Source organism: Actinomadura rubteroloni (genome assembly GCF_002911665.1).
GTDB lineage: Bacteria > Actinomycetota > Actinomycetes > Streptosporangiales > Streptosporangiaceae > Spirillospora > Spirillospora rubteroloni.
In genome coordinates, this window is sequence record NZ_MTBP01000003.1 from 398925 (window position 1) to 454467 (window position 55543).

The window sequence follows — 55543 nt, forward strand, 5'->3', positions numbered from 1 at the left end:
TCAAGCAGCTCGCGCGGATCGCGGGCGCGGCGCCGTCGTCGGAGGGGCCGTTCGTCCGCCGCGTCCTGCGCCACCAGGACCTCACCGACTGGGCCGCCAAGCTCGCCGAGCTGGCGCCCGAGGAGCGGGCCGCGCTGCCGGGCGTCTCCGAGCGGCGCGCGGCGCAGCTCCCCGCCGGGGCGATCGTCGCCGACGCCGCGATGGACCTGCTGGAACTCCCGGAACTGGAGATCTGCCCGTGGGCGCTGCGCGAGGGCGTCATCCTGCAGCGGCTCGACACCCTGGACACGCCCCGCCCGTGACGCTCACCAGTTCGGGTGCGCGATCAGCGCTCCCGTCGGGGTGAGGACGCGGTCGCCCGTGCCGTCCGCGCGGATCGCGCGGACGACCGGGTCGGTGAACGGCCCCCGGACGTAGGCGAGCCACCGGCCGTCGGGGGACCAGGACGGGTCGGACTCGTTCTCCGTCCCCGTCGTCACCCGGTGCCCGCCCGTCCCGTCGGCGTTCATCACCCAGATCTCGCCGGGATTCTTGCCGCGCGTGTAGGCGATGCGGCGCCCGTCCGGCGACCACGCCGGGTCGCCCGCCGGGACGTCGCCGCTGGTGAGCCGCTTCCACTGCTGCGCGGGACGGTCGGGGTCGAGCGTGTAGATCTGCGCGGTGCCGTCGCGCTTGCTCCAGAACACGAGGCCGGCGCGCGACCACATCGGGTCGTCCTTGTCGGCGGGGTCGGTGGTGATCGTGGTGGCCGCGCCGCCGCCGTCCACGGGACGCACCGTGAACTGCCGGACGCGGTCGACGATCACCGGGTAGGCGAGGCGGGTGCCGTCCGGGGACCACGCGACCCGGCTGCGTCCCGACAGGTCCGAGGCGAGCCAGCGGACGCCGGTCCCGTCGGCGTTCCCGACGTAGACGCCCGCGCCGGTGTCCGTCGAGCGGGTGAACGCGAAGCGCCGCCGGTCCGGCGACCACTGCGGCAGGATGTCGCAGGACGGGCCGGTGACGAGCGGGACGGGCGCCGCCGCGCCGGGCGTGTAGCGGCCGATGTCGCCGAAGCAGGCCGTGGGCCAGCCGCGTTCGGTGTCGATGCGCACGAGCATCGCGTCGCGCGGGAACCCGTCCGCCGCCCCGCCGGACCCCTTGCGCCCCGGGTCCGGCCACACCAGATAGAGCACCCCGGCGGTGACGGCCGCGGCCGTCACCGCGGCCCCGGCCGCGAGCAGCGCCCGCGACCGCCGCCGCCGTCCCGGCGCCGGTCCGCCCGGGGGGACGTTCTGCTGCGCGGGTTCGGTCGCGGGTTCGGTCCACGGCTGCGGGATCCCGCCTCCTGAGCGCGCCGGGTCGCCGTAGGGCCGCGTGGATTCGCCCGGCGCGCGGGCGCGGTCGTCCTGCGGGCGCGCGGCCTCGCGGTGCGGTTGCGGGGTTCCGTACGCGGGTTCGCCCGGTGCGGGGTTCCCGGCGGGGCGCGGGGGCTCGGTCAGCGGGTGCGGCGGCGTGCCGGGGGAGTCCGCGAGGCGGGTGCGCTGGGCGGCGGGGTGGCCGGGGTCGGTGGCGACGACCGTGGCCGCCGGGGACGTGGGCGGGCCGGCGTCCGCGCCGACCAGGCTGAGCAGCAGATCGCGGGCCGACGGACGGCGTGCCGGGTCCTTGTCGAGCGCGGCGCGGACGAGCGCCGCGAGCGGTTCGGTCAGCGCGCCGAGGTCCGGTTCGGCGTGCAGCGCCCGCGCGGCCATGACGTGGACCGGTCCCGTCCCGAACGGGTTGCGGCCGTTCGCCGCCGACGCCACCAGGCAGCCCCAGGCGAACACGTCGGTGGCCGGGGTGATGTCGCCGCCGGAGACCTGCTCGGGGGCGAGGAAGCCGGGCGTCCCGATGAGCTGGCCGGTGCGGGTGAGGGCGGCGGCCTCGTCCAGCGCCCGCGCGATCCCGAAGTCGATGACGCGCGGCCCCGACCGCGACAGCAGCACGTTCCCGGGCTTCAGGTCGCGGTGGACGAGCCCGACCGAGTGGATCGCGACCAGCGCCGTCGCGACCCCGACCGCGACGCCGTGCAGCGTCCCGCCGGTGAGCGGCCCGGACGCGTCGAGCTGCTGCTGGAGCGACGGCCCCTCGATGAACTCGGTCGCGAGGTAGGCGCGTCCGCCGTCCTCGCCGTGGTCCAGGACGCGGGCGGTGCAGAACGACGCGACGCGCAGCGCGTTGCGGGCCTCCTCGTGGAAGCGGGCGCGGAACGCCGGGTGCCCGGCCAGGTCGGGCCGGACGACCTTCACCGCGACCTGCGTTCCGTCGGCGGCGCGGCCGAGGTAGACCGCGCCCATCCCGCCTTCGCCGAGACGCGCCTCGACGACGAACGGCCCGACCCGCTCGGGGTCCGCCGCCGGGGGACCGGCGGGCCACTCCTGCGAGCCGTCCATCGCACCACCTTCCGCCCGGTCAGGGGCATCTGTACAGGAAGGTCCAAGTCTGCCGGTCAGGACGGGTCCGGCGCATCTCGCTCACTGGAAGTCGCGCGACCTGTTCCGGCCCGGCACCGGCAGCCGCCGCAGCCGGTGCGCGACGAGATTGGTGGCGCCGTCGACGCGTTCCAGCCGTCCGCTGACCAGCAGCGCCTGGGAGTCGACGGCGAGCGCGCGGAACCGCTCGAACACCGGCGGCGGGCACACGACGTTGACGAGCCCGGTCTCGTCCTCCAGGTTGAGGAACACGACGCCGCCCGCCGTCGGGGGCCGCTGCCGGTGCGTGACCAGGCCGCCGACCAGCACGTTCCGCTCCCCGGGGACGCCCGCGAGGGCGCCGACGGACAGCGCGCCGAGGTCGTCCAGCGCGTCCCGGACGTGCGCGACGGGGTGCGTCGCGGACACGCCCGTCGCCCACAGGTCGGCCAGCGTCTCCTCGACGGGCGTCAGCGCGGGCAGCGGCGGGGCGTCCGCGCCGGGCGTGACGCCGTCGATGCGGTCCGGGCGCGTCCCGGCGAGCGCGCCCGCCGCCCACAGCGCCGCGCGCCGGTCCAGCCCGAAGCAGCCGAACGCCCCGGCCGTCGCCAGCGCCTCCAGCGCGGCGGCGGACATCGGGACGCGGCGCGCCAGGTCCTCCATGCCCGCGTACGGACGGCCCGCCGCGATCGCCTCGGCCAGGTCGTCGCCGACGCCCCGGACGCCGCGCAGCCCGGCGCGGATCGCGGGCTGCGGCTCGTCGGGCCCGTGCGGGTGGCGCGTCCGGGGCGGGACGGGCTCCTCCAGCGTCGGGTGGGCGGCGCTGGCGTTGACGTCCACGCCCCGGACCTCGATGCCGTGCCGCCGCGCGTCGCCGAGCAGCGTCTGCGGGCTGTAGAAGCCCATCGGCTGGTTGCGCACCAGCGCGGCCGTGAACGCCGCCGGGTAGTGCCGCTTGACGTAGGCGCTGGCGTAGACGAGATGGGCGAAGCTCTGCGCGTGCGACTCGGGGAAGCCGTAACCGGTGAAGCCGAGGATCTTCTGGTAGACGTCCTCGGCGACGTCCGCCGGGATCCCGCGCTCGGCCATGCCCGCCAGCAGCCGGGCGCGCATCCGCTCGACGCGCTCGGGCGCGCGTTTGGCGCCCATCGCCTGCCGCAGCTCGTCGGACTCGGCGGGGGTGAACCCGGCGCAGTCGATGGCCAGTTCCATCATCTGCTCCTGGAACAGCGGCACGCCGAGCGTCCGCGACAGGGCGCGCTTCATCAGCGGATGCGGGCACGTCGGCGGCTCAAGGCCCTTGCGCCGCCGCAGGTAGGGGTGGACGGACCCGCCTTGGATCGGTCCAGGACGGATCAGCGACACCTGCACCACCAGGTCGTAGAACTCGCGGGGCCGCAGCCGGGGCAGCGTCGCCATCTGCGCCCGCGACTCGACCTGGAACACCCCGATCGTGTCGGCGTCGGCGAGCATCTCGTACACGCGCGGGTCGTCGGGCGGGACGTTCTGCAGGTCGAGCCGGACGCCGTGGTGCGCCGCGACGAGGTCGAACGCGTCGTGCAGCGCGGCGAGCATCCCGAGGCCGAGCAGGTCGAACTTGACGAGACCGGCGGCGGCGCAGTCGTCCTTGTCCCACTGCAGGACGCTGCGGCCCTCCATCCGCGCCCACTCGATCGGGCACACCTCGCCGACCGGACGGTCGGCGATGACCATCCCGCCGGAGTGGATGCCGAGGTGGCGGGGCAGCCGCAGCATCCGCCGGGCGAGGCCGAGGACGTTCGCGGGCACGTCGGAGTGCGCGCCGGACGGGTCGCGCGAGTCGATGCCGCGCGACCAGGCGTCCTGCTGGCCGGGGGAGTGGCCGAGGACGCGCGCCGCGTCCCGCACCGCCATCTTCGGCCGGTAGCTGATGACGTTCGCGACCTGCGCGGTGCACTCGCGGCCGTACTTGTCGTAGACGTACTGGATGACCTTCTCGCGGCGGCGGTGCTCGATGTCCAGGTCGATGTCGGGCGGCCCGTCGCGGCCGGGCGACAGGAACCGCTCGAACAGCAGCCCGTGGTAGACGGCGTCCACACCGGTGATGCCGAGCGCGTAGCAGACGGCCGAGTTCGCCGCCGACCCGCGCCCCTGGCACAGGATCTCGTTGTCCTCGCAGAACCGGACGATGTCGTGGACGATCAGGAAGTAGCCGGGGAAGCCGAGATGCTCGATGACGTCGAGTTCCCGGGCGATCTGCGCGTGCGCGCCGGGGACGCGCTCTTCCCCGGGCGGGCCGTAGCGCCGCCGCGCGCCCTCGGCGACCAGGTGCCGCAGCCAGGACGCCTCGGTGTGCCCGTCCGGGACGGGCCAGTCCGGCAGGTGCGGCGCGACCACCTTGAAGTCGAACGCGCAGGACCGCGCGAGGTCGACCGTCCGCTCCCGCACGCCGGGGAACCGCGCCAGCCGCGCCGCCATCTCCGCGCCGCTCCGCACGTGCGCGGTGCCGCTGGCGGGCAGCCAGCCGACCATGTCGTCCAGCGCGCGGCGGGCGCGGACGGCGGCCAGGGTCTCGGCGAGCCGCGCGTCCGGGCCGGGCGCCGCGAAGTGGACGTTGTTGGACGCGACGACGCCGATCCCCGCCCGTCCCGCCAGCGCGAACAGGGCGTCGTTGCGCGGGTCGTCGCCGGGAAGCCCGAGGTCGGTCAGCTCGGCGAACACGTTGTCGCGGCCGAAGCGCTCGATCATCGCGTCCAGCTCGCGGGCCGCGCCGCCGGACGCCAGCGCCGCCGGGACGGGCCCCTTGCGGCAGCCGGTCAGCACCGCCCAGTGCCCGTCGTGCGCGTCGGCGAGCGCGTCGAGGTCGTAGACCGGACGGCCCTTCTCCCCGCCCGCGAGCTGCGCCTTCGTGATCGCCGCGCACAGCCGCCGGTAGCCGGCCGGGCCGCGGGCGAGGACGAGCAGGTGCCGTCCGTCCGGATCGGGCGCCCCGGTGCGCGGGCCGGGGGCGCCGAGCGTCAGCTCCGCGCCGAACAGCGTGCGCAGCGGCGTCCCGCGCGCGGCCTCGGCGAACCGGACGGCCCCGTACATCCCGTCGTGGTCGGTGATCGCCATCGCCTCGACGCCGAGCCGCACCGCCTCGGCGACGAGCGCGGCGGGGTCGCTGGCGCCGTCCAGGAAGCTGAACGAGGAGTGGCAGTGCAGCTCCGCCCACGGCACCGCGCCGGCGGGCGGGCGGGGGAGCGGCGGTTCGGGCGGCGGCGGCTCGTCGCGGACGGGCGGGTCCGCGCCCCACCGCAGCCGCCGTTCCAGCTCGCTCCAGGGGACGGACGGGTTGAACCACCCCATGCCCACTCCCCTCGACCGGCGTTCCGCGTGGTCAGGGTACTGCGGGGCGATGGTTTCGGCGGTACTCGCTCGGCGGGACGCCGAGTTCACGGGCGAAGTGCGCCCGCAGATTGGCGGCGGAGCCGAGCCCGCAGCGTCCGGCGACCTGGTCCACCGGGAGGTCGGTGCGCTCCAGCAGCTCCCGCGCGCGGATCAGCCGCTGCGCGAGCAGCCAGCGCAGCGGCGTCGTGCCCGTCTCGGCGTGGAAGCGGCGGATCAGCGTGCGCCCGGCGAGGCCCGCGCGGGCGGCGAGGTCGGCGATGGTCAGCGGCTCGTCCAGCCGTTCCACCGCCCACTGCAGCAGCGGGCCGAGGCCGTCGTCGCGCCCGGTCGCGGGCAGCGGCGACTCCACGTACTGGGCCTGGCCGCCGGCGCGGTGCGGCGGGACGACCAGGTGCCGCGCGACGGCGTTGGCGGTCTCCGTCCCGAGGTCCTGGCGGATCAGGTGCAGGCACAGGTCGATGCCCGCCGTGTTGCCCGCGCCGGTGACGACGTCGCCGTGGTCGATGTAGAGGACGGCCGGGTCCACGTCCACCGCCGGGTACCGCGCGGCGAGGATCGGGGCGTGCCGCCAGTGCGCGGCCGAGCGGCGGCCGTCCAGCAGCCCGGCGGCGGCCAGCAGGAACGCGCCCGAGCACAGCGACACGATCCGGGCGCCGCGCGCGTGGGCGGCGCGGACGGCGGCGACGGCGGCGGGCGCCGGGTCGGCGCGGACGTCCGAGCACGCCGGGACGATCACCGTGCCTGCCGTCTCCAGCGCGTCCAGCCCGTGCGAGGCCGCCATGTGGAACAGGCCGGGCAGGTCCGCGTGCCCGGACGACCCGCGCAGCGGCACCGTCCCCGGCCCGCCGTCCGCGCACAGCAGCAGCTCGTACCAGGGGTCCTCGTGGCCGGGCGGCGGCGTGCCGAACACCTGGCAGGGGATCGCGACCTCGAAGACCGGGGCGCTCGCCAGGATCAGGACGGCGATCGAACGCATGGCAGAAATCTAGCGGACTGCGGCAATCGTGCCACTCGTGCGGCGTCCGGCGGCGCCCGAGACTGGCGATCATGACGACGAACGCCGAGATCCGGGCGCCCGCCCGCACCGACCCTCGCCGCTGGCGCATCCTCGCCGTCGCCTCGACGGCGCAGTTCCTCGCGATCCTCGACCTGTTCGCGGTCAGCGCCGCGTTCCCCGCGCTGCGCGACGCGTTCGGGCACGCCTCGCTCGCCGACGTCTCCTGGGTGCTGAACGCCTACACGATCGTGCTCGCCGCGCTGCTCGTCCCGGCCGGGCGGATCGCCGACGACACCAGCCGCCGCGCCGCGTTCCTGCTCGGGATGGCGCTGTTCGGGCTCGCGTCGGCCGCCTGCGCCGCCGCGCCCACGCTCGGCGTGCTCATCGCGGCGCGCGTGCTGCAGGCGGCGGCGGGCGCGGTGCTCGTCCCGACGTCGCTCGGGCTCGCGCTGCCCGCCTTCCCGGCCCGCGAGCACCCGACCGTCATGGGGATCTGGACGGCCGTCGCCGCGTTCGGCGCGGGCTGCGGCCCCGTCGTCGGCGGGCTGCTGCTCGCGGCGGGCTGGCGCTGGATCTTCCTCATCAACCTGCCCGTCACCGCCGGGGCGATCCTCGCCGGCCGGCGGCTGCTGCCCGCCGCCCCGCGCCGCGCCCGGCAGCGGCTCGACCCGCTCGGCGCGGCGCTCGTCCTCGGCGCGACCGCCGCGCTGACGGCCGTGTTCGTCGAGGGACCCGAGCTGGGCTACACCTCGCCGGCCGTCGTCGCGTGCGCCGCCGGGGCCGTCCTGCTCGGCGCGGCGGGCGCGGCCCACATGCGCCGCCACCCGAACCCGGTCATCGGGTTCGACCTGTTCCGGCACCGGACGTTCGCCGTGTCCGTCTCCGGCGTGTTCCTCTACTACCTGGTGTTCGCTGCGCTGCTGCTGTCGGCCACCCTGCACCTCACCGGGACGTGGCACTACCCGGTCGTGCGGGCCGCGCTCGGCATCGCGCCCATCCCGGTCGCCTGCCTGCTGCTGTCGCCGCTGTCGGGCCGGATCGTCGGACGCGTCGGCGCGCGGGCGTCGGCCGTCCTCGGCGGGCTCGCGCTCGCCGCCGGATCCGGCTGGTGGGCGCTCGCGGCCGGTCCGCACCCGCACTATCTGACGGTGTTCGTTCCCGGCGCCGTCCTCGCGGGCGCCAGCACGGCCCTGCTCCAGCCCCCGCTGTTCGGTTCGGCCGCGACGCTGCCCGCCGACCGGCTGTCGCTCGGGTCGGCCGTCCTGATGATGGCGCGGCAGATCAGCTCGGCGCTCGGCATCGCCGTCCTGACCGCCGTGCTCGGCGCCGCGCCGGGCCTCGCCGGGTTCCGGTACGCCTGGACGCTCATGACGGCCGTCGCGCTGCTCGCCGCCCTGGTCTGCCTGCGCCGGCCTCAGTCGTAGACGGCTTCGATCCGCCACCGTCCGCCCTCGACCGCCGCCAGGTACGCGCGGCCCTTCGCCGTCACGATCTGGAAGCGGGCGCGGCGGCGGGCGTGCGCCGGATCCCACCAGCGCTCGGCGACCGGCCACGGACCCGTCCACGCCGCGACCTCCTCGGCCGCGCCGCCGCCCACCGCGATCCGCGCGGGCGGGGCGGACACCGCGCACCGCGCCGACACCGTCACCCGCGCCCCCGCCGCGTCCGTCACCTCGGCGGGCAGCGGCTCGGGCGGGACGGCGGCGGGCGCGGGACCCGGGACGGCGCCCGGCCACGGACCGTCCGGACGCCCGTCCGGCGGCAGGTCGCCGACCGGCACCCGCACGACCCGCTCGCCCGGGTCGCGGCCCGCCACCAGCAGCGGCCGGACGATCCCGTCGTGCCCGAGCAGCGCCTGCACCCGGTCGGCGGCGCGGGCGACGCGCTCGGACACCGCGCTCTGCCCCCACAGCGCCTGCTGCCGTCCGGTGTCGGGGACGAGCTGGTCGGGCGCCAGCTCCACCCAGGTCACCCCGCCCCACACGGCGTCGCCCGTCCCCGGCTCCGGCCGCCACGCCGCGAGCTGCCAGCGGACGCGCTCGGCCACCGCCGCCGACGACAGCGTGCCGTCGTGCCGCCACAGCCGCTCCAGCACCCGTCCGTCGGCGAACCCGATCTCCACGGCGAGCCGCACACAGGTCGTCCCGCCCGCCGCGAGCGCCGCGTGCAGCTCGCCCGCCAGCCGCTTCGCGGCGAACACCACCTGCTCGGCGCGCTCGGCGGGCGGATCGAACGCCGCCCGGACGGTCCGCTCGGCGGCCGCGGCTCCGGGCGCGAGCGGACGCGGCTCCTCGCCCCGCGCCAGCCGGTGCGCCGCCGCGCCGTCCGCGCCGAACCGGTCGGCGACGCTCGCGGCGGGCAGCGCGGCGAAGTCCCCGAGCGTCCGGACGCCGAGCCGATCCAGCAGCCCCGCCAGCTCCGGACGTTCCAGCACCCACAGCGGAAGCGGCGCGAGGAACTCCGCCGTCCCGCCCGCCGGCACGACGACCCCGCCGCCGCGCCGGGCCGCCAGCTCCGCCGCGAACAGGCCGTCCGCGATCCCGGCGCCGCAGTCGTACCCGGCCTCCACGACCGCGTCCTGCACATGGACGCGCAGCGCCTCCTCGCCCCCGTAGAACCGCGCGGGCCCGCGCGCCGGAACCGCGCACAGCCCCGGCCGCACCACCTCCACCTTCGGAACCAGCTCTGTGACGGCCTCGGCCACGACCTCGAACAGCCGTCCCTCTACGCCCGTGTCCCGCTCCCGCACGACGAGATCCGGGCAGCGCCGCTGAGCGTCCCGCACCCGCTGCCCGCGCCGCACGCCCGCCGCCCGAGCCGCCGCGGTACAAGCCGCGAGCCGCCCCCCTTCGACCACCGCACCCGGCGTGGCCGCGTCGATCCCGGCCGCCGTGGCGGGCCAGTCCGGACACCACACCGCGAGCACCCGCCCGCCCGTCACGACCACCCCCCGGCCGCCGTCACGCCGCACCCGCCGTCGCGCGTGCCCCCGGCCATGCCTGCCGGTGCGGTCATGCCTGCCGGTGCGCTCATGCCACGATCTCCAGGCGCGTCCGGCCGCGGTCGGCCGGGACGACCTCGCCGGACGGCCCCGGCAGCCACAGCCACACCCCGCCGCGCCCCTCGGCCGACACGTGGGCGCGGCGGGCGCGCAGCACGCCGTGCCCGGCACCGACGCCCTCCCAGCGCGACTCGTCCACGCGCAACCGCAGCCGGACGCCCGGCCACGCGTCCGCGAACGCCGCCAGCGCCAGCACGCAGCCGTGCCGCCGGGCGAGCGCCGACAGCCGCCGCACCGCCGCCGCGCCCGGCCGCTCCGGCGGGCGCAGCAGCACCAGGTCGACGGCCTCCACCAGCGCGGCGACGACGTCGGGCCAGCGGTCGCCGGGATCGTCCACGAGGAGCAGCCGCTGCGGCGCGGCCCCCATGCCCGCCGCCGCGGCCACCCCGAAGTCGGGCATTCCGACGACCGCGCACCAGCCGCCCGCGCCGTCGGCGCCGCCGTGCCGGGACGCGCCAGCGACTAGCGCCGCCCCGAGCGCCCCCGCCGCACCGACCACCGACCCCGGCCGCAGCCCCCCGCCGGGGACCACGGGCCGCAGCGCGGACAGCACCGGAACCGCCTCCCGCCCGGCGCCGTCCGGCGCGAACGCCCGAACCGCCTCCGCCACGGCGCCACCTCCCGCCCCCGGACCGTAATCGAACAGAAGTTCGATTACGGTCACATTAGCGCAGGTCACCGCCCCACCGACAGCCCGCCCCGCCCGTCACTCCCGGGGCATCCGCCGCCGGAAGAGCCCGCCGCCCCGCGGCGGGCCGGGAAGGCGCCGTGCCACATATCCCGTCAGCGGCCCGCTCTTCGTCGCGGCGACGACCCGCTCGAACGCCGTCGGGTCCAGGCCTCCGAAGCCGGTCTGCACGACGTCGGCGAACACGCGCTCGGACACCATGAACGCCAGGTCGCCGGGTCCGGTCCGCAGCCGCGCGCGCAGCGCGTCGGAGTCCAGCAGCCGGGCCGCGAGGATCGGGGCGCTCCCCACCGGGCCGAACGCGCCCGGTGCGCGCGTGCCGTGGTGGACGACCATCCGCACCCGGAGCGGCGGACGGCCCCGGCGCGTCCGGTTCACCCGGGTGAGCGCACGCGCCAGCTCCGCCGGATAGCGTCCGACGAGCAGGACTCCGTCGGTCCGGCCGGGCGGGAACGCCAGTTCGCCGTCGCCGCCGACCTGCCGGTGCCACCGGTCGCGTTCCAGTCCGGCCCGGCGCGCCGCCTCGTCGAGGGCCGTGCCGAGCGCGCCCTGCGCGGCCCGCTGGCCTTCGGCGTTGAGCAGCGAGAAGCGTTCGATGTCGACTCCGACAACGAAGCCGTACGCCAGTTCCGGCACCTCGGCGAGGGCCGTCATGGCGCGATCGATTCTGTCCGGATGATGCGCGGTGGCCCGTCAGTCATGGTCTCTCGCCGTTCTCTCGCTCTGGCGGCCCGCTCCCCGCTTTGAGGATCAGCGATGGACGACTAGTTTGCAAGCTTGCATGTAAAGTTAATCGTCTGCTTGCTGGCAAGCGGGAACATCGCAGAACAGGACCTGGCCGACCGCCGGACGGCGACCGGCCAGGTGCCGCCTCGACGACGAGGGGAACATGGGTCATGACGGGAGCGCGTCCGCCGACGGTCCGCGCGGTGCAGCTCGGCCGCGAACTGCGCTACCTGCGCGAGGAGAAGCGGCTGACGATGGAGGAGGTCGGCGCGGTGACCGGCTGGTCCGCCGCCAAGCTGTCCCGCATCGAGAACGCCCGCACCCGCGCCACGATCAAGGACGTGACCGCGCTCCTCGACCTCTACGCCGCCGCCGCGGACCGGCGGGAACGGCTCGTCCGGCTCGCCCGGACCGCGCGTGAGCGCGGCTGGTGGGAGGCGTTCGACGGCAGCATCTCCGAGAGCCTCACCACCTACATCGGCCTGGAGGACGACGCCGCGCGGGTGGACGCGTTCACCAGCGGCGCCTTCAACGGCCTGCTCCAGACGGAGGACTACGCGCGGGCCGTCATCGCGACCGCCCCGCGTCCGCTGCCGCCGGGCGTCGTCGGACGCCGGGTCGAGGTGCGGATGCGGCGCCAGGCCCGGCTGACGGGTCCCGAACCGCTCCGGCTGGACACCGTGCTGGAGGAGGCCGCCCTCCGCCGGCGCATCGCAGGCCCGGACGTCATGCGGGCGCAGTTCCGCTACATGGCCGAGATGGGGGAGCGGGACAACGTGAGCGTCCGGATCCTTCCGTTCGACCGGGGCCCCTATCCGCTGAGCGCGCTCTCCTTCAGCCTCATGCGCTTCCCCGGGGGGCTGCGCTCGGACGTCGTCTACCTGGAGGCGCTGTCGGGGGGAGCCGTCATCGAGGAGGACGAGGAGGTCTTCCTCTACACGCTGATGTGGGACAGGCTCCGGCAACTCGCGCTCCCGGAGGACGAGAGCCGCGACCTCCTGCTCGACCTGGCCGCCCGTTTCTGACCACCCGACGCCCTCCGAGGAGAACCGATGAACTGGCGTAAGAGCACGCACAGCAGCCAGAGCGACTGCGTGGAGGCGGCCCCGGCGGCAGCCGCCGTGGTGGTGCGCGACTCGGCCGACCCGGGCGGCCCCCGGCTGCGGGTGGGCGCGCGCGGGTGGCGCACCTTGCTGGAACGTGCCAGGTCGGGTGCGCTCGACCTGCCCGCCTGAGCCGGCTAGGGGATCTCGGTGGTGATCTGGTCGGCGAGGTGGGCGGTGACGTTCCGGATGACGTCGGCGTCCCGGCGGACGCGTGCCAGGACGAGCGCGCCCTGGACGGCCGACAGCGTCAGGTCGGCCAGCGGGACGGTGCGGGGGGCCGGGACGCCCCAGGCCGCGAGGGCGGCGGCGAGGCCGTCGCGCCATCCGTCGTAGACCGCCGCGCACGCTGTGCGGAGCGTCTCGTTCTCGGCGGCCGTCTCCAGGGCGACCGTGGCGACCGGGCAGCCGTGGGCGAACTGCGAGCGCTCCAGTTCGGTCGCGAAGTGCTCGCCGATCGCGGTGATCCCGGCGCGGGCGTCGGGGGCGCGGACGGTCGTGGCGAGCACGCCGCCCGTCTCCGTCCCCGACAGCGCGACGGCCTCCGCCGCCAACTGCTCCTTGCCCGCCGGGAAGTGGAAGTAGAGCGATCCTTTCGGTGCACCGCTCTCCGCGATCACCTGGTTCACGCCGGTGCCGTGGTAGCCCTGCCGCCGGAACAGCTCGGCGGCGGTGCGCAGGAGGGCCGCCCGAGTCTCGCCGTGTCGTGCCATGGCGGCAACTATAGAGACCGGTCTACCGCTCCGGCGGATGGTGCGAATGGCCCGTCTCGCGCGGACGGTTCGGGGTCGCGCCGACGTCCGCCGCCGCCGCGTTGCGCTCGGCCGAGTCGGCCGCCGCGCGTCCCGCCTTCCGCAGCATCCCGCCCGCCCGCGTCACCGCCCGCGCCGGACGCTCGGGCAGGTACTTCGCCGGGCCCTGCCGCCGCCGCCACATCTCGCGGGCCTCCGCGCGGTGCTCGACCCGGACGTCGTCGATCAGCCGGTCCAGGTGCATGAGGATCTCCCCGTACAGCGGCCAGCGCAGGTCGGCGGCCAGCCGGCCGAGCAGCCGGTCCACGAACAGGTCCCGCTGCTCCTGCGCGGTCGCGATGGCCTCGGCGAGCTGCTCCTCGATGTCGGCCGGCACCGCGTCGCGCTCCAGGTCCGACCGGGCCAGCCGCGCGTAGGTGACGACGGCCTCGCGGATCGCCTCCATCGTCTCGGCGAGCGGCTCGCGCAGCGACGGCTCGTCCAGGATGCGGTTGCGCTCGTCCAGATGGGCGACGTCGGTGACGGCGCGGGCGAGGCCGCGCAGCGACACCGCGAACCGCTCCAGCGTCTCGACGCCGTTGCGCAGCGCCGCCCCCGCGTCCACGACGCGCAGCGCCCGCGGGTTGAGCTGGACGCTCCGCTCGGCGGCCTCCAGCGCGTGGTCGGTGTGGGCGATGTCGTCGAACAGCCGCTCGGCCTTGGCGCGCCAGTGCTGGGCGTCCTCGGGCCGCACGCCGCGCCACAGGGCCGCGGCGAGGTCGTCGATGAGGCCGCCCATGCGCGTCCCGAGGCTCTCCAGGGCGTCCTGCGCGGGCGCGACCCGCACCGCCGGGACGAGCGTCGCCGCCGCGAGCCCGGTCGCCGCCCCGATCAGCGTCTCCAGGATGCGGTCGGCCGCCCCGGCCGTGTTGGACGCGCCCAGCACGAAGATCAGCATCGCGCTGATCGGGACCTCCAGGAGGTCGTCGCTGAGCCGCAGCGCGAACCCGATGAGCAGCGCCGCGAAGATCGTCAGGCCGAGGCTCCACCAGGAGAACCCGACCGTGTGCCCGAACAGCACGGCGAGCAGCACCCCGGACGTCACGGCGGCGACGCGGCCGATGCTCGACTTGATCGTCTCGTAGATCGAGTGCTGCACGACGAGCAGCGCGGTCAGCGGCGCGAGCAGCGGCGCGGGGTTCGGGACGAGCCGGTCGGCGATCACGTACGCCGCCATCGACGTCAGCGTGAGCCGGGCGATGCGGCTCGCGAGGAACCGGGCCTCGCCGCCGAAGTGGACCGGCAGCCGGCCGAGGAGCGAGGAGAACATCACGGGTCTGCGGCTCCGGCGGGTCGTCGGACGGTTCGTCTCCCCACTCTCGCCGACCCCCGCCCCGCAGTCGTCCGGCGTCCGGCAAACGGCGGACAAAAACCCAGGTCAGCCCGCAGGTCCCCGGCGCCGGGCGCGGAACGCCGCGACGTTCGTGCGGTTCGCGCACGCCTCGGAGCAGAAGCGGCGGCGCCCGGCCCGGGACGCGTCGGCGTAGACGCGGTCGCAGCCGTCGGCGGCGCACACGCCGGTGCGGCTCAGCCCGTGCTCGCACAACAGCTCCGAGAGCTGCATCAGCGTGGTGGCGCGAAACCGCTCGGCCAGCGACGCCGACGGCGGCGCGTAGTGCAGGTGCAGCCCGAACCCGCCGTGCGCCGCGAGGTGCGGGTGCATCGGCGTGGCGAGCATCAGCTCGTTGAGCAGCGCGACGGCCGCCTCGGGGTCTTCGGCGGTGAAGAACGCGCGCAGCGTGCGGCCCCACGCCCGGTACGCCCCGGCTTCGGCGGGGTCGAAGTCCTGCCAGAAGAAGTCGTGGTCGCGCAGCAGCGCCCGCAGCGCGTCCGGGCCGTCCGTCCCGTCGGCGACGGCGTTGACCAGCGCGACCGCCGCCCCGACGGCCTTGCTCCGGTATCCCGTGATCCGGACGGCCCGGGACCCGTTCCCCGGATCGGCTCGCACGCGCACCTCCCAGCTCCGGCGTACGCCGAGCGTACGGGAGTCAGGCGGATCCGAGGTCGGCGGACAGCCAGCGCTCGGGGCGCATCGTGATGACGACGTGCTCGTCCAGTTGCGTCCGCTCGTACTCCACGAACGCGGCGGCCTGTTCGGGCGGCAGGTACCGGGACGCCATCTCCAGCGCCCGTTCCGGGGTGTCCGGCGCGGTCCCGGTGACGGGCCCCTCGACCGACACATAGCGGACGGTCGGCTCGGTCCGCTGCGCGAGCAGGCTGAACCGGCCCGCCGCCGCGATCGCGCGCGCCTTCCGCGAGCCAGGCGGCGTCCGGACCCACAGTTCGCCGCCCGGCGCGTACTGGTACCAGATCGGGACGGCCAGCGGCGCCCGGTCGGGCCGTTCGACCACCGACAGCGCTCCGACGTGCGGTTCGGCCAGGAATCCTTCGCGTTCCTCCACTGAGAGTGCCATGCTCCGGACGTTACCCGCCGGGTCTGACAACCGGGACGCGGACGGTCTCGATCCAGGCCGGAGGGTCGGCGGCGTCGCCGAGGACGGCGGCGATGAGGCGGGCGGCGGGCGGTTCGGCGGGCCAGGGGGTGAGGCCGTCGGTCAGGACGATCACGACCTGGGGTCTCTCGGGGACGGCCAGCGCCGCCGCGACGCCGACGCGCATGTCCGTCCCGCCGCCGCCCGCGAGCGTCACGTCCGCCGCCGACGTCGCCCGCGACACCGCCCGGACGTCGGCGTCGCACGCCAGCACGCTCACCCGGTTGCCGCGCACGCCGACCTCGCGCAGCACGCCGGTGACCTCGGCGAGCGCGGCGGCCAGCTCGTCCTCGCCCATCGAGCCGGACGTGTCCACGACGATCGCGACGCGCGGCAGCGGACGCCGCAGGCTCGGCAGCACCACGCCGCGCAGCGCCGCCGTCCGCCGCGACGGGCGGCGGTAGGTGTAGTCCACCGCGCCCGCCGCCCACGCCACGGCCTCGCGGACCGCGCCCGCGAGCACCCGGCGCCAGTCCACGACGGGTTCCAGGATCGTCGCGGCCCACCGGCTCCAGCCGCCGGGGACGGTCCCGCGCGCCCGCTGGTGCGCGCGGATCGCCTCGGCGGCGGCGCGGCGCAGCGCGGCGGCCTCGACGTCGCCGACGCCCGGCGTGCCCGCGCCGGGCCGCTCCCACGGACGGGCCACGCCGTGCGCTCCCGAACCGCAGTCGTGCGCGTGCGGCCGGGGCGGTACGCCCGCGATGTACTCCTCGAACAGGCGGCCCCGCGGCAGGCCGTAGTCGCCGGGGACGACGCGTCCGGCGGGCAGCGCCAGCCCGTCGGCGAGCAGGTCGTCGTTGATCTCGCAGTCCTGCGCGAGGTTGATCCGCGCCGGGTCGCCCTGCGCGGACGCCGGCAGCCGCGCCGCGCGGCCGTGGTGGTCGCGCAGCAGGTGCGCGACCTCGTGGATCCACACGCCCGCCAGCTCCGGGACGGGCGTCGCGGCAACGAACGCGGGCGATACGTAGCAGCGCCAGTGCCGGTCCACGCCCATCGTCGGGACGTCGGACGCCGGGACGATCGTCAGCGAGTACAGCGCCGACGCCAGGTACGGACGATCGGTCGCCGCGCGGTAGCGGGCGGCGAGCAGCTTCGTCCGGTCCATCAACCGAACGCGCCGGACAGTTGCAGCAGGTCGATGAACCCGTCGATCCCGTCCGGCACGGGCCAGGACGTGTCCCGCAGGGCGGCGAGGTCGGCCGCCGCGCGCGCCGCGACATCCGGGACGCCCGCGTCCACCGCCTTGGCCAGCACGACCCAGCCCGCCTCCCACCGCTCGCGCGTCGGCTCGCCCTGCACGGCCGCGACGACGGCGGTGAGGAACGCGAGCTGGCGGTCGCCGCGCTCGGGCAGCGCGAACGCCTCCGGACGGGCCAGGACGCGTTCCGGATCGGGCAGGTCCAGTTCCTCCAGATACGCCAGGATCTCCAGGCCCGCGCCGTCGCCGACCGCGCCGACCACCGCCGCCGCCACCGCCTCGGGCCGCGCGCCCGTCGCGTACCCGGCGGCCAGCAGCCGCAGCGCCATCTCCCAGCTCCGCGGCGACGGCCACGCCCCGCCGCGCGCCTCGGCGTCGGCCGGGAGATGGTGCGCCAGACCCGGACGAGCCGTGAGGAACCCGGACACCACGCCGCGCGCCCGCGCCACCGCGCCGGAGATCGCGGCCGGGTCCACCACCGGGACGGGCGGCGCGGGCCACGTCCCGGCCAGGCCCCGCGCGACCGTGCGCGGCTCGTGCGTCCAGCGCAGATGGACGAACCGGTTGGCGAGCGGCGGGCTCAGATGCCAGCCGTCGGCGGCGCTCGCGGGCGGGTTCGCGGCGGCGACGATCCGGACCGCCGGCGGCAGCGCCAGGCTCCCCACCCGCCGCTCCAGCACGACCCGCAGCAGCGCGGCCTGCACGGCGGGCGGCGCGGACGACAACTCGTCGAAGAACACCAGCCCGCGCCCGGCCCCCGCGACCCGGACGGCCCAGTCCGGCGGCGCCATCGGCACGCCGTCCGCCGCCGGGTCCGCGCCGATGACCGGCAGCCCCGCGAAGTCGGACGGCTCGTGCACGCTCGCGATGACCGTCTCCAGCGGCACGCCGAACGTCCCGGCCAGCGACTCCAGCCCCGCCGACTTCCCGATGCCCGGCTCACCCCACAGCAGCACCGGCAGGTTCGCGATCACCGCCAGCGACAGCGCCTCCAACTGCACGGACCGCCCCGGCTCCGTCCGCGCCGCCCGCACCCGCCGATTCAACTCATCCGCAGCATCCAACGCGTCAGCCATCTTCACTCCAGTAACCGGCGATCGCGTCGGGGTGTTCGGCGGCGACGCGGGCGCGGAGGTCGAGCAGGTCGGTGCGGCGCCAGCGGTCGATGAGGTCGGCGAGGGAGCATTCCTCGTCGTCCACCGGGTCGATGCGGGCGCCCGCCGCCAGCAGCGCCGCGACCAGGTCGGTCGTGCCGAGTTCGGCGACGGCGACGGCCAGCGGCGTCTTGCCGCCGTGGTCGGGCGCCTCCAGGTCCACGCCCGCGTCGAGCAGCCGGGGGAGCAGGCGCGCGTGGTCCAGGCAGGGGAGCAGGTGCAGCAGGGTGCGGCGGCGCGCGTCCCGGATGTGCGGGTCGACGCCGTGGCCGAGCAGGTCCAGGACGCCGTCGGTGTCGCCGTGCTGCGCGCGCAGGAACAGGTCGGTGCGCTGCGCCTTCAGGCCCTTCGGGAGGCGGCCCCGGCCCGTCCGCCACCGCTCGTGGATCTCGAAGCAGCCCGTCACCGCGCCGCCGAACGCGCGCATCGCCCGTTCCCGCCGCTGCTCGTCGACGGTGTGGGGCATCGCGAACCCGCCGTCCGCCGGGCGCATCTCGTGCCATTCGCTCCGGCACCGCACCCGCACGGGAGCCGGACGTGGCGGATCCGGCGGCCCGGCCGGACCGTCCGCCGGGCCGCGCGCGGGGAAGTACGCCGACCGCACCAGCGGATGCAGTTCGTCGGGCGTGAGCAGGCCCGCCCGCAGCAGCACCAGGTCGGCCGGGAGCGTCCACAGTGGGCCGGGCAAAGGCGGCGGGGTCTTGCCGCCGCGGTAGTCGTCACTCCGGACGATCAAGGGTGTCCCGTCGCCGCTCGCCTCCGCGAAGACGGGCCGCCAGTCGTCCACCAGCAGCACGCGGCCCCGCCGTCGGATGGCCGCCGCCAGCAGCGGGACATGCGGGAACCGCCGGACGACCTGATCCAGCGGCACCTCGCGCGCCTTGATCCCCGCGGCGTCCAGGGCGGCGGGAAGCCCGCCCGGTGCGGCGGCCCACTCGGCGAACCGGACGGCGTCCCCGAGCGGAGGCGCCGACGACGGCAGCTCCGCCGGGGTCAGGAGCGTCCCGTCCGGATGGAAGAACGGCATCCGCGTGCCGTCGCCGTAGAAGGAGAGCGCGTCGCCCGCCCGGCGGACGTCCCAGAGGAACCGCAGCTCCGACCAGTCCTCGCGCAGGCCGTCCTCGGGCGGCGCGGTGTCCGCGGGCTCCAGGACGAGCCGGAGGGTCTGCGGCCCGTCCGGGATGCGCGGCCCGAGGACCCGCAGGACGGGCGCGCCGGCGGTGAGACGCACCGTCCGGCCCGTGGACAGCGTGCTGCGGCCGTTCAGGATGCGCGGGAAGTGCCAGCGCAGCAGGTCCGGCGCCAGATGCGAGAGGTCGTCCTCCAAAGCCTCGGCGAACGCGCGGCCGTGCTCGCGGGCGACGCCGTCCAGCGTGAACTCCACGGCGACGCCGGCCGCCGCGCACGCGCCCCGCCAGTCGCCCGCCAGCCGCCGCTCCGTCGCGCGCTCGATGACCCGGCGCGGCACCGCGTACCGCCGGACGCGCTCCCACGACCGCAGCTCCACCGGCGCGACGTCGTACACCGCCCGGTTCACCGGTAGACGCTCCCGATCGCGCGCAGGTCCGCGTGGGTGCGCCCGGCCGGACGCAGCCGCGTCGCGATCTCCCGCTTCACCCGGCGCGGCACGCCCGGCCCGAACCCGACGTACTCCAGCCGCGTCGCGTCCACCCGGGCCAGGACGGTCTTCGCGCCGCGCCCGGTGACGCCCGTGTGCCGCAGCTCCAGCCGCCGCAGCGGACTCCCCGGCAGCGCCTCGGCCAAAGCAGCCGCGCCCGGGTCGCCGGTCGTGTTCGGCGGCGCGCCGAGCGCCCGCTCCGACGCCGGACGGCCGAGGTCCAGCGCCTCCAGCCCGTCCAGGGCCCCGGCGAGCGCCACCGCACCGGCCGGGCCGATCCCGTTGCCGCCGAGCCCGAGCCGCGCCGGACGGTCCGCCGCGACGGCCCCGGCCAGCGCCGCCGCGCCCGCGTCGCCGAGATGGTTGGCGGGAACGTACAGCTCGCGGACGCCCGCGTCCCGGACGAGCGCCGCCAGCAGCGGGACGGCGTCCGCCGCGAGGCCGTTCCCGCCGAGGAACAGCCGCTCCAGCGGGGTGTCCCGGACGGTCAGCGCGTCCACCAGCGCCCGCAGGCCGTCCACGCCGAGCCCGGTGTTGACCAGGTCCAGCGTGCGCAGCGCGGTGTTGCGGCGCAGCATCGCCGCGAGCGACCGGGCGCCCGCGTCCCCGACCGGGTTGCGCTTCAGCCACAGCGCCCGGACGGTCCCGTCCCCGCCGAGCCGGTCGGCGAGCGCCGCCGCGCCGTCCGGGCCGATCCGGTTGCAGCCGAGGTAGAGCGTCCGCAGCCCGTGCCCGCCGGCCAGCGCCGCGCCGACCGCGAGCGCGCCCGCGTCGCCGATCGCGTTCGTCCCGAGCAGCAGGTGCGCGGCGTGCGGCGACCGCGCCGCGACCGGCAGCAGCCGCGCCGCGCCCGCCGCGCCGAGGCCCTGCTTGCACAGGTCCAGCCGGCCGTCGCCGCGCAGCGTCCCGACCGGGAACGCCTCGTCGGCCGCGACCGGCGCCCCCGAGGCCAGGCGGTCCAGCAGCGGCGCGAGCGCGGCCGGATCGGCGGGCGGCACGTCCGGGTGCTCGATCGCCGGGCAGCGTACAGGCGTCATGTTCGTCCCCTTCTCACCACGCGACGGGCCGGTAGTCCTTGAGGAACAGGCCCGACAGCCGCTCCCCGCGCACGCCGCGCACGATCGGGTCGTAGACGCGCGCGGCGCCGTCCACGACGTCCAGCGGCGGCCGGAACCCCGCCGCCCGCTGCGCGGCCTTCCCCGGATGGGGCCGCTCGTCGGTCACCCAGCCGGTGTCGACGCTCGTCATGTGGATCCCGTCGGCCGCGTAGTCGGCGGCGGCCGTGCGGACCAGCATGTTCAGCGACGCCTTGGCCATGTTCGTGTGCGCGTGCCGGACGGTCTTGTTGCCCCGCGCGAAGCTGCCCTCCATCGCCGACACCTGCACGACGTACCGGTCGGGGAAGGGCGACGCGGCCAGCAGCCCGCGCAGCCGCGACGTCAGCAGGAACGGCGCGAACGCGTTGACGAGCTGGGTCTCCATCCACTCGGCCGGGTCGATCTCGTGGAGGCGGAGCGTCCAGCTGTTGACGGGACGCAGGTCGAGGGGCTGGCCGGTCTCGTCCGTGCGGCCCGCCGGGAAGAACGCGTCGGCGGCCGGGACGGGCAGCGCGCCGGGCGCGGCGACGTCGACGTCGGCGGCCGTCCCCAGCAGCGGCCGCGCCTCGCGCTCGCGGACCTCGCGGTGGTAGGCGGCCGGGCGCCGGATGGTCTGCGCGGCGTTGTTGACGAGGACGTCCAGATGGTCGAACCGCGCGTGGACGGCGTCCAGCAGCCCCGCGACCGACGGCAGGTCGAGCAGGTCCACGCCCCGGACGTGCAGCCGGTCCAGCCAGTCCGCCGCGTCCGGGACGGCCGCGAACCGGCGCGCGGCGTCGCGCGGGAACCGCGTCGTGACCAGGACCTCCGCGCCGTCGCGCAGCAGTTTCAGCGCGAGCTGGAAGCCGATCTTGATCCGGCCGCCGGTGACGAGCGCGACCCGTCCGGTCAGGTCGGCGCGGGCGTGCCGCCGGGCGCGGTTCTCGGCGGCGCAGTCCGGGCAGAGCTGGTGGTAGTCGGCGTCGACCGTCCGGTACGGCTCCTTGCACACGTAGCAGGTGCGGGCGGCGACGAGCGTGCCGACGGGCTCCGCCGCGATCTCCGGGACGGGCGCCGGATCCTGCTCGCGGAACCGCGCGGCGGCGGCGAGGACGTCCAGGTCACGGGCGCGGCGCTCGGTGCGCCGCGCCGACCGGCGCGCCTTCTTCTCCGCGCGGTACGTCACGCCGACGGCGTGCCGGACGGCCGCGAACTCCGGGTCGTCCGGTCCGGCGGCGCGCGCCAGCTCCAGGACGCGCAGGCACGCGGCGAGGTCATCGGCCGAGGGCGGCCCGCCGGGGGAGCCGGAACCCACGGTGCTCCTTCGCGAGAACGATCGGGTGGTGGAGCCGGTCGGATTCGAACCGACGTCCTCCAGCTCGCAGCTTGGGCGCGACGACCTCTGCGCTACGGCCCCACCGCGCAGGAGCGTACCGACATCCCGGACATTCCGCGCGGCGTTCGTGATCTTTCCCGGACGGCCGCCGGACGCCGCCCGTTTCAAGATCCCATTTTAAGGGCCGCATACCTCGGCCGGTGTTTCTCCCATGCGGGACTCGGCGACGCTGAACAGTGCTGATCATCGGACGAAGGGACATCGTGGCGGCCCCGAGCTGGAGCTTCGACGAGCACGACCGCACGCTGGACGTGCTCGTCTCCCGCGAGAACTTCCCGGTCGCGGCCCGGGTGCTGCCCGCACGGCACCGCGCCGACCTGCGCGCGGTCTACGGCTTCGCCCGCCTGGTGGACGACATCGGCGACGAGGCGCCCCCCGAGCGCCGGCCCGCCCTCCTCGATCTGGTCGACGACGAACTCGACGCCGTCTACGCCGGGCGCACGCCGCGCCTGCCGCAGCTCCGGCGTCTCGCCCCCACCGTGAAGGCCAGTGGAATTCCGTCCGAGCCGTTCCGCGATCTCGTCCAGGCCAACCGCCAGGACCAGGTCGTGGACCGCTACGGGACGTTCGACGAACTCCTCAAGTACTGCACGCTGTCGGCCGAGCCGGTGGGACGGATCGTCCTGCACGTCTTCGGCAGGGCGACGCCGGAACTGGTGGACGCCTCCGACCGCGTGTGCTCCGCGCTCCAGGTGATCGAACACTGCCAGGACGTCGGAGAGGACTACGCGCGCGGACGGATCTATCTCCCCGGCGAGGACCTGCGCCGGTTCGGCTGCGCCGAGGAGGACCTGGCGCTCCCGCACACCCCGGCGCGGCTGCGCGGCGTCGTCGCGCTGCAGGCGTCCCGGGCGCGGGAGCTGCTGGACGGCGCCGCGCCGGTGCTGCTGGCGGGCCTGACGGGGTGGGCGCGGCTCGCCGTCGCGGGCTACGTCGCGGGCGGCCGGGCGACGCTGGCCGCGCTCGACCGGGGCCGGCACGACGTGCTCGGCCGGCGGCTGCGGCCGGGCCGGGCGCGGACGCTCGCGGGCTGGGCGTCCGCTCTGGGAAGGGGCTGATCAGATGACGGTGGCCGACGCTTACCAGCACTGCGAGCGGGTGGTGCGGGAGGAGGCGCGCAACTTCGCCTACGGCATCCGGCTGATGCCCGCCCCCAAGCGCCGCGCGATGAGCGCGATCTACGCGTTCGCGCGCCGGGTCGACGACATCGGCGACGGCCCCGAGCCCGCCGAGGCGCGGCTGGACATGCTCGCCGACGCGCGGCGGCGGCTGGACACGCTGCAGGACGTCGTCGCGGGCCGCGCCGGGATCGGGGCGCTCGGCGCGGACCCGGTGCTGACGGCGCTGGCCGACGCGTCCATGCGCCACCCGATCCCGCTGGACGCGTTCGGCGAGCTGATCGACGGCTGCGAGAGCGACGTGCGCGGCGCCCACTACGAGGCGTTCGAGGACCTGCTCGCCTACTGCCGTCAGGTCGCGGGCACGATCGGACGGCTGTCACTCGGCGTGTTCGGCACCGAGCGGCACGAGGAGGCGGGCCGGCTCGCCGACGCGCTCGGCGTCGCGCTCCAGCTCACCAACATCCTGCGCGACGTCCGGGAGGACCGCCTGGCGGGCCGCATCTACCTGCCCGCCGAGACGCTGGACCGGTTCGGCTGCACGCTCGACCAGGACGCGTCCGGACAGTTCACCGACCCGCCGGAGAAGCTGCACGCGCTCATCCGGTTCGAGGTGGACCGGGCGCACGCCTGGTACCTGGACGGGCTGCGCCTGCTGCCCCTGCTGGACCGGCGCAGCGCGGCCTGCACCGCCGCGATGTCGGGCATCTACCGGCGGCTGCTGGAGCGGATCTCCGAGCGTCCGACGATCGCGCTGTCGTCGCGGATGTCGCTGCCGACCTGGCAGAAGGCGATCGTGGCGGCCCGCGCCCTGACCGGGGTGGAACGGTGACCGCGCCCACGCCGCGCGCCGCGCGCTGGACTGAGGGGCGGCGGGAGCTTGCGACCAGAGCGACGAGGGAAGCGCGCGGCTTTGAGCGCGCCGTAGGCGAACGGGAAACACAGTGAGTGTCGTCATTGTCGGTGGGGGGCTCGCCGGGATCGCGACGGCGGTCGCGCTCGGCGAGGCGGGTGTGCCGGTCACGCTGGTCGAGGCGCGGCCGCGGCTCGGCGGCGCGACGCACTCGTTCCGGCGCGGCGGGCTCACCGTCGACAACGGCCAGCACGTGTTCCTGCGCTGCTGCACCGCCTACCGGGGCCTGCTGGATCGGCTCGGCGTCGCGCACCTGACCGACACGCAGGACCGGTTCGACGTGACCGTCCTGCGCCCGGACGGCCTGCCGCCCGCGCGGCTGCGCCGGTCCCGGCTGCCGAGCCCGCTGCACATGCTGCCGTCCCTGGCCCGCTACGCGCCGCTGACGCCGGGGGAGCGGCTGCGGGCCGTGCGCGCGTCGGCCGCGCTCCAGCGCCTCGACCCGGCCGACCCGGCGCTGGACGACGTCGCCGCCGGTCCGTGGCTGGCCGCGCGCGGGCAGAGCGCGAACGCCCGCGAGGCGCTGTGGGGCCTGTTCATCACCGCCTCGCTCAACGCCGAGGTGGACGAGGCCGCGCTCGGCCTGTCGGCGATGGTGTGCAACCGCGCGCTGTTCGGACGGCCGGACGCCGCCGACATCGGCGTCCCGTCCGTCCCGCTGGCCGAGCTGCACGCGGGGCCCGCGCGGCGGCGCGTCGAGGAGCTGGGCGGCGAGGTGCGGCTGAAGGCGAAGGTCGAGGCCGTCAGCGCCGAGAAGGTCGTGGTGGACGGCGTGCCGATCGCCGCCGACGCCGTGGTCGTGGCCGTCCCGCATCCGGCGGCGGCGCGGCTGCTGCCCGCCGAGGCCCGGCCGGACGCCGGCTGGCACGAGCTGTCGGCGAGCCCGATCGTGAACGTCCACGCCGTGTTCGACCGGACGGTGCTGGACCGGCCGTTCGCGGCGGCGGTCGGCTCGCCGGTCCAGTGGATGTTCGACCGGACGGGGCCGAGCGGCCTCGCCGACGGCCAGTACCTCGCGATCTCGGTGTCGGCGGCGGACCGCTGGATCGACCGGCCCGTGGCCGAGCTGCGCGCGGTGTTCGAGCCCGAGCTGCGCCGCCTGCTGCCCGCCGCGCGCGGCGCCCGCGTCCGCGACCTGTTCGTGACGCGGGAGCGGCGGGCGACGTTCCGGCAGCGTCCCGGCTGCGGGGCGCCGCGTCCGGGGGCCGCCACCGGCGTCCCCGGTCTGTTCCTGGCCGGCGCGTGGACCGACACGGGCTGGCCCGACACGATGGAGGGCGCTGTGCGCAGCGGTTTGACCGCCGCCCGCCTGGTCCGTCGCCATCTGGAGGGGGTGAAGGACCGGTGACCACTCTTCCGGTCTCGATGACCGGTACGCGCGAACTCGTGGACGGGGCGCTGCGCGCCGCCGTCGGACGGCTCGACCCGCGCACCTACCGCGTCGCCGCGCACCATTTCGGCTGGGCGCAGGCCGACGGCCGGCCCGCGACCGGCGGGCAGGGCAAGGCGCTGCGGCCCGCGCTGGCGCTGCTGTCGGCGCGGGCGGCGGGCGCGGCGCCGGAGGCGGCGCTGCCGGGCGCGGCGGCGGTGGAGCTGACGCACGCGTTCTCGCTCCTGCACGACGACATCATGGACGGCGACCGCGTCCGCCGGCACCGTCCCGCCGCCTGGACGGTCTTCGGCGAGCCCGCCGCGATCCTCGCGGGCGACGCGCTGCTCGCGCTCGCGTCGGAGGTCCTGCTGGAGGCGCCCGGCCCGGGGGCGGCGACGGCGGCGCGCAACCTCGCCGCCACGACCCGGCGGCTCATCGCCGGGCAGTCGCTGGACCTGGAGTTCGAGACCCGGCAGAAGATCACGCTGGACGAGTGCCTGGCGATGGTCGAGGGCAAGACCGCCGCGCTGCTGGCCTGCTCCTGCTCGATCGGCGCGGTGCTCACCGGGGCGCCCGAGCCCGTCTGCGCCGCGCTGGACGCGTTCGGCGCCGAACTCGGCGTCGCGTTCCAGCTCGTGGACGACCTGCTCGGCATCTGGGGCGACACCGACACGACCGGCAAGCCGACGATGTCGGACCTGCGGGCGCGGAAGCTGTCGCTGCCGATCGCCGCCGCGCTCCAGGCCGGGACGCCGGAGTCCGCGCGGCTCCAGATGCTCTACCGGCGTCCGGTGCCGTCCGGGACGGCCGAGCTGGAGGAGATCGCGCGCCTGGTGGAGGCGTCGGGCGGACGGGCCTGGGCGGAGAAGGAGGCGCGGCTGCGCGTCGAGCGGGCCGCCGCCCACCTGGACGCCGCCGCGCCGCCCGACGACGTCCGGGCCGAGTTCCTGCGCATCGCCGACTTCGTCACCCGCCGGGACCACTGATGACCGCCACCGCACCCGTCGAGCCCGCGGGCGAGCCGCTGGAGACCGGCGCGCCGCGCACGGCCGCCGAAGCCCTCGCCGCCGCCCGCGACCATCTGCTCGGCCTTCAGGCCAAGCAGGGGTGGTGGAAGGGCGAGCTGCAGACCAACGTCACGATGGACGCCGAGGACCTGCTGCTCCGCGAGTTCCTCGGCATCCGCTCCGACTACGACACGCGCGAGGCCGCGCGCTGGATCCGTTCTCAGCAGGCGCCCGACGGCACCTGGGCGAACTTCCACGGCGGCCCGCCGGACCTGTCCACGACGGCGGAGGCGTACGTCGCGCTGCGGCTCGCCGGGGACGCCCCGGACGCCGAGCACATGGCCCGCGCGGCGGCGTTCGTCCGCGCCGAGGGCGGCCTGGCCGCCACGCGCGTGTTCACCCGGTTCTGGCTGGCGCTGTTCGGCGCCTGGGAGTGGGACGACCTGCCGGTCATGCCGCCGGAGATGATCTTCCTGCCGGCGTGGTTCCCGCTCAACGTCTACGACTGGGGCTGCTGGGCGCGGCAGACGATCGTCCCGCTGACCGTCGTCGCCGCGCTGCGTCCCGTCCGCCCGCTGTCGTTCGACCTGGACGAGCTGCGCGCCGAGACCGCGCCGCGCCGCCGGCCGCGCCTCGGCTGGGACGGCGCCTTCCACGCGCTCGACAAGGCCCTGCACCTGTACGAGAAGCGTCCGCGCAAGGGCCTGCGCCGTGCCGCGCTGCTGCGCGCCCGCGACTGGATCCTCGCGCGGCAGGAGCAGGACGGCTGCTGGGGCGGGATCCAGCCGCCCTGGGTGTACTCGCTGATCGCGCTGCACCTGCTCGGCTACGGGCTGGACCACCCGGTGATGCGGCGCGGCATCGCGGGCCTGGAACGTTTCACGATCCGCGACACGCAAGGCCGCCGCCTGGAGGCGTGCCAGTCGCCGGTCTGGGACACCGTCCTCGCGATGAACGCCCTCGCCGACGCGGGCCTGCCCGGCGACCACCCGGCGCTGCTGCGCGCCGCCGACTGGGTGCTCGGCGAGGAGGTCCGGGGTCCGGGCGACTGGAGCGTCCGGCGGCCCGACCTCGCGCCCGGCGGGTGGGCGTTCGAGTTCGACAACGACCTCTACCCCGACACCGACGACACGGCCGAGGTGATCCTCGCGCTGAACCGCGTCCGGCATCCGGGCGCGGGCCCGGCGATCGAGCGCGGCGTCCGGTGGATGGCCGGGATGGCGTCCAAGGACGGCGGGTTCGCCGCCTTCGACGCCGACAACACGAGCGCGCTCGTCGCCCGGCTCCCGTTCTGCGACTTCGGCGCGGTGACCGACCCGCCGTCCGCCGACGTCACGGCCCACGTGGTCGAGGCGCTGTGCGCGCGGGGCATGGCCCGGACGCCCGTCGTGCGGCGCGCCGTCGTGTGGCTGCTCAAGCACCAGGAGGACGACGGCTCGTGGTTCGGCCGCTGGGGCGCCAACCACGTCTACGGAACGGGCAGCGTCGTCCCGGCGCTGGTCGCGGCGGGCGTCCGGCCGGACGCGCCCGTGATCCGCCGGGCCGTCGGCTGGCTGGAGCGCCACCAGGGCGCCGACGGCGGCTGGGGCGAGGATCTGCGCTCCTACCGCGACGCCGCGTGGATCGGCCGGGGCACCTCGACCGCCTCGCAGACCGCGTGGGCGCTGCTGGCGCTGCTCGCGGCGGGCGAGCGCGGCCCGGCGGTGCGGCGCGGGATCGACTGGCTCGTCGCGCGCCAGCGCCCGGACGGCACCTGGGACGAGGACGAGTTCACCGGCACCGGCTTCCCCGGCGACTTCTACATCAACTACCACCTCTACCGGCTCGTGTTCCCGGTGAGCGCGCTCGGCCGCTACCTCGCGGCGCGGGACGCCCGGTGACGCGGCTGGTGGTGTGCGCCGCGCTCGGCGTCGAGGCCCGCGCGCTGCGCGACCCGGCGTACACGGTCGTCCGGACGGGCATGGGGGTCCGCCGCGCGTCCGCCGCCGCCCGGCTGCTGCCCGCGTTCGACGCGCTGGCGGTCGCGGGCTTCGGCGGCGCGCTGGACGACCGCTGCCGGCCCGGCGACCTCGTCGTCGCGACGGAGGTGCGCACCGCCACGGGCGTCCTGCCCTGCCCGCACGCCGACGACCTCGCCGACCGGCTCGCCCGGGGCGGCGCGACCGTCCGGCGCGGCCCGGTCGTCACGGTCGGGCACACCGTCACCGGCCGCGAGCGCCGCGCGCTCGCCGACCTCGGCGCGGTCGCCGTGGACATGGAGTCCGCGCCGCTGGCCGCGTCCGCCGGCGACCGGCCGTGGGCGGTGGTCCGCGCCGTCGTGGACGGCCCCGGCCATCCGCTCGTCTCGCCCGGCACCGTCGTGCGCGGCCTGGCCGCGCGGCGTCGGCTGCGGCGGTCCGCCGCCGCGCTCGCCGCGTGGGCCGCCGCGTCCGCGCCGTGCCGGACGACCGATTCCCATCTGCCTGAGGAGGCTGGTCCCTGATGGGCATGCCACTGCGCCAGAGCCTGCGCATCGGCGGGTACATCCTGCGCAACAAGCTCACCGGCCGGGACAAGTTCCCGCTGCTGGTCGAACTCGAACCGCTCTACGCCTGCAACCTCGCCTGCGCGGGCTGCGGCAAGATCCAGCATCCCGCGAGCGAGCTGAAGAAGCGGATGCCGGTCGAGCAGGCCGTCGCCGCGATCCGCGAGTGCGGCGCGCCGATGGTGTCGATCGCGGGCGGCGAGCCGCTCATGCACCCGCAGATCGGCGAGCTGGTCGCCGAGCTGGTGAAGCTCAAGCGGTACGTGTTCCTCTGCACCAACGCGGTGCTGATCCCCAAGCACATCGACAAGTTCACGCCGTCGCGGTTCTTCGCGTGGGCCGTCCACATCGACGGGCTGCGCGAGCGCCACGACGAGTCGGTCTGCAAGGACGGCGTCTTCGACGACGCCGTCGCGGCCGTCCGGCTGGTGCAGGAGCGCGGGTTCCGCGTCACGACGAACACGACGGTGTTCAACAACGACACCCCGCAGAACGTCATCGACGTCCTCAACTACCTCAACGACGACCTGGGCGTCGACCAGATGATGATCTCGCCCGCGTACGCGTACGAGAAGGCGCCCGACCAGGACCACTTCCTCGGCGTCCAGGAGACGCGGACGCTGTTCCGCAAGGCGTTCGCGGGCGGCAACCGCAAGCGCTGGCGGTTCAACCACTCGCCGCTGTTCCTGGACTTCCTCGAAGGCAAGGTCGACTTCGACTGCACCGCCTGGGCGATCCCGTCGTACTCGCTCAAGGGCTGGCAGCGGCCGTGCTACCTCATGGAGGACGGCTACGCCGACAGCTACCGCGAGCTGACCGAGACCACCGACTGGAGCGCCTACGGCCGCGGCAAGGATCCGCGCTGCGAGAACTGCATGGCGCACTGCGGGTACGAGCCGACGTCGGTGTTCGCGACGCTCGGCTCCCTGAAGCAGACGCTGCGCGCGATGCGCAGCGAGTGACCCGCGCGGGACCGGGTCCGCGCCGTCAGCCGGACCCGGCCCGCAGCGCGACCGTCCGCGTGCCGAACCGTCCGTCCAGCGCCCGGTAGGCGCCGGGGAACAGGCCCCGGACGGCGATCGGCAGCCGCAGCCACCCCGGCGCGAAGATCTCGGCGCGGCCCGCGACGATGCCCGCGACCAGGGCGCCCGCGACCCGGTCCGCCGGGAGCGGACGGGGCCGGCGCCGCGTGTACGGCTCGCCGCGCCGCTCGAAGAACGGGGTGTCGACCACGCCGGGGACGAGCACGCCGACGCCGACGCCGCTGCCGCGCAGCTCCTGCCGCAGGCTGACGGCGAACATGTCCAGGCCCGCCTTGGTCGCCGAGTAGACCGCCTCGCCCGCGACGCCGAGCCGCCCGGCGATGGACGTGACGTAGACGAGCCGTCCGCCGTGTTCGAGCATGCCCGGCAGCAGCAGCCGGGTGAGGGCGATGGGCGCGGCGAGGTTCACCGCGACGAGCCGCGCCGCGTCGCCCGCCGGCATCCCGGTGAACGGGCCGGACCAGCCGACGCCCGCGTTGCACAGCAGGACGTCCACGCGTCCGGCCGCCGCGAGCGCCGCCGCCGCGAGCCGTTCGGCGTCCGCCGGGTCGGCGAGGTCGCCGGTCAGCGGGGTGCCGCCCACCTCGCGGGCGACGGCGGCGAGCCGTCCGGCGTCGCGGCCGTGGACGAGCACGTGCGCGCCCGCCCGCGCCAGCGCCGCCGCGCTCGCCCGGCCGAGCCCCGACGACGCGCCCGTCACCAGCGCGACCGACCCGTCCAGCGGACCCGTCACGCGACCGGACCGCCGTCCAGCTCGGCGATGACGGCGCGGAAGGCGGTGAGCAGCGCGTCCGCGTCGTCGGCGAGCGCCGGGTCGGCCGAGACGCTGACGCACAGCTCCCCGGCGATGCTCAGCGCCCCGACGGCGAGCGGCGCGCCCGGCACCAGCGGGATGACGGGGTAGACCTCGTCCAGCGGCGCGCCCGCGAACCGGGGCCGCGTCACCGGCCCCGGCATGTTCGACACGACGCCCTGCAAGAAGCGCGGGCCGTAGACGGCGCGCGCGAACCGGCGGTGCAGCGGCGCGGGCATCAGCCGCGCCACGTCGCGCATGACGAACCACGCGGCCTGCGCGCGGGTGCCGGTGCGCTGCGCGCGGCAGCGGCGGGCGACGCGCGCCAGCCGCTCGTGCTCGGGCAGCGCGCCGATCGGCAGGTCGACCATGACGGCCGTCGTGTGGTTGCCCTCGGCGCCGCTGTCGGGGGAGCGCATCATGAGCGGCACGGCGAACCTGGCGACCGTGTCCGGCGCGGTGTCCGGCCCGACGCGGTGGACCGCTCCAGCGACCGCGCTCAGCACGACGTCGGTGACCCGCGTGCCGTGCCGCCGCGCGACGTCGCGCAGCAGGGCGAGGGGGAGCGTGGCCGTCCCGAACCGGCGTCCGGCCGTGCCCGCGACGGGCAGCCGGGTGCGCGGCGGGGCGTCGGCGGCGAGCTGGGCGAACCCGACGGCCGTCGCCGCCGCGCGCCGCAGAAGGCCCGGACGGCGCGGCGCGCCCGCGGGCGGCGCGGCGGGCGGCGCGTCCATGAGCAGCAGCGCCTGCGCCACGACCCCGATGCCGTCGGCGACGACGTGGTGCATGAGGAACACGACGGCGGTGCGTCCCGGCGCGACGCCGCGCACGAGCACCATCCGCCACAGCGGCCGGTCGCGCGGCAGCACCTCGCCCTCCAGCGCGGCGACGATCGCCCGCAGCCCGTCGACGCCGTCGGCCTCGCGTTCCACGACGTGCCAGTCCCAGTCGATCGCGGGGTGGTCCGTCCAGACGGGACGGCGCAGCCGCGACGGCGCCGCGAGCCGCTGCCGGAACCGGGGCACCCGGTCCAGCCGCTCCACGATGAGGCCGACGATGTCGGAGCGCCGCACCTCGGCCGCCGAGGTGTCCAGCACCATCACGCCGCCGACGTGCTGCGGAGCGCGCGGCGTCTCCACCGCGAGGAAGAACGCGTCGGTCGCGGCGACCCGCTCGGGACGCGCCGCGACGCGCTCCGTCCGGCGTCCGGCGTAGACCGCGACCGCCACCAGCGGGACGGCCGCCACCGCGTCCAGGACGTAGTGGTTCGCCGTCGCCAGGATCACGTACAGCGTCACGAGGACGTGGACGGCGTTGAGGAGCTGGATCGACCGCAGCGCCGAGATCCGCGCCAGCTCCACGCCGACCCACAGCGTCCAGGCCATGTGCAGCGACGGCATCGCGGCGAGCTGGTCGGCGTTCTCGACCAGCGGCGAGCCCCACGAGCCCCACGTCCGGCCGAGCCGGACCGTGTCGATGAAGCCGAGATCGGGCGTCAGGCGCGGCGGCATCAGCGGGTACAGGGTGAAGCACGCGAGGCCGAGCAGGTTGAGCAGGACGAACGAATTGCGCGCCGTCCGGTACTTGTCGGGGTGCTTCACGTACAGCCAGGCCAGCAGCCCGATCGCGCTGGCGATGTAGGTGACGGCGTACTCGTAGTTGGCGAGCACCCGCAGGACGGACTGGTCGGCCAGCCACCCGTTCAGCGTCCGCTCGACGTCGAGGTGCAGGGATCTCTCCCAGCCGAACAGCGTCTCGGCGTGCGCGCGGGCCGTCCGGCGCCGCGCCCCCTCGGGCAGCAGCACCACGAGCGCGTACAGCCCGAACACCGCGAGGCCGAGCAGCACCTCGCGCCACGCCCGCGCGCCGACGGCCGGCCTGCTCCCGGGCAGGACCGGATCGGGAGCGGTCACCACGTCCTGTGTCCCCACGTCACGCAACGTACCCACGATGCCGGTCCGCCAGACCCATCGATGATCTTGCCGTTCACCCGGTGTTGCACCGACCGTACGGGGGGTATCGGACCGGGACGGAAAGATCGCCGGACCTGCGGCGCTTGTCGGAGAAAGGACGCGGGATGCGGGAGTTGCTCCGGCTGGACGGCTTCCGCCGCCTGCTCGCCGGGCAGGCGGTCTCGTCCCTCGGCGACTGGATGGGCACGCTCGCGCTGATGTACTTCGTGCTGAAGCTCAGCGGGTCGACGACCGCGATCGGCGGCGTGCTCGTGCTGCGGCTGTTCCCGTCGGCGATCGGCGCGCCGCTCGCGGCCCGCGCGGTGACGCGGTGGAACCGGCGCCGCGTGATGATGGCCGCCGACGTGATCCGCGCGGGGATGGCGGTGCTGCTGCCGATCGTCCCGTGGCTCGGCTGGGTGTTCTTCTGGGCGTTCGCGATGGAGGTCGCGAGCCTCGCGTTCCTGCCCGCGCGCGACTCCTCGGTGCCCGTCCTCATCGGGGAGAACGACGACCCCGACCGTCCCGCCGCCGGCCGGCTCGCGCTCGCCAACGGCCTGGTCATGGGCTTCTACTACGTGATGGTGCCGCTCGGCGCGGCGGCGTTCGGGCTGATCCACCTGGTCTCGGGCTCGGCGGCGTGGACGGGCCACCTGGAGTACGTCGCGGTGTTCTGGGTGGACGCCGCGACGTACGTCGTGTCGTTCTTCGCGATCCGCTCGCTGCCCGACCTCGGCCCCGACGCGGCGGCCGTGCGCGCCGCCGAGCGGGAGGCGGCCAAGGAGGGGCGGAGCACGCGGCAGGGGCTGCTCGCCGCGATGCGGATCCCGATCGTCCGGGAGATCCTGCTGGCGGTCGGGATCGTCGCGCTCGGGCTCGGGTCGCTGTTCTCGCTCGGCGTGGTGTTCGTCCGGGAGGTCCTGCACGCGGGGCCGCTCGGGTTCGGCGCGCTCGTCGCGCTGTTCGGGATCGGGTTCGTGGTGGGGCTCGCGCTGCTGCGCCGCCGCACGGACGCCAACCTGCCCGCGCAGATGCGGATCGGCATCGCCGGGCAGGGCCTGGTGATCATCGCGATGGGGCTGTTCGCGTCGCTGATCTGGGGCTATCTCGCGGCGCTGCTGTTCGGCATGGCCGCCACGACCGCGCTGGTCAGCGCGATCACCCATCTCCAGGACGGGCTGACGGGCAGCGTCCGCGACGTCGCGCTCGCGGCGTTCCACGGCACGCTGCGGTTCGGGCTCGCGGTGGCGGCGCTGATCACCGGGGCGGTCGCGGACGCGCTGAAGGGCGGCGAGTACCACCTCGGGCCGCTCGGCGCGGTGGACCCGATCCAGCTCGTCCTCATCGGGTCGGGGGGCGTGGCGCTGCTCGGCAGCTTCTTCATCCGGTCGCATCCGGACGACGCCGTCCCGGCGTCCGGCCCCGACGACGGCCCGAAGGCGTCCTGACCCGCGGCCCGGACGCAAATTCCACTATCCTGGTAGGCAAAGTATTTACCAGGATGCGGGAAGGACGCGGATGGCCGTAGAAGGCGCACAGGCGGTGCGCAGGGCGCTGACGATCCTGCACTGCTTCCGCGACAACGGCCCGGCGCTCGGCGCGTCCGACCTCGGCCGGCGGCTGGACCTGCCGACCTCGACCGCGCACCGGCTCGCCCGGACGCTCGTCGCGTCGGGCTTCCTGGAGCAGGACCCGGCGACGTCCCGGTTCCGGCTCGGCCCGTCCGTCGTCGAACTCGGCCAGCTCTCCTTCCACCAGCGCGGCCTGCACCGCGCGGTGCCCGAACTGACGCAGCTCGCCCGCGTCACGTCCACGACCGTCGACCTCGCGCTGCGCGGCGGCAACGAGGTGCTGATCCTCGTCGGCGACTCGGTGCGCCGCGAGGCGGGCGTCGGCCTGCGCCGCCCGCTGCACTCGACCGCGCTCGGCAAGGTGCTCCTGGCCTGGTCGCCCGACCCGGACCTGGCCGGCCTCGGCCCGCTCCCGGCCCTCACCGACCGGACGATCGTGGACCCGTCCGAGCTGAAGTCCGAACTCGACCTCGTCCGCGAGCAGGGCTACGCGGTCAACGACGGCGAGTCGGCCGCGGGCGTGCGGACGCTGGCCGTCCCGATCCTCGACCACGCCGGCAACGCCCGCTACGCCCTGGCCCTGCGCGCGACCCCCGAACTCATCACGACCCGCTGCCTCGACTGGTACCTCACCCAGGCCCGCACCTGCGCGAAGGCCCTGGAGATCCTCCTGCTCCCCCCGGAGGAACGCCCCGCCTTCTAACGCCGCGTGACGGTGTAGAGGAGGGCGCCGGCGGCGAGGACGGCCGAGCCCGCGAGGACGGACGTGAGCGGGAGCGCGAAGGCCAGGGTGAGGCAGCCGGCCAGACCGAGGGCCGGGACGAGGCGGGGCGGGCGGCCTTCGGCGGGGGAGAGCGTCCAGGCCGACGCGTTCGCGACGGCGTAGTAGGCGAGGACGGCGAAGGACGAGAAGCCGATCGCGCCGCGCATGTCGGCGGTGGCCGCCGCGACCGCCGTGACCGCGCCGACGGCCAGTTCCGCGCGGTGGGGGACGGCGAAGCGGGGGTGGACGGCGGCGAGGAAGCCGGGCAGGTTGCGGTCGCGGGCCATCGCCAGGGTCGTGCGGGAGACCCCGAGGATCAGCGCGAGCAGCGAGCCGAGCGCGGCGACGGCGGCTCCGGCGCGGACGACCGGGGCGAGGCCGGGCAGCCCGGCGGCGCGGACGGCGTCGGCGAGCGGCGCGGTCGTCGCGGCGAGCCGTCCGCCGCCGAGCACCGACAGCGCCGCGACCGCCACCGCCGCGTACACCGCGAGCGTGATCGCCAGCGCGATCGGGACGGCGCGCGGGATCGTCCGGGCCGGGTCGCGGACCTCCTCGCCGAGCGTGGCGATCCGCGCGTATCCGGCGAACGCGAAGAACAGCAGGCCCGCCGCCCGCAGGATCCCGCCCCACGAGGTGTCGGCGCCGAAGGAGAGGCGTGCCGCGTCGGCCTCCCCGGACGTCAGCAGCGCCACCGCGACGGTCACGAGCACCACCAGCACCACGGCGACGATCGCCCGCGTGACCAGCGCCGACTTGTGCACGCCGACGTAGTTCACCGCCGTCAGGGCCAGCGCCGCGCCCGCCGCGACGGCGTGGGCGTGCTCGGGCCATGCATACGCGCCGACGGTCAGGGCCATCGCCGCGCACGACGCGGTCTTGCCGACGACGAAGCCCCAGCCCGCGAGGTACCCCCAGAACGGGCCGAGGCGCTCGCGGCCGTAGACGTACGTTCCGCCGGACGCGGGGTAGCGGGCCGCGAGCCGCGCCGACGACGTGGCGTTGCAGTAGGCGACGACCGCCGCGAGCGCGAGCCCGGCCAGCAGCCCCGGCCCGGCCGCCCGCGCCGCCGGGCCGAGCGCCGCGAACACGCCCGCGCCCAGCATCGCGCCGAGCCCGACCAGGACGGCGTCGGGAACGCCGAGCCGCCGCCGCAGTTCGCCGGGCGCAGAGGTCACGCCGCGACGATAACTCAGCCGAGCGCGGTCATCACGTGCTTCACCCGCGTGTAATCCTCCAGCGCATAGACCGACAGATCCTTGCCATAACCGGACTTCTTGAACCCGCCGTGCGGCATCTCCGCGACCAGCGGGATGTGGCAGTTCACCCACACGCAGCCGAAGTCGAGCCGGGCGGTGCAGCGCATGGCGCGCGCGTGGTCGCGCGTCCACACCGACGACGCGAGCCCGTACTCCACGCCGTTGGCGAGCGCGATCGCCTCGGACTCGTCCGCGAACGGCTGGACGGTGATGACCGGCCCGAACACCTCGTTCTGGACGATCTCGTCGTCCTGCCGCACGTCGGAGACGACCGTCGGCGCGTAGAAGAACCCGCGCTCGCCGACCCGCGCGCCGCCGGTCTCGACCCGGGCGTGCGCGGGCAGCCGGTCCACGAACCCGGCGACCTTGGCCAGGTGCGCGGCGGAGATCAGCGGCCCGTAGGCGACGTCCTCGCCGGGCGCGCCGGTACGGGTCCGCGCGGCGACCTCGGCGAGCGCGGCGGTGAACTCCTCGTGCGCGCTCCGCTCCACGAGCACGCGGGTCGCGGCCGTGCAGTCCTGCCCGGCGTTGAAGAACCCGGCCTCGGCGATGGCCTCGGCCGCCGCGCCGAGGTCGGCGTCGGCGAACACGACCACGGGCGCCTTGCCGCCGAGTTCGAGGTGGACGCGCCGGACGTCCGCCGCCGCCGTCCCCGCCACCTCGATCCCGGCCCGCACCGACCCCGTCACCGACGCGATGCCCGGGACGGGGTGGGCGACGAGCGCGCGTCCGGTGTCGCGGTCGCCGCACACCACGTTCGCGACGCCGGGCGGCAGGTGCTCGGCCATCAGCTCCGCCATGAGCACCGTCGTCGCGGGCGTGAGGTCGGCGGGCTTGAGGACGACCGTGTTCCCCGCCGCCAGCGCCGGCGCCCACTTCCACACCGCCATCAGCATCGGGTAGTTCCACGGCGTGACCTGCGCGGCGACGCCGATCGGCTCGCGCCGGACGAACGAGGTGAAACCCTCCATGTACTCGCCCGCCGACCGGCCCTCCAGCATCCGGGCGGCCCCGGCGAAGAACCGGATCTGGTCGAGCAGCATCGGCAGTTCCTCCGACGCCGTCAGCCCGAGCGGCTTGCCGGTGTTCGCGCTCTCCAGCCGGACGAGGTCGTCGCCGCGCGCCTCCAGCGCGTCCGCGATCCGCAGCAGCGCGAGCTGCCGTTCGCCGGGCGTCGTCCGCGCCCAGCCGTCGAACGCCCGGTCCGCCGCGCGGACGGCCGCGTCCACGTCGGCGGCCGACGACAGCGGCGCGGTCCCGTTCACGGCCCCGGTCACCGGGTCGACCAGGTCCGTGGTGCGGCCGTCGAGCGTGTCGGTGTAGGCGCCGTCCACGAAGTTGCGGACGGTCAGTTTCTGGTTGCTCATGCGCCGGTCCCTCCCGCCAGTTCCCCGGCGATCGCCGCAGCGAACTCTGCGATGTCCGCCGGTGTCGTGTCGAAGCTCGTCATCCAGCGGACCTCGCCCGTCCGCTCGTCCCAGACGTAGAAGCGGAACCGCTTGAGCAGCCGCGCCGTCACGTCCGGCGGCAGTACCGCGAACACCGCGTTGACCTCGGTCTTCTGCGTGAGCCGCAGGCCGGGCAGGGCGCCGACGGCGGCGGCGAGCCGCGCGGCCATCGCGTTCGCGTGCGCCGCGCTCCGCAGCCAGAGGTCGCCGCCGAGCAGCGCCTCGAACTGCGCGGCGGCGAACCGGGACTTGGACGCGAGCTGCATCGACGCCTTGCGCAGGTACGGCACGCCGCGCGCCGCCCGGGGGTTCAGCACGACGACCGCCTCGCCGAACATCAGCCCGTTCTTGGTGCCGCCGAACGTCAGGACGTCCACGCCCGCGTCGGTGGTGAACGCGCGGAACGGCAGGCCGAGCGCGGCGGCGGCGTTCGGGAGCCGCGCGCCGTCCACGTGGACGGTCATGCCGAGCCGGTGCGCGTGGTCGCACAGCGCGGCCAGTTCCCCTGCCGTGTAGAGCGTCCCGAGTTCGGTCGGCTGCGCGACGGACACCACGGCCGGACGCGCCCGGTGGACGTCGTCGAACCCGTACGCCTGCCGGTCGATCAGCTCGGGCGTCAGCTTGCCGTCCGGGGTCGCGACGGTCAGCAGCTTCAGCCCGCCGACCCGCTCGGGCGCGCCGCACTCGTCCACGTGGACGTGCGCGGACTCGGCGCAGATCACCGCGTCCCACCGCTCGGTCATGGCCTGGAGCGCGACGACGTTCGCGCCGGTGCCGTTGAACACCAGGTGCGTCTCGGCCTCCGGGCCGAAGTGCGTCCGGAAGATCTCGCGGACGGCCTCGGTGTAGACGTCCTCCCCGTAGGCGACCTGGTGCCCGCCGTTGGCGGCGGCGAGCGCGGCCAGCACCTCGGGATGGACGCCCGCGTAGTTGTCGCTGGCGAACCCGCGCGCGTCCGGGTCGTGGCGGGGGGTCAGGGCGTCAGCCACAGGCGGGCTCCGTTCAGGTCGGCGGCCGGCTCGGACCACAGGGACACGATCCGCTCGGCGACGGTGTCGACGTGGGTGAGGGAGGTGAACTTCGCGTCCGGGCGGGCGGCGCGCATCGCGTCGGTCAGCAGGCCCCGGACGACGAGGATCGACGCGGCGGCCGTCCCGTCCGTCCAGGACTGCGCGACGGCGAGCGTCCACGCCTCGGCGGCGGCCTTGGCGGCGGCGTAGTGCGCGTTGTTCGCGGTCGGCCGGGTGGCCTCGGTGGCGGAGACGATCGCGAGCCGTCCCGCGTCGCTCGCCGTCAGGTGCGGGTGGAACGCGCGGGTCGTGTGCTGGAGGGTCCGGACGATCCGGTCCGACAGCCACGTCCAGTCGGCGGGGTCCTCGGCGGTGAACGGCGTCCCGCCGCGCCAGCCGCCGACGAGATGGACGAGCCCGTCCACCCGTCCGTGCCGCTCGGCGACGGACGCGGCGAAACGCGCGGTCGCCGCGTCGTCCAGCAGGTCCACCGCGTGCCGCTCGGCGGGTCCGTCCACGGCGGCCAGGCGGTCGGCGTCGCGTCCGCAGGCGATCACGACGGCGCCCGCGTCCGCCAGCGCGCGGCACGCCGCCGGGCCCGCCGCGCCGGCCGCGCCCGCGACGACCACGACCCGTCCGGCCGTCATCCGGTGATCCCGGACGTCGCGGCGACCACGTCGCGCAGCCTGCGGTGCAGGGCCTCATAGAAGGTGTTGAGCGGGAACTCGTCGGGGAGCACGGCGTCGACCAGGCCGCGCGGCGGGCCGTCCATCGGCAGCGCCTCCGGTCCCTTCGCCCAGGTGGACGCGGGGTTCGGCGCCACGTACGACGCGACCAGCTCGTGCGCCGACAGCCAGTGCGCGACGCGCGAGCGGTCGATGCCGTCGTGGTAGAGGCGCTCGATGGCGGCGCAGAGGTCCAGGACGGCCCCGGACACCGCCCGCCAGTCGATCCGCAGCACGTTGTCGGTCCAGCGCAGGACGCCCGCGCGGTGCAGATGGGCGAACAGGAGCTGGCCGCCGAGCCCGTCGTAGTTCTTGACGCGCCCGCCGGTGATGGGGAAGCGGAACAGCCGGTCGAAGAGAATCGCGTAGCGCACGAGACGACCGTACGGAATTCCGGCGTCCTCCAGGGCGACGGCCTCGCGGTAGGCGTTCAGGTCGCAGCGCAGTTCCTCCAGCGCGTACATCCAGTACGGCATCCGCTGCTTGACCATGAACGGGTCGAAGGGGAGGTCGCCGCGCGTGTGGGTCCGGTCGTGGACCAGGTCCCACAGGACGAACGCGTCCTGCGCGAGGCGCTGGTCGTCCAGCAGCCGGGCGGCGTCGGGCGGGACGGCGAGCCGCAGCGTGTCGGCGGCGGCGCGGCCGACGGCCCGGAACCGCGCGGCCTCGCGGTCGCAGAAGATGCCGCCCCAGGTGAAGCGCGGCACCTCGCGCATCGCGACGGTCTCGGGGAACAGGACGGCCGAGTTCGTGTCGTAGCCCGCCGTGAAGTCCACGAACGAGATCGGGACGAACATCGGATTGTCGTACTTCGCCGCCTCCAGCTCGGCGAGCCAGCCCGGCCAGACCGCCCGGACGATCAGCGCCTCCAGCTTCCGGTCCGGGCTGCCGTTCTGCGTGTACATCGGGAAGACGACGAGATGCTCGCGGCCGTCCGCGCGGTCGCGCTCGGGGTGGAACTCCAGCAGCGCGTCCAGGAAGTCGGGGACGCCGAAGCCTTCGGCCGCCCAGCGGCGCAGGTCGCCGACCAGCGCGGTCAGGTAGCGCTCGTCGTGCGGGAAGCCGGGCGCCAGCTCCTCGACGGCCGCGACGATCCGGTCCACGAGTGCGGTCGCGTCAGCGTCGATCGATCCGTCCGGCGCCTGGAGTTCGCGGAGCGCCGTCACCGCTTCCTTCAGCCGCGGCCAGGCCGGACGGCCCAGCGCGCCCGCCGTCGTCACCGGCGGCACGGCCCGGCCGCCCGCCGCCCACGCGACCGTGTTGGCCCACAGCGCCCGGTGGTCGAGTTCGTCGATCGAGTCGTCGCCGAACAGGTCGGAGTCGGCGAAGACGGCGATCCGGCCGCGTCCGGCCTCGACCGCGACGGCCAGCGGGGCGCCGGGGACGCTCGCGGTCGCGGCCGTCCGGCACAGCACGCGCGCGTCCTCGGGGGCCGCGTCGATCGTCGCGGCGCGGTAGAAGCACACGTCGGCGACGCCCGCGAGCACATCCTCGCCGGCGGGCGGGCCGTCCAGGTCGGCGCGGACCCAGGTCGCGACGCCGCGCAGGTTGCGCGCCGGATCCTGGACGGTCGTGTTCGCGATGTGGACGCCGAACCGTCCGAGCAGCTCGTTGAGGTTGTTGCCGTACTTGTCCTGCTCGCACTCGCCGAGGACGACCAGGCCGCCGCCCGCGCGCACGAACCGCTCGACCGCGTCCAGCTCGTCCGGCGACAGTTTGGGCGAGCCGCCGGGAACGGTCCGCTCCCAGACCGGGTCGGACGGGTGGGCGAGGACGAGCACGTCGTGGCGCTCCAGCACGCCGCCGGCCAGCGGGCCCGCCAGGTGCGCGGCGACGGCGCAGCCCCGGCGGCGCAGCTCGGCGGCGGCCTCGACGTAGCCGGAGTCGCGGGGGTGCGCGGGGTTCATCCGCGCGACGACGTCCGGCCGGATGCTCCACGCCTGGCCGTGCGCCTCGTCCACGAGCACACGGGGGAACGGGGGATGGGCCATGCTCCTGCCTCCTTCGCGTCTCGCGGAGGGCCGATGCCGCTCACGCTACAGAAGAATCTTTCGCAGTCAAGGAGATCTAGAGGTAATCCTTTTGTCATTCAGGCGAGTGACGGCTGATGTTACCGTCACCTGTTCCTGTCCACACGGCCCCGGAGACGACGAACGGCCCACCGCCGCGAGGGCGATGGGCCGTGAGCGCGCAGGACTACTTGAGGAGCTGGCGGGACAGGACGATGCGCTGGATCTGGTTCGTGCCCTCGTAGATCTGGGTGATCTTGGCGTCGCGCATCATGCGCTCCAGCGGGAAGTCGCGCGTGTAGCCGTAGCCGCCGAGGAGCTGGACGGCGTCGGTGGTGATCTCCATGGCCGCGTCCGAGGCGAAGCACTTGGCGGCGGCGCCGAAGCCGGTGAGGTCGGCGTCGCCGCGCTCGGAGCGCGCCGCCGCCGCGTAGGTGAGCTGGCGGGCCGCCTCCAGCTTCATCCCCATGTCGGCCAGCATGAACTGGACGCCCTGGAAGTCGGCGATCGGCCGGCCGAACTGGTGGCGCTGGCGCACGTAGTCCACGGCGTGGTCGAGCGCGCCCTGCGCGATGCCGATCGCCTGCGCGGCGATCGTGACGCGCGTGTGGTCCAGCGTGCGCATCGCGGTCCCGAACCCGGTGCCCTCGGCGCCGATGATCCGGTCGGCCGGGATGCGGACGTTGTCCAGGTTGACGGTCCGGGTGGGGGAGCCCTTGATGCCGAGCTTGCGCTCCTTCGGCCCGAACGACACGCCCGGGTCGGACTTCTCGACCACGAACGCCGAGATGCCCCGGCTGCGCTTCTCCGGGTCCGTCACGGCCATGACCGTGTAGAACTCCGAGACGCCCGCGTTGGTGATCCAGCACTTCGCGCCGTTCAGCACCCAGTGGTCGCCGTCGCGGACGGCGCGGGTCTTCATCGACGCCGCGTCCGAGCCCGCTTCCGGCTCCGACAGGCAGTAGGAGAACATGCCCTCGTTGCGGGCGAGCGCGCCGAGGTAGCGCCGCTTCAGCTCCTCCGATCCGGACAGGATCACGGGCATCGAGCCGAGCTTGTTGACGGCCGGGATCAGCGAGGACGAGCCGCAGACCCGCGCGACCTCCTCGATGACGATCACGGTCGCGAGCGCGTCCGCGCCGACGCCGCCGTACTCCTCGGCGACGTGGACGGCGTGCAGGTCGTTGGCCGCCAGCGCGTCGAACGCCTCCTGCGGGAACCGGGCCTCCTCGTCCACGGCGGCGGCGTGCGGCGCGATCTCCTTCTCCGCGAGCGAGCGCACGGTCGAGCGCAGCAGCTCGTGCGATTCGGGCACCTGGAACAGGTCGAAGTCCTGGGACATGGGGTCTCCACCTCGCTATGGCACTGAGTTCCCTCAAATATGGCACTCGGTGCCATCCGGTGTCCAGGCCGTGTTAGGGTCCCGGGCATGTCCGCGGACCCGAGAACGGCACCGAGAACCCGTCCCGCCGCGACGCGGGACGCGCTGGTGGAGGCGGCCTTCGCGCTCTTCGTGGAGCAGGGCTTCGAGCGGACGACCGTGGACGAGATCGCCGCCCGCGCCGGCATCGGCCGCCGGTCGTTCTTCCGCTACTTCCCGTCCAAGGAGGACGTGGTCTTCCCCGACCACGAGCGCAGCCTGGACGACCTGCGCGCCGCCCTGGACGAGCCCGGCGCCGAGGACCCGGTGGCCCGCGCCTGCGCCGCGACGCTCGTCGTCGCCCGGATGTACGCCGCGCAGCCGGACCGCTCGCTGCTGCGCTACCGGCTCACCCGGCAGGTGCCCGCCCTGCGGTCCCGCGAGCTGACCGTCGTCGGCCGCTACGAGCGCGCCCTCGCCGAGTACCTGCGGCGGAGCTTCGGCGGACGGCCGGACGGGCGGCTGCGCGCGGACGTCGTCGCCGCGTCCGCCGTCGCCGCGCACAACAACGCGCTGCGCTCCTGGCTGCGCGCGGGCGCGTCCGGGGACGCGGTGGCCGAGGTGGACCGGGCGCTGGACCTCGTCCGGACGGCCTGGAGCACCGAACGGGGCGCCGGGCAGGCCCCCGAGCAGGACTACGTCGTGCTGGTCGCGCGGCGCGGCGCCCCGCTGCCGCGCGTCGTCCGCGACCTGGAGGCGGTGCTCGGCGAGCGGGAGTGACGCCGGGGCCACGTGACGGTCACGCGACGGCCTGAATCGGTCGGCGGGGGTGTCGGCAGTCGCTTTGTCGGAAATGCTGCTCTCAAACGGTCAGCGCATCCGACCCGGGAGACCCGCCATGACGACGATCGGCACCTGGAACCTGGAGAACCTGTTCCGGCCGGGCGGGGACTTCGGGCCGTCCGACGAGGCCGCCTACAAGGCGAAGGTCAAGGACCTGGCCGCGACGATCACCGCGTCCGGCGTGGACGCGCTGGCCGTCGAGGAGGTCGGCGACCCCGACGCGCTCGCCGACGTCGCGGCCCGCCTCGACGGGGACTGGCACCACGTGACGTCCGCCGGCTTCGAGCCCGGCCACCCGATCCGCGTCGGCTTCCTGTCCCGGCTGCCGCTGGAGGTCGTCGCCGACCGCTCCGCGTTCCCGGACGAGCTGACCCCGATCCAGGCGGGCGACGACGGGACGTCCGCGCACAAGACCGGGCGCGGCGTCCTCGCCGTCCGGATCACCGAGCGGGACGGCCGCGAGATCACCGCCGTCGCCGCGCACCTCAAGAGCAAGCTGCTGTCGTTCCCGCCCGGCCCGGACGGGCGTCCGCGCTTCCAGCCCCGCGACGAGGGCGAGCGCGCCCGCGTCGCCGCCTACGCGCTCTACCGGCGCACGGCCGAGGCGGTGACCGTCCGCGCGCTCGCCGACGAGCTGCTGGCCGGGCAGGGCCAGACGCGGCAGGTCATGGTGATGGGCGACCTCAACGACGGCATCGAGGCCGCCACCACGCAGATCCTCCTCGGCCCGCCCGGCTCCGAACTCGGCACGCCCGGCGCCGACCATCCCGACCAGGGCGACCGGCACCGGCTGTGGAACCTCGCGCCGCGCGTCCCCGAAGCCGAGCGGTACAGCCGCGTCTTCCACGGCCGGGGCGAGCTGATCGACCACATCCTCGTGTCGCACGCGCTGCTCGGCCGGGCGACCGACGTCCACACCTGCCGTCCGCCGAACGCCCCGAAGCTCCCGTCGGTGACCGACGACCCGGCCGCGCGGCGCAACGAGCCCGCGTCCGACCACGCGATGGTCTTCACGCGCCTCGCCGACTGACGGTCTGGAATACTGCCGGGATCGTGGACGAACCGGTAGATGTCGCCTGGTTGGTGGCGCGCGTGCTGCGTCCGGGCCGCTCGTCCGGCGCGCCCCTCGCCGACGACCCGCGCCGCCTGTTCCGCGCGACGGAACTCGTCGCGTGCCGCACGTGCCGGGGCTCGGGCGCCGTCGGCGGCTACACGGGCGACGACCCTCCCGAATGGGAGGAGGAAGCGTGGACGTGCACCGACTGCGGCACGCTCGGCCGGGTCGCGGCCGACACCCCGCTGCTGGACCGGCCTCCCGTCCCCGCCCCCTTCGACGCCGACCCGGACGGCGTGCGGCACGCCGAGGAGGCCGCCCGGACGGCCGTGCGGCGGCTCGCGCCCTGGGGCGTCCCGGCCGTGGACCGCGTCGTGTGGCGCGTCGGCGGCCCGCTGCACCGGCCCGTCAAGGCGACCGTGCCCCACCCGCGCGCCGAGGTCCTGCGCCGCCTGTTCTTCCGCGATTGGAGCGACGAGCTGGGCCGGATCCCGCACCACCACGTCCCGCTGGACGGCCTCACGAGCCTGTTCGCCGCCCGCGCGGCCTGGCACGCCCGCCTCGGCCGCGCCTGGCGCCTCGCGGCGGACCGGGCGCTGACCGTCCCGGCCTCGGCGGACCGCCCGGACGCGGTGGGCCGCAGCATGGCCGACCTCCCCGACCCGTTCACCCCCCTCATCGAGATCTGGGCCGCCGGGTACGCGTTCGCCGACGCCACCGACGACGCGATCCACCTCATCGCCCCCGAGCCCGCTTAGGACACGGCCAGGTGGACGCCGCGACGGCGCGGCGTCTCGGCCTCGTCGAGCAGGGCGAGCGCGAAGTCCGCGTAGGAGATGCGGGCCGCCGGGTCGCCGTGCGCGCGGATCCCGTAGCGGCCGGTGCGGGGACCGCCGTGGTCGAAGTCGCCGGACGGGCTGACGTACACCCAGTCCAGCCCGGAGCCCTGCAGGACGTCGAGTCCCGCGGCGTGGCCGAGGCAGAACGGGCGGAACTCGGCGGGGAAGCCGGGCAGGTCCAGCAGGCGCGTCCCGTCCGCGTCCGGCAGCAGCGACGCGAGGCCGACCGCGACCAGCCGCTCCACCCCGGCCCGCGGCAGGCCCCGGACGAGCGCGTGCGCGGCGTCGGCGAAGAACGTGTCCGGCTCCAGCACCGCCGCCGCGTTGATCGCCGCGTCGTGCCCGGCCGCGAGCGCCGCCACGGACGCCGCGTCGGTGACGTCCCCGGCGGCGACCCGCACGCCGTCGCCGGCCGGGCCGCCGTAGCGGGACGGGTCGCGGACCACCGCCGTCACGCGGTGCCCGCGCCGGCGCGCCTCGGCGACGGCCGTCCGCCCGGCGCGGCCCCCGGCCCCGAAGATCACGAAGTCGCCCATGATCGGAATACCTCCCGGTGTCTCGATGCTCACCGGAAGGTAGCCGCGCGGGCGGTTACCTCCTGGATACCGAGACCAGCCGCCGGACCCGGCCCGGCGCGGGAGACGTCATGACTGCGCTGCCCCCCGACCTGTTCGACGAGCTCTGTCCGTCGTCGCTGCTGCCCTTCCGGTTCGGCGACAAGTGGGCGGCGCTCGTCCTGCGCTGCCTGGAGGACGGCCCGCGCCGCTACTCCGAACTGCGCGTGTCGCTTCGGCGCGTCACGCCGAAGGTGCTCACGCAGTCGTTGCGCGGGCTGGAGCGGGACGGGTTCGTGCAGCGAACGGTCCGCCCCGGCCCGCCGCGGAGCGTCGAGTACGAACTGACGCCGCTCGGCCGCAGCCTGCTGGTGCCGCTGTACGCGGCGTGCGCGTGGGCGGCCGAGCACTGGGACGAACTCCTCGACGCGCGCGACCCCGGCTGACGGCGTCAGCCGGCGACGGCGCGGACGATCCGGCCGCCGAACAGGTCGGGCAGCGCCGCGTCCAGGCCGTAGCGCTCCAGGCAGGCGGGCCAGGCGAGGTCCTCGATCGTGTCGAAGCCCGCGCCGGCCAGGTCGCGCGCGAGCTTCTCGGGTGTGAAGAAGGAGCGCCACGGCTCGCCCATCTTCGCCATCGCGTCGGCGAGCGCGGCGAGGACGGCGCGGCGCTCGGCGGGCAGTTCGGCCGGCGGCAGGTTGTAGTCGAAGACGATCTCCGTCCGCGCGGCCAGGCCCGCGACGAACCGCAGCGTCGCGAGGATCGTGCTCCGCGTCAGGTAGGGGACGACGCCGAGCCAGGCGAAGACCGTGGGGACGTCCGGGGCGAAGCCCGCGTCGGCCAGGCCGTCCGCGAGCGTCCCGGCGGCGAAGTCGACCGGGCAGTGGACGACCGAGTCCGGCACGGGGATCCCGGCGTCGGCGAGCCGCTTGCGCTTCCACGCCTGCGTGTCGGGGTGGTCGACCTCGAACACGCGCAGGCCCGGGTGCGGGTTGCGGTAGGCGAACGTGTCGAGGCCCGCGCCGAGCAGCACGGCCTGCCGCGTCCCGGCGGCGACGGCGGCGGCGAGCGCGTCCTCGGCGATCCGGTGCCGCAGCGCCATGAACAGGCGGACCTCGCGCGGCATGGCCCGTCCCGGCGGCGCGCCGGCCGGGGCGACGCGGACGGCGAGCGGGTCGGGGAAGACCGGCGGGGCGTCCGCCGTCTGGTGGACGGCGCGCGCGTGCGCGGCGCTCATCGCGGTGCGGCTCGGCTGGCCCGGTTCCATGAGGGGTCTCCTGTCTGGTTCAGGCGGTCAGCCGGAGCCGCCGCGCGCAACTGATCAGCTCGGCGCGCCGGCTCACCCCGAGCTTGACCTTGATCGACGCGCGCTGCGCCTCGATCGTCCGGACGCTGAGGTGCAGTTCGGCGGCGATCTGCTGGTTGGTGAGGCCGTCGGCGATGAGCGCGAGGACGGCGCGCTCCCGGCCGCTGAGCGCTCCGTCGAGCCGCGTCTCGCTCGCGACCAGCGCGGCGCCGAGCGACGGGTCGAGGTACCGGCCGCCCGCCGCCAGCGCGTCCGCCGCCGTGACCAGTTCCCCGGCGGCGGCCTCCTTGCGGAGGAAGCCGTGCGCGCCCGCCGCGAGCGCGTCGCGCGCGGACGCGGCGTCGTTGTGCATGGTCAGGATGAGCACTCGCGTGCCCGGCGACACCGTCCGGACGCGCGGCAGCACGGCCAGGCTCGACACCCCGGCGAAGCTCAGGTCGAGCAGCAGCAGCGCGGGCCGGTGCCGGCCGACGAGCGCGACCGTCTGCTCCAGGTCGGCCGCCTCGCCGACGACGTCGTAGCGGTCATCGGCGAGCAGCGAGCGGATCCCGCACCGCACGACGGGATGGTCGTCGGCGATGACGATCGTCGGACGTCGCATCGGTGTTCCCTTCCGGAGCGGGGGGCAGGACGAGCGTGACGAGCGTCCCCGGACGGCCGGGCGCGACGGCGAGCGCGCCGCCCGCCTCCCGGGCCTGCGCGTCCATCGCCGTCAGGCCGAGGCCGCGCGGCACGGCGGACGGGTCGAAGCCGCGGCCGTCGTCGCGGACCCGGCAGACCAGCCGGCCGCGCCGCTCGGCCAGCGCGACCCGGACGGTCCGCGCGCCGCTGTGCTTGGCCGCGTTGTGCAGCGCCTCGTGGACGATCCGGTACGCGGCCAGGTCGCGCGGCGTCCACGCCGCCCGGGGGTGCGTCCGGTCGTCCAGCTCGGCGCGGATCCCGGTGGCGCGGGCGACGCGCGCCACGTCCGCCGCGACCGCGCGCGCCAGCCCCGGTTCGGCCGGGTCGGGGCGCTCGGCCGCGCGCAGGGCCGCCCGCAGGCCCGCGATCTCGCGGTCCAGCAGCGCCCGCAGGTCGGCGCCGAGGTCGCGGGGGAGCGGCCCCGGCGCGGCGAGCGCCCGGTCGATCCGGATGCGGGCGACGGCGAGGCTCTGGAGGACCTCGTCGTGCAGGTGGCGCTCCAGCCAGCCCGGTCCGGTCATCATGCCGCCGGGAACCGCGCGGAGAAGAGGCAGACCGCGCCCTTCACCCGCAGGTCCACCTCGCCGAACCGGGCGGCCAGCTCACGGGCGAGGTCGTCGAGACGGTCGTCGGCGTTGTTGAACACTTCGCTGCGGTTCAGCTTGAGCAGCAGCCTCCCGGACGCCTTGGTGTGGTGCGGCCCCGTCCCGAGGACGGTGCTGCCGAACACCCGCGCGCCGGGCGCCAGGTACGGGACGACGTGGTCGAACACCACGGCCTTCTGCGCGACCGTGCCCGGCAGGCAGTGCAGCAGGAAGTTCATCCCGACCGAGTCGAACCGCGCGGCGCCGAGGTCCAGCGGACGGTACACGTCGCGGACGTGCGTCGCGGGCCGGTGGCGGCGGATCCGCCGGGCGGCGGTCGCGAGCGGGGTCTCGTTGAGGTCGACCAGCGTGACGTCCGGGTTCTTCACCGGGAACCGGCACCGGTCCAGGAACCAGCCGGTGCCGGGACCGATGTCGAGGTGGCGGGCGCCGACCTGGGCGTCGTAGTGCTTCAGCATCGTCCACCGCGAGCACCGCCACATCCACCGGCTGACGAAACCGAGCACGATCCAGTCGTAGGCGGCGAGCATCGGGCGCTTGTAGGACTCGGCGGCGGCGCGGACGCGCTCGTCGGCCGGTGCCTGGACGCGGGCTTCGTTCGCTTCCATGTCGGCTCCTCGCCGTCAGTCGCGGGTCGCGGTGACGAACTCGCCGCCGGGCAGCCGGACGTCGGGACGGCCGTAGCCGCGGCCGACCTCCGCCCGGTCCTCGGCGCGGGTCGTCCAGCCCGCGCCGGCCAGCCAGTCCCGTCCGGTCGGCCCGAGACCGCCCTTGAAGTGCGCGCCGATCTTCCCGGCGCCGGGCAGCGACAGCGCCCGCGCCGTGGACGCCGCGACGGTCGCCGCCTGCCGGCCCTTGCCCGTGTGCTCGAACGTCAGCCTGCTGCCGGGCGCCGAGCGGTCGCCGACGACGGTGAGCAGGTGCCGCGCCTCGCCGACCGACAGGTACGGCAGGACGCCCTCGGCCACCCACGCCGTCGGGACGGACGGGTCGAACCCGGTCGCGTCCAGCCGCGCGGCCCAGTCGTCGCGCAGGTCGGCCTCGATGATCGTCCGGGGGCAGGCCGGCGTCGCGACGGCCCCGGCCAGCACCCGCTCCTTGAAGGCGAACACCGGTGCGGTGTCCACCTCGAACACGCGGACCCCGGCGCGCCACGGCAGCCGGAACGCGCGCGTGTCCAGCCCGGCGCCGAGCAGGACGACCTGCCCGCACGCGCCCGCCGTCGCGGCGGCGAGGTAGTCGTCGATGAAGCGGGTCCGGACGACGCCGCGCGAGTAGAACAGGTCGACCCACGCGACGAGCGAGTCCCACTGGTTGTCCTCGCCGGGCACGTCCAGCCACTCGCGGGCCGCCGCCACGAACGCGGCGGCGAACGGGTCGCGGAACAGCGGGGCCTCGCGGGCGGTCTCCCGCGCGCGGGCCATCGCCACCGCGACGGAGGTGACGCCGACGCCGGCGGGCGGTTTCGTGGCAACGGGTGCTGCGTCCATTTCGGTCCCTTCGCGCGGCGCACCGCCCGGCCGGTCGCCCGGCGGTGCGCGGAAAGGTTTCTCGGGATTTGCGGCGGCGCCGCGAAATTGCGGCGGGCGCCGCGCGGATCGTGACGGATTCGGCGGCCTTAAGGCGCCGGCGGGCCGGTCTCCCGGCCGCCGCAGTCAGCGAAGCACGCGCCGGTCGGCGCTGTCAATGAATGGTGTGGAAAATGTCGCGTCCGACGTTCCATAAATCGACTTTAGAAATGGCGCAACGTGACATGCGTCTCGCCGTCGTGCTGCCGGTTCACCTCATTCGCCGGACGCGGTCGGACTCGTTCCCGGGGATGAGCCGGCGGGCGTCCGCGCACGTAGGACTAGGTCGCTGGTATGACTCCCGGCGACGCTCACCGAGGCATACCAGCCAAATTTAGATCTGCCCGTTCCGGCGGGTGAACCGCATCCGATTTCATTCTCCCGGCCGAAGAGATCCGCGCGGACCATGCGTAGCCTCTCGTTGTTGTGACCGGTGAAATGCGAGGGGAAACAATGGCCGAACCGACATTCACCATGATGGACCTGATGGAGATCCTGGTCGCCAAGGTGGGGCTGCCGCGCGACGCGGTGACCGAGGACGAGGGCGCGACCCTCGCCGACGTGGACCTGGACTCGCTGGCGCTGCTGCAGCTCACGGCGGAGGTCGCCGACCGGTACGGCGTCGACATCGGGGACGGGCGGACGGACGCGACCTTCGGGGAGCTGCTGGGGCTCGTCAACGAGGGACTGAGCGAGCACGCGCGATGACCGGCCGGCGGCGCATCGCGGTGACCGGGATCGGGGTGGTCGCGCCCGGCGGCACCACGCGCAAGGCGTTCTGGCAGGCGCTCACCGAGGGCCGCACCGCGACCCGGCGGATCTCCCTGTTCGACCCCGGCCGTCTCCGGTCGCAGATCGCGGCCGAGGTGGACTTCGATCCGCTCGCGGCGGGCCTCACCCGGCAGGAGGTGTTCCGCAACGACCGGTTCATCCAGTTCGCGCTGGTGGCGGCGGACGAGGCGATGGCCGACGCCGGGCTGGACGTCGCGGGCGACGCCCTCGACCGCGACCGGCTGGCCGTCTGCCTCGGCAGCGCCGTCGGCGCGAGCACCCGCCTTGAGGAGGAGTACGTCGTCGCCAGCGACGGCGGCGAGCACTGGCTCGTGGACCCGGCCTTCGCCACCGACTTCCTCTACCACGCGCTCGTCCCGAGCAGCCTGGCCGCCGAGGTCGCGTTCCGGTTCGGCGCGCACGGCCCCGCGACGGTGGTGTCGACGGGCTGCACGTCCGGGATCGACGCGGTCGGGCACGCGGCCCGGCTCATCGAGGACGGCGCGGCCGACGTCGTCGTCACCGGCGCCGCCGACGCGCCCGTCACCCCCATCTCGATGGCCTGCTTCGACGCGATCCGCGCGACCAGCGCCCGCAACGACGACCCCGAGCACGCCTCGCGCCCGTTCGACGCGACCCGCGACGGGTTCGTGATGGGCGAGGGCTCGGCGGTGCTCGTCCTGGAGGACGGCGAGCACGCCCGGCGGCGCGGCGCGCACGTCTACGCCGAGATCGCCGGGTACGCGGGCCGCAGCAACGCCTACCACATGACCGGGCTCCGGCCCGACGGCGCGGAGATGGCCGTCGCGATCACCGCCGCGCTGGACGAGGCGCGGCTCGACCCGTCCGCCGTGGACTACGTCAACGCGCACGGCTCGGGCACCAAGCAGAACGACCGGCACGAGACCGCCGCGTTCAAGCGCAGCCTCGGCGACCACGTCTACCGGACGCCCGTCAGCTCGATCAAGTCGATGGTCGGGCACTCGCTCGGCGCGATCGGCGCGATCGAGGTCGCGGCGTGCGCGCTCGCCGTCGAGCACGACGTGGTGCCGCCGACCGCGAACTACGAGACCCCCGACCCCGAGTGCGACCTGGACTACGTCCCGAACGTCGCCCGCGACCAGCGGGTGGACGTCGCGCTGTCGGTCGGGAGCGGGTTCGGCGGGTTCCAGTCGGCGATCGTGCTGGCGCGGCCGGGGACGGCGCGATGACCGCCGCCGTCACCGGGCTCGGGATCGTCGCGCCCACCGGCGTCGGCGCGGACGAGCACTGGCGCGCGACGCTGGCGGGCGAGCTGGCCGTCCGGCCCATCGAGGCGTTCGACGCGTCCCGGTACGGCACGACGCTCGCCGGGCAGATCACCGGGTTCCGGGTCGCCGACCACGTCCCGGACCGGCTCGCCGTCCAGACCGACCGGTGGACGTGGCTGGCGCTCGCGGCGGCGCGGCTGGCGCTGGCGGACGCGGCCTACGACCCGTCCGCCCACGACCCGTACGCGACGTCGGTGATCCTCGGCAGCGGCTCGGGCGGCAACGAGTTCGGGCAGCGCGAGATCCAGGCGCTGTGGAGCCGGGGCAGCCGGGCCGTCGGCGCCTACCAGTCCATCGCGTGGTTCTACGCCGCGAGCACCGGCCAGGTGTCGATCCGGCACGGGACGAAGGGGCCGTCCGGCGTGCTCGTCTCGGACGCGGCGGGCGGCGTCGACAGCCTCGGCTGGGCCGACCGGACGATCCGGCGCGGCACCGGCGCCGTCCTCGCGGGCGGGACCGAGGCGCCGCTGTCGCCGTACGCCCTCGCCTGCCAGGTCACCGGCGGCCGGATGTCGGCGGCGGCCGACCCGCGCGCCGCCTACAAGCCCTTCGACACCGCCGCGAACGGGCACGTCCCGGGCGAGGGCGGCGCGGTGCTCGTCGTCGAGGACGCGGACGCGGCGGCGGAACGGTCCGCGCCCGCGATCTACGGCGTGGTCGCGGGCCACGCCGCCACCCACGACGCGCACCACTACCGCGAGGCCGCGCCGGACGGACGCCAGTACGCCCGCGCCATCGGCCAGGCGCTCGACCGCGCGGGCGTCCGCCCGGACGAGGTGGACCTGGTGTTCGCCGACGGCGCGGGCACGCCCGGCGACGACGCGGCCGAGGCCGCCGCGCTGCGGGCGGTGTTCGGCCCGCGCGGCGTCCCCGTCACCGCGCCGCAGGGGCTCGTCGGCCGGCTGTGCGCGGGCGGTTCGGCGCTGAACGCCGCGACCGCGCTGCTCGCGATGCGCGCCGGGGTCGCCCCGCCCGTGGGCAACCTGGACGACCCCGATCCCGCGTACGGGCTGGACCTCGTCCGGGAGCCGAGGGAGCTGCGGATCGGGACCGTCCTGGTCGCGGCGCGCGGCCACGGCGGGTTCAACAGCGCGCTGGTGCTGCGCCGTTCCGGCCGGACGGGCGGGCCATGAGGTTGCGGATCGCGTCCCGGCGGGAGGTCTAGCCGCGTTTCCGGAAGTCTTCCCCCCGATCGCGTTACCGAATCGGCCGACCCCGGACAGTCGAGACTCTTGTTCTCCGGGCTGACAACTTGTTGATCTTAAGCGTGGTGGGTCCGGGCGACTTGTTCATGCGAGGCTCGCACGGGCGGTCGCGGTAGGCGCCGGGAGCCGTCCCCGGGGCCTCACGCTGCCGCCTGACCGGCACGTTCGCAGGTTCCGAATCTCGCTCCCGGGGTGGTTCGATGCAAGTCTCTGGCAGCCCGAACGATGTGCTCTCCGTCGCCGTGTGCGGAGCCCCCGGCGTCTACCGCGCGGGCCTGATGACCGTGCTCCGCGCGATCCCGGGCCTGGACGTCGTCGCCGAGTTCGACAGCGCCGGCTACAGCCCGCGGGTCCTGCGCGAGCACCGGCCGCGCGTGCTGCTGATGGACCTGGACGGCTTCGACGTCGGCGACCTGCTCGCCCGGCAGGTCGTCGGCGGCACGTCGGAGCTGGCGGTCCAGGTGATCGCGCTGTCGTCCGACCGGGACTCCGGCACCGCGATCGAGGTGCTGCGCGGCGGCGCCCAGGGATTCCTGCACAAGGACACGCCCGTGCAGAGCCTCGTGGACGCGATCCGGGCCGTCGACCGGGGCGGCGTCGCGCTCGACCCGCACGTCGCCCGGGACCTCGTGACGACGCTGCGCTACGGCGTGCGGGCCGCGCCCGCGCCCGTCGAGCAGGAGGGCGGACGGGTGAAGCTCACGCCCCGGCAGCGGCAGATCCTCGGGCTGGTCGGCCTCGGGCTGACCAACATCGAGATCGCCGACCGGCTGCGGCTCAGCCGCCCCACCGTGAAGACGCATATTTCGTCGCTGCTGCGCGTCCTGGAACTGCGCGACCGGACGCAGCTCGCCGTTTTCGCGTGCACCCACGGATTCCGGGACCTGGACGCGCGCCGGGAGAAGTCGGCGTGACGCGCGGTTGCGGATTCCCCGCAGCCGTTGTGCGGCAGAGTGCGGATGTGCCGGCGGCGGCGCCGGACGAGCATGGTGCCCATGACGAAGAAACCGGCCCGCATTCGCGCCGACGAGATCACGCCCGGACGCGCTCGCGGCGGCGAGCTGCGCATCGTCCTCGGACCGGGAACGGTCGGGAGCCGCTCCGGCTACATGGGGACCACCGTTCTCCAGCCCGGCGACCGGGTCGTCGAGCACTTCCACCCTTATTCCGAGGAATTCCTGTTCTGCATCCGCGGCGAGCAGGTCCTCGACATCGAGGGCGAGGAATGGACGCTCTCGCCCGGCGAGGCGATGTACGTGCCGATCGGCCTGCGGCACCGCCTGCGCAACGTCGGGGACACCGAGGCGCTGAACATCTACCACCTCGGCCCGCTCGCCCCCGACCCCTCGCTCAGCCACATCGACACCGAGATCGTCGCGGACCCGCAGGCCAGGACGGCGAACGGTAAGGCCGAGACGGCCCGGATCATGTTCTCGATGCGGGTCGCCGAGGAGAAGCGGGGGGACTTCCTCGCCGCCTACGAGAAGGTCCGCTACAGCGTCGCCAACACGCCCGGCCACATCCGCGACCAGATCTGCCAGTCGCCCGACGACCCGGCCCAGTGGATGATCACCAGCGAGTGGACGTCCGTCGCGGACTTCTTCGCCTGGGAGAAGTCCGAGGAGCACAAGGACCTCGTCCGGCCGATGCGCGCGTGCTACACCGACCCCGAGTTCCGCAGCTTCGCCGTCGTGGCCGAGACCGCGGGGGTGCACACATGAGCACCATTTCGGCGGACGCGCGCCTCATGACCTACATCAACATCTTCCACTGCACGCCGGAGAACCAGCAGGCACTTTCGGACGCGATCCGCAAGGAGACCGAAGAGGTCGTCCGGCACAT

General features: G+C 75.5%; 52 protein-coding genes and 1 tRNA gene (2 of these 53 only partly in view). 23 read left to right on the forward strand and 30 right to left on the reverse strand.

Features of this window, described 5'->3' with window-relative positions; genetic code table 11:
* Window positions 1-302: the 3' end of a Ppx/GppA phosphatase family protein gene (locus BTM25_RS23020; protein ID WP_103565068.1), read on the forward strand. Its footprint begins 637 nt before the window's first position; only the last 302 of its 939 coding nucleotides appear in the window; its start codon lies off the left edge, out of view; it ends in the stop codon at window positions 300-302.
* Between the two features lie 3 nt (window positions 303-305).
* Here BTM25_RS23020 and BTM25_RS23025 read toward each other — a convergent pair whose 3' ends face one another.
* The 3 genes from BTM25_RS23025 to BTM25_RS23035 all read right to left on the reverse strand — a co-directional run bounded on the left by BTM25_RS23025 (window position 306) and on the right by BTM25_RS23035 (window position 6777).
* Window positions 306-2414, reverse strand: coding sequence for a protein kinase domain-containing protein (locus BTM25_RS23025; RefSeq protein WP_103565069.1), 2109 nt, complete (start codon window positions 2412-2414; stop codon window positions 306-308).
* A gap of 81 nt (window positions 2415-2495) precedes the next feature.
* Window positions 2496-5759: an error-prone DNA polymerase gene (locus tag BTM25_RS23030; protein WP_103565070.1), complete on the reverse strand. Its 3264-nt coding sequence runs from the start codon at window positions 5757-5759 to the stop codon at window positions 2496-2498.
* A gap of 31 nt (window positions 5760-5790) precedes the next feature.
* Window positions 5791-6777: a GlxA family transcriptional regulator gene (locus BTM25_RS23035; protein WP_103565071.1), complete on the reverse strand. Its 987-nt coding sequence runs from the start codon at window positions 6775-6777 to the stop codon at window positions 5791-5793.
* A gap of 71 nt (window positions 6778-6848) precedes the next feature.
* Between BTM25_RS23035 and BTM25_RS23040 the strand changes: the two genes are divergently transcribed.
* Window positions 6849-8222 (forward strand): MFS transporter, encoded by a 1374-nt coding sequence (locus BTM25_RS23040; RefSeq protein ID WP_103565072.1) that lies wholly within the window; start codon window positions 6849-6851, stop codon window positions 8220-8222.
* Here BTM25_RS23040 and BTM25_RS23045 read toward each other — a convergent pair.
* The 3 genes from BTM25_RS23045 to BTM25_RS23055 form a co-directional block, all read right to left on the reverse strand.
* Window positions 8213-9739 (reverse strand): Y-family DNA polymerase, encoded by a 1527-nt coding sequence (locus BTM25_RS23045; RefSeq protein ID WP_103565316.1) that lies wholly within the window; start codon window positions 9737-9739, stop codon window positions 8213-8215. The two genes, BTM25_RS23040 and BTM25_RS23045, sit on opposite strands and share 10 nt — an antisense overlap.
* Before the next feature lie 88 nt (window positions 9740-9827).
* Window positions 9828-10469 carry a hypothetical protein gene (locus tag BTM25_RS23050; RefSeq protein ID WP_103565073.1) on the reverse strand — a complete coding sequence of 214 codons (642 nt, stop codon included), beginning with the start codon at window positions 10467-10469 and terminating at the stop codon, window positions 9828-9830.
* A 96-nt stretch (window positions 10470-10565) separates the two neighbouring features.
* A complete protein-coding gene (locus tag BTM25_RS23055) occupies window positions 10566-11201 on the reverse strand; it encodes a hypothetical protein (protein ID WP_103565074.1) in 636 nt (211 codons plus the stop codon).
* 242 nt (window positions 11202-11443) lie between these two features.
* Between BTM25_RS23055 and BTM25_RS23060 the strand changes: the two genes are divergently transcribed.
* Together BTM25_RS23060 and BTM25_RS23065 are read left to right on the forward strand one after the other, a co-directional pair.
* Window positions 11444-12298 (forward strand): helix-turn-helix domain-containing protein, encoded by an 855-nt coding sequence (locus tag BTM25_RS23060; protein ID WP_103565075.1) that lies wholly within the window; start codon window positions 11444-11446, stop codon window positions 12296-12298.
* A gap of 27 nt (window positions 12299-12325) precedes the next feature.
* Entirely contained in the window at window positions 12326-12508 is a 183-nt protein-coding gene (locus BTM25_RS23065) for a DUF397 domain-containing protein (protein ID WP_103565076.1), read from the forward strand.
* A 5-nt stretch (window positions 12509-12513) separates the two neighbouring features.
* Here BTM25_RS23065 and BTM25_RS23070 read toward each other — a convergent pair whose 3' ends face one another.
* The 10 genes from BTM25_RS23070 to BTM25_RS23115 form a co-directional block, all read right to left on the reverse strand.
* On the reverse strand, window positions 12514-13089 hold the full coding sequence (locus BTM25_RS23070) for a TetR/AcrR family transcriptional regulator (RefSeq protein WP_103565077.1): 576 nt from the start codon (window positions 13087-13089) through the stop codon (window positions 12514-12516).
* Window positions 13090-13111: 22 nt separating this feature from the next.
* Window positions 13112-14437, reverse strand: coding sequence for an aromatic acid exporter family protein (locus BTM25_RS23075; protein WP_103565317.1), 1326 nt, complete (start codon window positions 14435-14437; stop codon window positions 13112-13114).
* A gap of 108 nt (window positions 14438-14545) precedes the next feature.
* Entirely contained in the window at window positions 14546-15115 is a 570-nt protein-coding gene (locus BTM25_RS23080) for a CGNR zinc finger domain-containing protein (protein WP_146059118.1), read from the reverse strand.
* Between the two features lie 40 nt (window positions 15116-15155).
* Complete coding sequence (locus tag BTM25_RS23085; protein WP_103565079.1) at window positions 15156-15581, reverse strand: pyridoxamine 5'-phosphate oxidase family protein; 426 nt, start codon at window positions 15579-15581, stop codon at window positions 15156-15158.
* A 10-nt stretch (window positions 15582-15591) separates the two neighbouring features.
* Window positions 15592-16764: a vWA domain-containing protein gene (locus BTM25_RS23090; RefSeq protein WP_103565080.1), complete on the reverse strand. Its 1173-nt coding sequence runs from the start codon at window positions 16762-16764 to the stop codon at window positions 15592-15594.
* Complete coding sequence (locus BTM25_RS23095; protein WP_235828584.1) at window positions 16764-17858, reverse strand: AAA family ATPase; 1095 nt, start codon at window positions 17856-17858, stop codon at window positions 16764-16766. The genes BTM25_RS23090 and BTM25_RS23095 overlap by 1 nt, the downstream gene beginning before the upstream one ends.
* Window positions 17859-17925: 67 nt before the next feature.
* Complete coding sequence (locus BTM25_RS23100) at window positions 17926-19548, reverse strand: ankyrin repeat domain-containing protein (protein WP_103565082.1); 1623 nt, start codon at window positions 19546-19548, stop codon at window positions 17926-17928.
* Complete coding sequence (locus BTM25_RS23105; protein ID WP_103565083.1) at window positions 19545-20666, reverse strand: leucine-rich repeat domain-containing protein; 1122 nt, start codon at window positions 20664-20666, stop codon at window positions 19545-19547. Before BTM25_RS23105 ends, BTM25_RS23100 begins: the two co-directional genes overlap by 4 nt.
* A gap of 13 nt (window positions 20667-20679) precedes the next feature.
* Window positions 20680-22020 (reverse strand): SDR family NAD(P)-dependent oxidoreductase, encoded by a 1341-nt coding sequence (locus tag BTM25_RS23110; protein ID WP_205648229.1) that lies wholly within the window; start codon window positions 22018-22020, stop codon window positions 20680-20682.
* Window positions 22021-22046: 26 nt separating this feature from the next.
* Window positions 22047-22122, reverse strand: a tRNA-Arg gene (locus BTM25_RS23115).
* A 182-nt stretch (window positions 22123-22304) separates the two neighbouring features.
* Between BTM25_RS23115 and hpnC the strand changes: the two genes are divergently transcribed.
* The 7 genes from hpnC (at window position 22305) to hpnH (ending at window position 29997) form a co-directional block, all read left to right on the forward strand.
* Window positions 22305-23159: a squalene synthase HpnC gene (hpnC, locus tag BTM25_RS23120; protein ID WP_103565319.1), complete on the forward strand. Its 855-nt coding sequence runs from the start codon at window positions 22305-22307 to the stop codon at window positions 23157-23159.
* Window positions 23160-23163: 4 nt separating this feature from the next.
* Window positions 23164-24051: a presqualene diphosphate synthase HpnD gene (gene hpnD / locus BTM25_RS23125; RefSeq protein WP_103565084.1), complete on the forward strand. Its 888-nt coding sequence runs from the start codon at window positions 23164-23166 to the stop codon at window positions 24049-24051.
* 112 nt (window positions 24052-24163) lie between these two features.
* Entirely contained in the window at window positions 24164-25480 is a 1317-nt protein-coding gene (hpnE, locus tag BTM25_RS23130) for a hydroxysqualene dehydroxylase HpnE (protein ID WP_205648230.1), read from the forward strand.
* Window positions 25477-26490 carry a polyprenyl synthetase family protein gene (locus BTM25_RS23135; RefSeq protein WP_103565085.1) on the forward strand — a complete coding sequence of 338 codons (1014 nt, stop codon included), beginning with the start codon at window positions 25477-25479 and terminating at the stop codon, window positions 26488-26490. The genes hpnE and BTM25_RS23135 overlap by 4 nt, the downstream gene beginning before the upstream one ends.
* The gene (gene shc / locus BTM25_RS23140) at window positions 26490-28391 is read left to right on the forward strand and encodes a squalene--hopene cyclase (RefSeq protein ID WP_103565086.1); all 1902 of its coding nucleotides are present in this window, start codon (window positions 26490-26492) and stop codon (window positions 28389-28391) included. The genes BTM25_RS23135 and shc overlap by 1 nt, the downstream gene beginning before the upstream one ends.
* Complete coding sequence (locus tag BTM25_RS23145; RefSeq protein ID WP_103565087.1) at window positions 28388-28993, forward strand: phosphorylase family protein; 606 nt, start codon at window positions 28388-28390, stop codon at window positions 28991-28993. The genes shc and BTM25_RS23145 overlap by 4 nt, the downstream gene beginning before the upstream one ends.
* Window positions 28993-29997 carry an adenosyl-hopene transferase HpnH gene (gene hpnH, locus BTM25_RS23150; protein ID WP_103565088.1) on the forward strand — a complete coding sequence of 335 codons (1005 nt, stop codon included), beginning with the start codon at window positions 28993-28995 and terminating at the stop codon, window positions 29995-29997. The genes BTM25_RS23145 and hpnH overlap by 1 nt, the downstream gene beginning before the upstream one ends.
* Window positions 29998-30022: 25 nt before the next feature.
* Here the strand turns inward: hpnH and BTM25_RS23155 are convergent, their stop codons facing one another.
* A complete protein-coding gene (locus BTM25_RS23155) occupies window positions 30023-30811 on the reverse strand; it encodes an SDR family NAD(P)-dependent oxidoreductase (RefSeq protein ID WP_103565089.1) in 789 nt (262 codons plus the stop codon).
* Window positions 30808-32802 carry a bifunctional phosphatase PAP2/O-acyltransferase family protein gene (locus BTM25_RS23160; RefSeq protein ID WP_146059119.1) on the reverse strand — a complete coding sequence of 665 codons (1995 nt, stop codon included), beginning with the start codon at window positions 32800-32802 and terminating at the stop codon, window positions 30808-30810. Before BTM25_RS23160 ends, BTM25_RS23155 begins: the two co-directional genes overlap by 4 nt.
* 146 nt (window positions 32803-32948) lie before the next feature.
* Here BTM25_RS23160 and BTM25_RS23165 point away from each other — a divergent pair, with 146 nt between their 5' ends.
* Together BTM25_RS23165 and BTM25_RS23170 are read left to right on the forward strand one after the other, a co-directional pair.
* On the forward strand, window positions 32949-34271 hold the full coding sequence (locus tag BTM25_RS23165; RefSeq protein WP_103565091.1) for an MFS transporter: 1323 nt from the start codon (window positions 32949-32951) through the stop codon (window positions 34269-34271).
* 70 nt (window positions 34272-34341) lie between these two features.
* Entirely contained in the window at window positions 34342-35097 is a 756-nt protein-coding gene (locus BTM25_RS23170; protein ID WP_103565092.1) for an IclR family transcriptional regulator, read from the forward strand.
* On the opposite strand, the gene BTM25_RS23175 is transcribed toward BTM25_RS23170, so the two are convergent.
* From BTM25_RS23175 to BTM25_RS23200, 6 genes are all read right to left on the reverse strand, one after another.
* The gene (locus tag BTM25_RS23175; protein WP_268877681.1) at window positions 35094-36332 is read right to left on the reverse strand and encodes an APC family permease; all 1239 of its coding nucleotides are present in this window, start codon (window positions 36330-36332) and stop codon (window positions 35094-35096) included. The two genes, BTM25_RS23170 and BTM25_RS23175, sit on opposite strands and share 4 nt — an antisense overlap.
* Window positions 36333-36346: 14 nt before the next feature.
* Window positions 36347-37780: a gamma-aminobutyraldehyde dehydrogenase gene (locus BTM25_RS23180; RefSeq protein ID WP_103565093.1), complete on the reverse strand. Its 1434-nt coding sequence runs from the start codon at window positions 37778-37780 to the stop codon at window positions 36347-36349.
* A complete protein-coding gene (locus BTM25_RS23185) occupies window positions 37777-38850 on the reverse strand; it encodes a threonine aldolase family protein (protein WP_103565094.1) in 1074 nt (357 codons plus the stop codon). Before BTM25_RS23185 ends, BTM25_RS23180 begins: the two co-directional genes overlap by 4 nt.
* Window positions 38835-39518 carry an SDR family NAD(P)-dependent oxidoreductase gene (locus BTM25_RS23190; RefSeq protein ID WP_103565095.1) on the reverse strand — a complete coding sequence of 228 codons (684 nt, stop codon included), beginning with the start codon at window positions 39516-39518 and terminating at the stop codon, window positions 38835-38837. Before BTM25_RS23190 ends, BTM25_RS23185 begins: the two co-directional genes overlap by 16 nt.
* Entirely contained in the window at window positions 39515-41587 is a 2073-nt protein-coding gene (locus tag BTM25_RS23195; protein ID WP_103565096.1) for a DUF6421 family protein, read from the reverse strand. The genes BTM25_RS23190 and BTM25_RS23195 overlap by 4 nt, the downstream gene beginning before the upstream one ends.
* 205 nt (window positions 41588-41792) lie before the next feature.
* A complete protein-coding gene (locus tag BTM25_RS23200; protein ID WP_103565097.1) occupies window positions 41793-42947 on the reverse strand; it encodes an acyl-CoA dehydrogenase in 1155 nt (384 codons plus the stop codon).
* An 87-nt stretch (window positions 42948-43034) separates the two neighbouring features.
* On the opposite strand from BTM25_RS23200, the gene BTM25_RS23205 reads away from it, so the two are divergent.
* The 3 genes from BTM25_RS23205 (at window position 43035) to BTM25_RS23215 (ending at window position 45620) form a co-directional block, all read left to right on the forward strand.
* On the forward strand, window positions 43035-43745 hold the full coding sequence (locus tag BTM25_RS23205; RefSeq protein ID WP_103565098.1) for a TetR family transcriptional regulator: 711 nt from the start codon (window positions 43035-43037) through the stop codon (window positions 43743-43745).
* Window positions 43746-43863: 118 nt separating this feature from the next.
* Window positions 43864-44838 carry an endonuclease/exonuclease/phosphatase family protein gene (locus BTM25_RS23210; protein ID WP_103565099.1) on the forward strand — a complete coding sequence of 325 codons (975 nt, stop codon included), beginning with the start codon at window positions 43864-43866 and terminating at the stop codon, window positions 44836-44838.
* 23 nt (window positions 44839-44861) lie between these two features.
* Entirely contained in the window at window positions 44862-45620 is a 759-nt protein-coding gene (locus BTM25_RS23215) for a hypothetical protein (protein WP_146059120.1), read from the forward strand.
* On the opposite strand, the gene BTM25_RS23220 is transcribed toward BTM25_RS23215, so the two are convergent.
* On the reverse strand, window positions 45617-46237 hold the full coding sequence (locus tag BTM25_RS23220; RefSeq protein ID WP_103565101.1) for an NAD(P)-dependent oxidoreductase: 621 nt from the start codon (window positions 46235-46237) through the stop codon (window positions 45617-45619). The genes BTM25_RS23215 and BTM25_RS23220 overlap by 4 nt on opposite strands.
* A 110-nt stretch (window positions 46238-46347) precedes the next feature.
* Here BTM25_RS23220 and BTM25_RS23225 point away from each other — a divergent pair, with 110 nt between their 5' ends.
* Window positions 46348-46701, forward strand: coding sequence for a winged helix-turn-helix transcriptional regulator (locus BTM25_RS23225; RefSeq protein WP_103565102.1), 354 nt, complete (start codon window positions 46348-46350; stop codon window positions 46699-46701).
* A 5-nt stretch (window positions 46702-46706) separates the two neighbouring features.
* Here the strand turns inward: BTM25_RS23225 and BTM25_RS23230 are convergent, their stop codons facing one another.
* Genes BTM25_RS23230 through BTM25_RS23250 form a run of 5 tightly spaced genes read right to left on the reverse strand, consistent with a single transcriptional unit; the run spans window position 46707 to window position 50337 of the window.
* On the reverse strand, window positions 46707-47522 hold the full coding sequence (locus BTM25_RS23230; protein WP_103565103.1) for a class I SAM-dependent methyltransferase: 816 nt from the start codon (window positions 47520-47522) through the stop codon (window positions 46707-46709).
* A gap of 19 nt (window positions 47523-47541) precedes the next feature.
* Complete coding sequence (locus tag BTM25_RS23235) at window positions 47542-48162, reverse strand: response regulator (RefSeq protein ID WP_103565104.1); 621 nt, start codon at window positions 48160-48162, stop codon at window positions 47542-47544.
* Window positions 48086-48766: a sensor histidine kinase gene (locus BTM25_RS23240; protein ID WP_103565105.1), complete on the reverse strand. Its 681-nt coding sequence runs from the start codon at window positions 48764-48766 to the stop codon at window positions 48086-48088. The genes BTM25_RS23235 and BTM25_RS23240 overlap by 77 nt, the downstream gene beginning before the upstream one ends.
* Window positions 48763-49455 carry a class I SAM-dependent methyltransferase gene (locus BTM25_RS23245; protein WP_205648231.1) on the reverse strand — a complete coding sequence of 231 codons (693 nt, stop codon included), beginning with the start codon at window positions 49453-49455 and terminating at the stop codon, window positions 48763-48765. The genes BTM25_RS23240 and BTM25_RS23245 overlap by 4 nt, the downstream gene beginning before the upstream one ends.
* A gap of 15 nt (window positions 49456-49470) precedes the next feature.
* Window positions 49471-50337, reverse strand: a complete 867-nt coding sequence (locus tag BTM25_RS23250; RefSeq protein ID WP_103565106.1) for an SAM-dependent methyltransferase — start codon at window positions 50335-50337, stop codon at window positions 49471-49473.
* Between the two features lie 531 nt (window positions 50338-50868).
* Here BTM25_RS23250 and BTM25_RS23255 point away from each other — a divergent pair.
* The 6 genes from BTM25_RS23255 to BTM25_RS23280 form a co-directional block, all read left to right on the forward strand.
* Entirely contained in the window at window positions 50869-51123 is a 255-nt protein-coding gene (locus tag BTM25_RS23255; protein ID WP_168212216.1) for an acyl carrier protein, read from the forward strand.
* On the forward strand, window positions 51120-52397 hold the full coding sequence (locus tag BTM25_RS23260; RefSeq protein WP_103565108.1) for a beta-ketoacyl-[acyl-carrier-protein] synthase family protein: 1278 nt from the start codon (window positions 51120-51122) through the stop codon (window positions 52395-52397). Before BTM25_RS23255 ends, BTM25_RS23260 begins: the two co-directional genes overlap by 4 nt.
* Window positions 52394-53629, forward strand: coding sequence for a beta-ketoacyl synthase N-terminal-like domain-containing protein (locus BTM25_RS23265; RefSeq protein ID WP_103565109.1), 1236 nt, complete (start codon window positions 52394-52396; stop codon window positions 53627-53629). Before BTM25_RS23260 ends, BTM25_RS23265 begins: the two co-directional genes overlap by 4 nt.
* 272 nt (window positions 53630-53901) lie before the next feature.
* Window positions 53902-54615, forward strand: a complete 714-nt coding sequence (locus tag BTM25_RS23270; RefSeq protein ID WP_103565110.1) for a LuxR C-terminal-related transcriptional regulator — start codon at window positions 53902-53904, stop codon at window positions 54613-54615.
* A gap of 81 nt (window positions 54616-54696) precedes the next feature.
* A complete protein-coding gene (locus BTM25_RS23275; RefSeq protein WP_103565111.1) occupies window positions 54697-55422 on the forward strand; it encodes a cupin domain-containing protein in 726 nt (241 codons plus the stop codon).
* Window positions 55419-55543, forward strand: partial view of an antibiotic biosynthesis monooxygenase family protein gene (locus BTM25_RS23280; protein ID WP_103565112.1) — the 5' end (the start) only. The gene runs 205 nt beyond the window's last position; only the first 125 of its 330 coding nucleotides appear in the window; the start codon lies at window positions 55419-55421; the stop codon falls past the right edge of the window. Before BTM25_RS23275 ends, BTM25_RS23280 begins: the two co-directional genes overlap by 4 nt.

Excerpts from the sequence above, each read along its gene's own strand:
- BTM25_RS23195 (WP_103565096.1), bottom strand. The coding sequence starts at position 41,587 with ATGGCCCATCCCCCGTTCCCCCGTGTGCTCGTGGACGAGGCGCACGGC.
- BTM25_RS23235 (WP_103565104.1), bottom strand. The coding sequence starts at position 48,162 with ATGCGACGTCCGACGATCGTCATCGCCGACGACCATCCCGTCGTGCGG.
- BTM25_RS23210 (WP_103565099.1), top strand. The coding sequence starts at position 43,864 with ATGACGACGATCGGCACCTGGAACCTGGAGAACCTGTTCCGGCCGGGC.
- BTM25_RS23170 (WP_103565092.1), top strand. The coding sequence starts at position 34,342 with ATGGCCGTAGAAGGCGCACAGGCGGTGCGCAGGGCGCTGACGATCCTG.
- BTM25_RS23065 (WP_103565076.1), top strand. The coding sequence starts at position 12,326 with ATGAACTGGCGTAAGAGCACGCACAGCAGCCAGAGCGACTGCGTGGAG.
- BTM25_RS23260 (WP_103565108.1), top strand. The coding sequence starts at position 51,120 with ATGACCGGCCGGCGGCGCATCGCGGTGACCGGGATCGGGGTGGTCGCG.
- BTM25_RS23060 (WP_103565075.1), top strand. The coding sequence starts at position 11,444 with ATGACGGGAGCGCGTCCGCCGACGGTCCGCGCGGTGCAGCTCGGCCGC.
- BTM25_RS23255 (WP_168212216.1), top strand. The coding sequence starts at position 50,869 with ATGGCCGAACCGACATTCACCATGATGGACCTGATGGAGATCCTGGTC.
- BTM25_RS23105 (WP_103565083.1), bottom strand. The coding sequence starts at position 20,666 with ATGACGCCTGTACGCTGCCCGGCGATCGAGCACCCGGACGTGCCGCCC.
- BTM25_RS23220 (WP_103565101.1), bottom strand. The coding sequence starts at position 46,237 with ATGGGCGACTTCGTGATCTTCGGGGCCGGGGGCCGCGCCGGGCGGACG.
- BTM25_RS23030 (WP_103565070.1), bottom strand. The coding sequence starts at position 5,759 with ATGGGGTGGTTCAACCCGTCCGTCCCCTGGAGCGAGCTGGAACGGCGG.
- BTM25_RS23240 (WP_103565105.1), bottom strand. The coding sequence starts at position 48,766 with ATGATGACCGGACCGGGCTGGCTGGAGCGCCACCTGCACGACGAGGTC.
- BTM25_RS23225 (WP_103565102.1), top strand. The coding sequence starts at position 46,348 with ATGACTGCGCTGCCCCCCGACCTGTTCGACGAGCTCTGTCCGTCGTCG.
- BTM25_RS23265 (WP_103565109.1), top strand. The coding sequence starts at position 52,394 with ATGACCGCCGCCGTCACCGGGCTCGGGATCGTCGCGCCCACCGGCGTC.
- BTM25_RS23085 (WP_103565079.1), bottom strand. The coding sequence starts at position 15,581 with ATGGCACTCTCAGTGGAGGAACGCGAAGGATTCCTGGCCGAACCGCAC.
- BTM25_RS23025 (WP_103565069.1), bottom strand. The coding sequence starts at position 2,414 with ATGGACGGCTCGCAGGAGTGGCCCGCCGGTCCCCCGGCGGCGGACCCC.
- BTM25_RS23040 (WP_103565072.1), top strand. The coding sequence starts at position 6,849 with ATGACGACGAACGCCGAGATCCGGGCGCCCGCCCGCACCGACCCTCGC.
- BTM25_RS23250 (WP_103565106.1), bottom strand. The coding sequence starts at position 50,337 with ATGGACGCAGCACCCGTTGCCACGAAACCGCCCGCCGGCGTCGGCGTC.
- BTM25_RS23180 (WP_103565093.1), bottom strand. The coding sequence starts at position 37,780 with ATGAGCAACCAGAAACTGACCGTCCGCAACTTCGTGGACGGCGCCTAC.
- BTM25_RS23230 (WP_103565103.1), bottom strand. The coding sequence starts at position 47,522 with ATGGAACCGGGCCAGCCGAGCCGCACCGCGATGAGCGCCGCGCACGCG.
- BTM25_RS23070 (WP_103565077.1), bottom strand. The coding sequence starts at position 13,089 with ATGGCACGACACGGCGAGACTCGGGCGGCCCTCCTGCGCACCGCCGCC.
- BTM25_RS23245 (WP_205648231.1), bottom strand. The coding sequence starts at position 49,455 with ATGGAAGCGAACGAAGCCCGCGTCCAGGCACCGGCCGACGAGCGCGTC.
- hpnH (WP_103565088.1), top strand. The coding sequence starts at position 28,993 with ATGGGCATGCCACTGCGCCAGAGCCTGCGCATCGGCGGGTACATCCTG.
- BTM25_RS23035 (WP_103565071.1), bottom strand. The coding sequence starts at position 6,777 with ATGCGTTCGATCGCCGTCCTGATCCTGGCGAGCGCCCCGGTCTTCGAG.
- BTM25_RS23090 (WP_103565080.1), bottom strand. The coding sequence starts at position 16,764 with ATGGACCGGACGAAGCTGCTCGCCGCCCGCTACCGCGCGGCGACCGAT.
- hpnD (WP_103565084.1), top strand. The coding sequence starts at position 23,164 with ATGACGGTGGCCGACGCTTACCAGCACTGCGAGCGGGTGGTGCGGGAG.
- BTM25_RS23270 (WP_103565110.1), top strand. The coding sequence starts at position 53,902 with ATGCAAGTCTCTGGCAGCCCGAACGATGTGCTCTCCGTCGCCGTGTGC.
- shc (WP_103565086.1), top strand. The coding sequence starts at position 26,490 with ATGACCGCCACCGCACCCGTCGAGCCCGCGGGCGAGCCGCTGGAGACC.
- BTM25_RS23075 (WP_103565317.1), bottom strand. The coding sequence starts at position 14,437 with ATGTTCTCCTCGCTCCTCGGCCGGCTGCCGGTCCACTTCGGCGGCGAG.
- BTM25_RS23275 (WP_103565111.1), top strand. The coding sequence starts at position 54,697 with ATGACGAAGAAACCGGCCCGCATTCGCGCCGACGAGATCACGCCCGGA.
- BTM25_RS23205 (WP_103565098.1), top strand. The coding sequence starts at position 43,035 with ATGTCCGCGGACCCGAGAACGGCACCGAGAACCCGTCCCGCCGCGACG.
- BTM25_RS23200 (WP_103565097.1), bottom strand. The coding sequence starts at position 42,947 with ATGTCCCAGGACTTCGACCTGTTCCAGGTGCCCGAATCGCACGAGCTG.
- BTM25_RS23190 (WP_103565095.1), bottom strand. The coding sequence starts at position 39,518 with ATGACGGCCGGACGGGTCGTGGTCGTCGCGGGCGCGGCCGGCGCGGCG.
- BTM25_RS23165 (WP_103565091.1), top strand. The coding sequence starts at position 32,949 with ATGCGGGAGTTGCTCCGGCTGGACGGCTTCCGCCGCCTGCTCGCCGGG.
- BTM25_RS23055 (WP_103565074.1), bottom strand. The coding sequence starts at position 11,201 with ATGACGGCCCTCGCCGAGGTGCCGGAACTGGCGTACGGCTTCGTTGTC.